Source organism: Saccharopolyspora sp. NPDC000995, from assembly GCF_053599315.1.
In genome coordinates this window covers 1-44,865 of the sequence record NZ_JBSFLZ010000046.1, presented here as the reverse complement: position 1 = coordinate 44,865, position 44,865 = coordinate 1, and the positions used below count along the sequence as shown (strand labels likewise).

The following is a 44,865-nucleotide window of genomic DNA, read 5'->3' as shown; positions in this document are numbered from 1 at the left end:
TCCCCGACCCCCGCCGCACCCGACTCCAACGCATCCGCCACCGCGAACAACACACCCTCATCCGCATCCGTCATATCCTCACCGGTCAACACCTGGAAAAGCCGCCGCACCCCCTCCGGCACCATGATCGAGGTAAACATCACGACCACCCCAGCCCCACGTCGCCGAAACCCAAGACAGCAATGATGTACGCAGGAATCGGCCTTGTAATCCACCGGTGCGGTGACGTGCAAAAACCCGATAGCCGGGCGACCTCAGCCGCCCGGCTATCGAACCACAACGCGCCTCTCACAACGAGAGCACGGCTCCTTCAAGCAGCAAGGTTCACCACGCCACTGAAATCCGTGAAGGGTCACTTTCGACGGATATGCTCGCGAGCGAAAGGTGGAACTGCAGCAGGCATTCGTACTCACCTGACCCGGAACTCGAACGGTGCGGTTTCGATGAGCGTCGGCGCACGCCCATCCATCGGATCAAACAGCCGAACACCATCGGTATCGTTCACAGCCACCAACAAGTGCCCGACACTCTCCCCGCCCCCGATATCCCTCCTGCGCAACCACACAGCACCTGAGTCTGCGCGGGAAAAGAAAAGCGATCTCCGCAAAAGCCCCGAACCAATGCTCATGAACACTAACACCGACCACAGGACCAAGCGGGGCCACCATCGACCAGGCACCACTGTCCTGGAAACTCCGGGTGGTACAAGCGAACAACCAGCCACGCTCAACCGCCGGGCACGGGGTGTCCTGGCACACCGCCAACGACGCCGTCCTGGCGATTGGCAGGTGTCCCAGCGGCCAGTTCGGTGAGGAATGCCTGGTGGACGCGATGAAGCCGCACGGCGTGGCCGTGTGTGAACGACCACAGAAAGGCGCCCACAGTGGACGGTGACTTGATCGCCTCGAACACCACCGGCATCGCCGCATGCCGTAAGCGGTCGACGTCATCAATGCTGTCGGTCCCGGCGACCATCGCCGCCACCCGTGAGCGCTTTCGCCACCGGATTCGCGCCCCCACCGTTACCGGCCCCGGTGATGCGCACCGCGTCAATGACCAACTCGCCAAGCCGGGCCCGTTCCGTCAGCCGCAGCACCGGAACCAGCCCGGCATCCGCGATCAGATTCCGATCAAAAACCGCACCCAGCCGCGCCGGCTATGAGAAGACCGCACTCCAGAGATACCCTCTCACGAAGACCAACGAAACCTTCAGCAAGATCAATCGTCCCAGCTCAAGAGGGCTTCTCGCCTTCCCACGGCCGAACCGTTACCCAAAACCATCGGCGGATCATCGGCCAGATCGAGGCTAAATGATCCTGCCGAGGAATCGAATCTTCGCGGCACGGTCAATACGATGGCTGATCATGGGGAGCACGTCGGGGAGCAGCGCTGTGCGCTGAACGGCTGTGAACCTATCCCAACCGACTTGAACGGTCCCGCACTGACCTGCTGGAGTCCTATTTCGCAGGTCAGCGCGAGATGCCGTCCTTGGTGCGGGTGCTCACCGAGATCAAAAACCGGGGCACCCAGGACGTGCTGATGGTCGTCTGCGACGGCCTGAAAGGCCTGCCTGACGCTGTGACCACGGTGTGGGAGAAAGTGATCGTGCAGACCTGTGTCGTCCATCTGCTGCGCAACAGCTTCCGATATGCCTCCCGCCGGGACTGGTCGACGCTGGCCAAGGACCTCAAACCCGTCTACACCGCACCCAGCGAGCAGGCCGCTCGGGACCGGTTCACCGAATTCTCCGACGAATGGGAGAAGAAGTACCCCGCGATCGTGCGGTTGTGGACCAGCGCGTGGGCCGAGTTCGTGCCGTTTTTGGCCTTCGACGTGGAGATCCGCAAGATCATCTGCGCCACCAACGCCATCGAAAGCATCAACTCCCGGCTACGCCGCGCGATCAACGCCCGAGGGCATTTCCCCACCGAACAAGCCGCCCTCAAATGCCTCTACCTCGCCCTCATGGGCCTGGACCCCACCGGACGAGGCCGCGGACGCTGGACCATGCGCTGGAAAGCCGCCCTCAACGCCTTCGACCTCGCCTTCGACGGACGCCTGTCCGCCGCACGCAACCGACCAACGATCAAACCCAGTTATACCTAAAACTTGACAGACCCCTTTTGCCGACCACCCTTCCTACCTGAGCTGGTCTTGACTCCGCGCTTGTCGCGCGTCGGTTTCTTGACACCCCGCGCTCTTGTGTGCGACTCCTGGACCGCTGGGAGGGGCTCGCGGCTCAGCGTGATCCGGTAGCCAACGGTGCTGGTGCTCGGGCACGAGTTTTTGGCCGCGATGGGAGGATTTTGGGAGGATTCGTTCAGGCTCCTGTGCCAGTGCGGCACAGGGTGTCGCCGCGAGGTCAAGATTCTGTTGTTTGTTAGATCCGAGCGAACCCGTTCTTGTCTGTGTGGGGCATGACCGCTGGTGGCCCGTCGACAACGATGGACTCATCCTCTCCGTCCGATCCCGCCGATAAAGCGCCAGGTGACAAAGTGCCGGACCTGCGCACGCGATGTCTGGTCCCGCGTATGCGGAGATGTGCCTGTCGAGAGCTAGACGGACGACGTCGACGCTCTGGGCGCGGGGATGTTCCCCGGGAAGCCCAGCTCCTCGCCGCCAAGACCTGGACAGCCCTCGCACGCGGGGATACTCGCGCCACCAATGTAGGCATCGCAAGTCCTCTGCGACGGCCAGAAGATCGTCCTGCCCTGGTCGTTCTAGATCGCCGGAACTGGCTCAACTGGATCCGTGGGCGTGGCGACAACCCAGCTTTCGCCCACAAGTTCGACGGCTGGCGCGTCACCGTGGTGCGGGCGGTGACGCGCCAGCCGGACGCTCACAAATTCTCTCCGCCTCGGTTCCGGCAGTTCGAGTGCGGCACACACCGAGGTGGCACAGACCACAATGGACAGAAAGACACGATCAATTAGCGAAACTAAGTATACCCGATGACCTGCGGCTTCGACAGATCATCGGGCGTGTCACAGGAGTGGGCGCAGCTGGGTTCGAACCAGCGACCCCTTGCTTGTAAGGCAAGTGCTCTTCCGCTGAGCTATGCGCCCCGTTGGTGGCCGTCCGCTTCATCCGATCGGATCACCTCGAACACCCTACCGGTGTGTTGCGCCGTTCCCGGCACCCGGTCGGCCACCACGCCGCTTGCAGGCGTTCGTCACGCCACGAGCTCGGCCAGCGCCTTCTTCCAGACGCCCTGGTCGCGGGCCTCGCCCGGCTGGTTCACCTCGGCGAAGCGGACCTTGCCCTCGGTGTCGATCAGGAACGTGCCACGGTTGGCCATCCCGGCTGCCTCGTTGAACACGCCGTAAGCCTTCGCGATCTCGCCGTGCGGCCAGAAGTCCGACAGCAGCGGGAAGGTGTAACCCTCCTTCTCCGCCCAGGCCTTGAGCGCGAACGGGGAGTCGACCGAGACTCCGAGAACCTGAACCTTGTCGTTCTGGAACTCGACGAGGTCGTCCCGGACCTGGCACAGCTCGCCCTGGCAGATGCCGCTGAACGCGAATGGGTAGAAGACCAGCAGCACGTTCTTCTCACCGCGGAAGTCGGCCAGCGAGACCTTCTCCTTGTTGAAGTCCGGCAGCGTGAAGTCCGGCGCCTGCGCACCGACCTCGACCGTCATGAGTGCATCCTCCTGATCGACGTGACCTTGTCATCGCCGAACCTACACCGACCCGACCGCCGTGGGCACCGATGGCGAGCATCGGCGCCCACGGGGTGGAACGCTGCGCGCAGCGACTGGCGGCGGCCGATCAGCGCCGGGCTTTCGCCCTGCGGTAGGCCAACCTGGTGCCCATCCAGCCCTCGCCGAGGCTGACGTTCGCCGTTTGGGCGAGGTTCGCCGTCGATGCCGCCTCTGCGATGTCGGCCGGCTCGACGTAGCCCTCCCGGCCAGTCTTCGGGGTCAGCACCCAGATGACCCCATCGTCGGACAGTGGCGTCATGGCATCGAGAAGCGTGTCGGTCAGGTCGCCGTCATCTTCGCGCCACCAAAGCAGCACGACATCGACCACTTCGTCGGCATCTTCGTCGAGCAGCTCGCTTCCGCAGCGCTCCTCGATCGCGGCACGGACGTCATCATCGACGTCCTCGTCCCAGCCGAGCTCCTGGACAACCATCTCGGGCTCGATGTCGAGCCTCTCGGCGACGTCGGCTTCGCCTTTACCGGCGTCTCCCGCGGCGACCACGGTTTGCTCACTCCTCCAATGCACAGGTGCGGCGACCATCCGACGCCGCACAGCTTTCAGATCTGGCGGATAGCGAACACTGCTGACCGCCACCCGCGCAACTGCTGACGGCACGACACGCCGTAGCAAATGCGTTGAGATTCGACTGTAGACCGACGAGCAACGCGCCAACAGCCTGGTGCGCAACCTTCCGCCGCCGGTGTACGCACCAGTGGCCAAGATGGGGGAACATGAGAGTGTCGGACATCACTGTCAGACCCCTGCCAGATCCACGACGTAGTCGAGGAGTTCCCTTGTCCCCGCTCAACAACGACGACGCCGCCGTCCCCGCCCAACGGGTGCGGGTCATCCGGGACGGTCTCGCCTCCCACTTGCCGGATATCGATCCGCAGGAGACCGAGGAGTGGTTGCAGTCCTTCGACTCGGTGCTGTCGGCCACTGGGCAGCAGCGCGCCCGGTACCTGATGCTGCGACTGCTCCAGCGCGCCCGCGAGAGCGGCGTCGGTGTCCCGTCGCTGACCAGCACGGACTACGTCAACTCCATCCCCACCGAGAAGGAGCCGTGGTTCCCCGGCGACGAGGAGACCGAACGCCGCTACCGCGCCTGGATGCGGTGGAATGCCGCGATGATGGTGCACCGCGCGCAGCGACCGGGCATCGGCGTCGGCGGCCACATCTCGTCCTTCGCGTCCTCCGCCAGCCTTTACGAGGTCGGCTTCAACTGGTTCTTCCGTGGCAAGGACCACCCGGGCGGCGGTGACCACCTCTACATTCAGGGCCACGCCTCCCCCGGCATCTACGCACGCGCGTTCCTGGAGGGCCGGCTGTCCGCCGACCAGCTCGACGGGTTCCGCCAGGAGTACTCGCACGCCGGTCCGGGCGGCGGCCTGCCATCCTACCCGCACCCGCGGCTGATGCCGGGCTTCTGGGAGTTCCCCACGGTCTCCATGGGGCTGGGGCCGATGAACGCGATCTTCCAGGCGCGATTCAACCGCTACCTGCACGATCGCGGCATCAAGGACACCAGCCAGCAGCGCGTGTGGGCGTTCCTCGGCGACGGTGAGATGAATGAACCCGAATCACGCGGGCTGCTGCAGGTCGCGGCCAACGACGGGCTGGACAACCTCACCTTCGTGATCAACTGTAACCTGCAGCAGCTCGACGGACCGGTCCGTGGCAACGGCAAGATCATTCAGGAGCTGGAGTCGTTCTTCCGCGGGGCTGGCTGGAACGTGATCAAGGTGATCTGGGGCCGCGAGTGGGACGCGCTGCTGCACGCCGACCGCGACGGCGCCCTGGTGAACCTGATGAACACCACCCCGGACGGCGACTACCAGACCTACAAGGCCAACGACGGGGCTTTCGTCCGAGAGCACTTCTTCGGCCGCGACCCGCGCACCAAGGAGATGGTCAAGCACCTCACCGACGACCAGATCTGGGGTCTGCGCCGCGGCGGCCACGACTACCGCAAGGTCTACGCGGCCTACAAGGCGGCCACCGAGCACCACGGCCAGCCGACCGTCATCCTCGCCAAGACGATCAAGGGCTACGGCCTCGGGCCGCACTTCGAGGGCCGCAACGCCACCCACCAGATGAAGAAGCTGACCCTGGACGACCTGAAGCTGTTCCGGGACAGCCTGCGGATCCCGATCAGTGACCAGGAGCTCGACCCCTACCTGCCGCCGTACTACCACCCCGGGCAGGATTCGCCGGAGATCCAGTACCTGCACCAACGGCGCCGCCAGTTGGGCGGCTACCTGCCGGAGCGGCGGGCGAAGGCGAAGCCTCTGGTGCTTCCCGGCGACAAGGTCTACGAGGTGATCCGGCGCGGCTCCGGCAAGCAGGAGGTCGCCACCACGATGGCGTTCGTCCGGCTGATCAAGGACCTCGCCAAGGACCGCGAGATCGGGCCGCGGATCGTGCCGATCATCCCGGACGAGGCCCGCACGTTCGGCATGGACTCGATGTTCCCGTCGCAGAAGATTTACAACCCGCTCGGCCAGCTCTACACGCCGGTGGACTACCAGCTGATGCTGGCCTACCGGGAGAGCGAGCAGGGCCAGATCCTGCACGAGGGCATCAACGAAGCCGGGTCGACCTCGTCGTTCACCGCGGCGGGCACCAGCTACGCCACGCATGGCGAGCCGATGATCCCCGTCTACATCTTCTACTCGATGTTCGGCTTCCAGCGCACCGGCGACAGCTTCTGGGCCGCGGCGGACCAGATGGCCCGCGGGTTCGTGCTCGGCGCGACCGCCGGGCGGACCACGCTGACCGGTGAGGGCCTGCAGCACGCCGACGGCCACTCGCAGCTACTCGCCGCGACGAACCCGGCCGTGGTCGCCTACGACCCGGCGTGGGCATTCGAGGTGGCGCACATCGTCAAGGACGGCCTGCGGCGGATGTTCGGCGAGGACGCCGAGAACGTCTTCTACTACCTGACCGTCTATAACGAGCCTTACCAGCAGCCAGCCGAACCGGAGGACCTGGACGTCGAGGGGCTGCTGCGCGGCCTATACCGGTACCAGGCCGCGCCGGGCGATTCCGGACCGCGAGCGCAAATCCTCTCCTCGGGCGTGATCATGCCGCTGGCCTTGAAGGCTCAGCAGATGCTGGCCGAGGAGTGGGGCGTGCGGGCCGACGTGTGGTCAGCGACGTCCTGGTCGCAGCTGCGGCGCGAAGCGGAGACCGCCGATCGGCACAACCTGCTGCACCCGGAGGCCGAGCCGCAGGTGCCGCACGTGACTCGGGTGCTGTCGCAGGCCGACGGCCCGGTGGTCGCGGTCAGCGACTGGATGCGTGCGGTACCGGACCTGATCCGGCCGTGGGTGCCCGGCGACATGATCAGCCTCGGCGCCGACGGGTTCGGGTTCTCCGACACCCGACCGGCCGCGCGGCGGGTGTTCCTGGTCGACGCGGAGTCCACAGTGGTCGCGACGCTGGCCGCGCTGGCCCGCACCGGCCAGGTGGACAAGTCCAAGGTGGTCGAGGCGACCCGCCGCTACCGCCTGGACGACGTCAAGGCCGCCGGCCCGCAGACCTCGGACCCCGGCGTGGCCTGATAAGTCGGGACACGAAGGGCACCTCGGACGACCCAGCCGGTCCGAGGTGCTCTTCACCTCCCCTTGCCGCTGGGGGTCAGCTTCCGGCCGGGACGCTTTCTCGGGTGCGCTGCAAGCGCGCCGTGCGGTTCCAGCTCCACCAGCCATGGATGACCAGTGCCGCGAAGACCACGTAGATCGCCGCGCTGAAGTACAGCCCCGAAGCGATCTGAAGCGGCACGCCGACCGCGTCGACGGCCAGCCAGACCAGCCAGAACTCGACCAGTCCCCGACCCTGCGCCCAGAACGCGACCAGGGTGCCGATGAAGATGTAGGCGTCCGGCCACGGGGCCCACGAGGCGTCCAGCGCGGACAGCAGCAGTGCGAACGCGGCGGTGCCCAACGTCAGCGCGGCGATCAGCACGAGCCGTTCCAGGACCCGGGCCTTGCGCACCACCACGCCGTAAACCGGATCGCTGCGCCGGTTCCAGGCCCACCAGCCGTAGACGGAAATCAGCAGGATCATCACCTGCCGGATGGCCAGCCCGCCCAGGTGAGCGGAGGCGTAGACGGCGAAGAGCAGCACCGTCGCGGTCACCTGCACCGGCCAGGTCGCCAGGGTTCTGCGTTGCGCGAGGAAAACCACGGCGAGCGCGCACAGCTGCCCGACCAGTTCGGCCCAGGAGATTTTCTGGCCCAGCACCGTGAATCCGTTGCCGAGCACCCATTCCGCGATTGTCTGCACACCCGCTCCTCTCACCGGCTGCGAGCGCACCGGGGGTGGGGTATACGCGGGTAACCGACGCCGACGACCGCCGACGACCGACCGCGGCCGCCCGTGCGCTGCCTCTTATCCGGACTTTCACCGTCGGTTCCGGAATTCCACCGGATCGGCCGACACCTCCGCGGGGAGACGCCAGTTCGCGGACTTTCACCGCCGGTTCGGATTTTCACCGAGCCCCGGAGCGCACGACTTCGTTCGATCTGCTCAACATCGTGCGCCCGCGGGTCTGTTCCGGGTCCGGCACGTGGTTTGGATCACAGCATCGATCCGCCCAGGCTCGCGCGGAAATCCGGTTGCGCCCGGGCCCGCGCACCGATGATCGTTGCCCCTGTGGCGGCACCTCTCGACGCTCTGGAAGCTACCCCGCCGGCATGAGTCGGCCGCTCCTGCTGTTGGTGCTGGCCTGCGGAGCGGCCGTGGGGCCCGCAGGCGATCAGCCCGCTGATCGCCTGCGGAAGGCACGTGCCGCCGGAATCGGCCGCGCTGGCGGTGACCGTGGCGCAGTTGGGCTGCGCGGTCGGGATCTTCCTGCTGGTACCGCTCGGCGACCGGCTCCCGTACGCCCGTTGCTCGTCGCCTCCTCGGGCTACCGGGCTGGCCCTGCTCGCCGCCAGCACGGCGGTCACGCTGCCACCTTGCGCGAGGGTCTTCGTGCGGCCCACATGACGTGCGCGTTCCACTGCGGCAGCTCCGGTTCCTGGCTCGGCGTGCGTGCCTAGTCACGATTCAGTGGCTGGCCGTCTCGGTGCTCTTGACGTTGCTGGCGGGGCTTGCGTTGTCCCGCCACCACATCCACCTGCGACGCGCCGTCGCCGCCTGTTCGCCGTGAGTGACAACGGGATTTCGGCGCAACAGACCGGGATGGCCGATCGAACACGCGTGCCCCCATCGGTAGACTCGCTCGGCAGCACTGCCAGAGGGAGGCACGCCGGATGAACGACACCGACCGCGCCATCCTCGTTTTCGAGCTGGAGCACTGGCACTACCAGGGCAACAAGGAACGGGTCATCCAGGAACGCTTCGGCTTCTCCCCGAACCGCTACTACCAGCGGCTGAACCGCCTGCTGGATGAACCCGAAGCGCTGCAGCAGCAACCGGCCCTGGTCAAGCGCCTCCAGAACCGGCGCGACCAACGGGCCCAGCGCCGCACCGCCAGGGATCGCTGACGCGCGGAGCGTCGGCCGAATTGGCGATGCCGACGCTTTGAGCCTCTTGGTACAGCACCGTTTGCTCAACCCAAGACCCGTGAGTGGTTTTGAGCGTTGTAGAGACTGTTTCCAAACTCGTTCTGCGTAGCGGTGCGGGTAGCGGACCCTCCGACGCCGCCTGGACTCCGGGATCCCCGACCTGTGGATGACTAGGTGGGCTAATCGGCTGGCGCTGCTTCAAAGATAAAAGCCCGCCCTACCGCATCCCGGACAACCGCTTCCGAAAAAGCTCTGTAGCACAAATCATCATTGGTCTTTTGAAGCGGCGCTGGCTCCTACGACTGGGGGCGTTGGGCGTACTGCTCGGGGGTGGGCTGGCGGGCTTGTTGTATGCGGACCAGCTCCGCCAGCAACGGCGCCGCCTGATCCGGCGGCAGGGCCTGGAACGCCCCCCTAATCGCGTCCGCGTTGGGGCCCGGCCCCTGCGCGGGAACGGTCGGCTGCTGCTTCGCCACCACCTCGTTGACCAGGTCGACGAGCATCGCGACGATCGTGCGCGGGCCGATCTCGGTCTGCCAGCCCTGGATCTCGCCCTTCGGCCCGCGGGGGCCGAGCAGTTCGTGTTCCAGGCGCCGCAGAATCGCGTCCTGCTCTGGAGTCATCACGTCCTCCTGGTCCTTCTTCCCGAGTTCGGCGCGGAACCGGTCCATGTCCACGTGACCGGGGTCGATCTTGCCGGTGACGCTGGTCTCCTTGTGGCCGCGCGCGGCGTCCATCGGACGCCCGAGGTGGTTGAGCACCGCGGTGGTCGCCTTCAGCGCCGCCCGGTACTGCTCCGGGCTGGGCCCCTGGTCCACGCCCTGGTAGTCCCATTCGAACCCGACGTAGAGGGTGTTTCCGTCGCCCTCCGGGTTCGGCCCGGACGCCTTCGCCTTCCCGGCGTGGTTGGCCCGCCCTGCGGCGATCATGTGCACGACGCCGTCGAAGCCGATCACCGCGTGGCACAGCGGTCCCGCCAGGTCGGGTCGGCCGTCGATGCACAACTGCACGCTCGGCGCGGGGTTCTCGTAGGACGCTGGGGTCGCGGTGTGGTGCTCCAGCACGCCTACCGGTGCGGGCTGCGGTCCCGACGTCGCGGCCCGGTCCCGCCAACCGTCGGTCTCGACCACGGTCAACCCGGCCGCGCGCAACACGTCCGCTAGCCAGACGAGAGGCAAAGCCACTTCTGATCACTCTCCCGGCTTGATCCGTTCACTCATGGTGTCGTGATCGCACGCGCGCGACCACGGCCAAGTGCGTGAAAAAGAGGCGGGACCCGCCCATCGGGTGAGTCCCAACCACCAGTTGGTGCGACACGCGATCACGCGTTACCGCCGGCACCGGCGTCGCCGGTCTCTGGCCTCGCGCCGTTCTCGCTGCCCTTCGAATCGGCGGCGGACAGGGCCTCGGCGTTGTTCAGCCACCGGCTCCAGCGCTGCCGCATCGGCCGGATCAGACCGCCGCCGACCCCGGCGACGAGGAATATGGCCATTTTCGGGACGAACGTCTCGACCGCGGCCCGGGTTCCGGTCAGTCCCCGTTGGAGGGCTCTCACTTTTCCTCCTCGAAAAACAAAAGCGAATTCGCGTCCGCCGGAGATCGTTTCGGGCAAATGGATTAACGGCAACCGCGACAGGCTCCCCGAAAGAGCGATTCTTTCCCCTCGTTTGGGTATCTGAGCGAGGACATGGCCACCGCCACCGCTGTCTTCGCGACGCGTCGCTTCCCGAGGCCGATCAGGTTGAGATCAGCCACGGCGCCGAATGACTGCTGCACTTCGAGACCTGACAGTCGGTTGATCGTCACCGAGGGCACCCAGCCGTCGGGACCTCCAGCGTCCCGGCTGCGGATCAGCCAGGATGAAAAGGCTCAAATCAACCGCGGTGATGATCACGTCTTTGCGATGATCGTCGAACTGCCGATCCGCTGGAGCGCCGGTGCGCTGTGAGCCTGCCCGCACAGGACGGCCGCTGCCCGTCGGGACTGATCGGCGGCGTGCGATTCTTGGGGCATGAGTACCGAACGCGCAGGTGAGCGGGATACCGGTACGCAGCGGCAGGTCTCCGCGGCCACCCTTCGCCGACTGGAACGGGGCACCGGCGGGCTGGCCAGCGCCAGCGTCAGCGAGATGGAACAGCGCCTTCCGTGGTTCCGGCGGCTGCCCGCCGACCAACGGGCGAGCGTGCTGCTGGTCACCCAGACGGGGGCCAACAACTTCGTTGCGTGGCTGCAGGACCCGACCGAGGCGATCCGGCTGACCGCCGAAGCGTTCCGCACCGCGCCCCGGGACCTGTCCAGGTGGGTCAGCCTGCGGCAGACCCTGGAGCTGGTCCGGGTCGCCATCGACGTGTTCGAACGGCAGCTGCCCGAACTGGCCGCCGAGGTACCCGACCGCACCCTCCTGACCGAATCGATCCTGCGCTACACGCGTGAGATCTCGTTCGCGGCAGCCACTTCGTACGCCGCTGCTGCGGAGGCCCGCGGTGCGTGGGACGCGCGGCTGGAAGCACTCGTCGTCGACGGCATCGTTCGCGGCGACGCCGAGGAGTCACTGCTCTCCCGCGCCGCCGCGCTCGGCTGGGAACCGTCGTCGGAGGCAACCGTGCTGGTCGGCAACGCACCTTCGGACGACCCACCGACCATCATCTACCAGGTGCGCAGCCGGGCGGCGCGGCTCGGCTGCCCGGTGCTGCTCGGCGTGCAAGGCACCCGGCTCGTGGTGGTCTTCGGCGGGCCAGGCGACGCTCGCACCAACGATGAGGCGGCCAAGCGGCTGTCCGAAGCTTTCGACGAAGGCCCCGTCGTGGCCGGGCCGACCGTGCCAAGCCTCGCCGAGGCGCACCGGTCAGCCGGCGATGCGATGTCCGCGTTGCGGGCCGTGGTGGCGTGGCCGACCGCGCCGCGCCCGGTGCTCTCCTGCGACCTGCTGCCGGAACGTGCGCTGGCCGGCGACCCGGAAGCCGAACGGCAGCTGGTCGAGCGGATCGTGCTGCCGCTGGTGGACGCTGGCGGCGCGCTGATGGAGACCGTCGACACCTACCTGGAGGTTGGGGGTGTGCTGGAGAACTGCGCGCGGCAGCTCTACGTGCACCCGAACACCGTGCGGTACCGGCTGCGCAGAGTGGCGGAACTCACCGGCCACACACCGTCCAACGCCCGCGACGCCCACGTCCTCCGGATCGGGCTCGCGGTGGGTCGGCTCGCCAAGTCCCGAGGCCTGTGGTGACCACACCGATCACTTGCCGCAGCAGGCATTTACCGATGTTCACGGCTCAGTCACCAACCGGGCACGTCCGACAACGATTCAGGGCCAGCGCCTGGCCAACTGCTCGCTTGTAGACACTCCACAACTTTGCAGGCCGGACTTCGTCAATTCCGTCATCACGTCGATCTGCCCTGGACGTGTTCAGTAGCAAGAGTGATCGCGCTTCTAGCCCCCGGACAGGGGTCGCAGACCCCAGGGATGCTCAACCCGTGGCTCGAACTGGACGGTGCCGCCGAACGCGTCGGCGCCTGGTCCGAGCTGACCGGCCTCGACCTGCACCGCTTCGGCACGACCGCCGACGCGGACGAGATCAAGGACACCGCGGTCACCCAGCCGCTGGTGGTGGCGCTGTCGCTGATCGCGGCAGACGAACTGCGCCGCCGGGTGACGATCCCGGACGGCACCCCGGTCGCCGGGCACTCCGTCGGTGAGCTGACCGCCGCCGCCATCGCGGGCACCCTGACCTTCGACGACGCCGTTTCACTGGCCGCCGTGCGCGGCCGGGAGATGGCCGCCGCCTGCGCGCTGGAGCCGACCGGCATGGCCGCCGTGCTCGGCGGCGAGGCGGACGACGTGGTCACCCACCTCGAACAGCTCGGCCTGGACCCGGCCAACCGCAACGGCGCCGGCCAGATCGTGGCCGCCGGGCGGGTGCCCGCGCTCGAACAGCTCGCCGCCGAACCGCCGGTCGGTGCCCGCGTACTCCCGCTGCCGGTGGCCGGCGCCTTCCACACCCGCTTCATGGCCCCCGCTCGGGAAACCCTGGCCCAGCATGCGGAGAAGGTGACCGCGATCGACGCCGCCCTGCCGCTGCTGTCCAACGCCGACGGCGCGGTCGTCACGGACGCCGCCGAGATCGTGCAGCGGCTCGTCGCCCAGGTCACCAGCCCGGTGCGCTGGGACACATGCATGGCGGCGCTGGCCGAACTCGGTGTCGAGGCGGTCGTGGAGTTCCCGCCCGCCGGCACTCTCAGCGGTTTGGTGCGCCGCGAGCTCAAGGGCGTCAAGACCGTCGCTCTGAAGACCCCTGCCGACCTGGACAAGGTCGCCGACCTGCTCGGGAGCGACGCGTGACGCGACCCCGCATTGCCCAGAACCCCATCCCGGCCGGCACCAAGTTGCTCGGCTTCGGCAGCGCGCAGGGCAACCGGATCGTCACCAACGACGACCTGGCCAAGATCGTCGACACCAACGACGAGTGGATCCGGCAGCGCGTCGGCATCATCCACCGTCGGTTCGGCGACGACGACCAGAGCGTGGTCAACATGGCCGTCGAGGCCGGTGCGAAAGCGGTCGCCGACGCGGGCCTGACACCGTCCGATGTGGATCAGGTAATCGTCGCCACCTGCACCATGCAGGGCGGCATCCCTAACGCAGCGGCCCAGGTCGCCGACCAGATCGGCATCAAAGCCAAGGGCGCCTATGACCTCAACGCCGCTTGCGCCGGGTTCGTTTACGCGCTGTCCACCGCCTCGGACGCGGTGCGCGCCGGTACGGCCCGCAACGTGCTGGTGATCGGCTCCGAGCGGTTCCAGGAATGGCTGGACTGGGAGGACCGCGGGAACTGCATCATCTTCGCCGATGGCGCCGGTGCCACAGTGGTCGGTCCGGCCGAGGAACCGGAGCTCGGGCCGGGCGTGCTAGGCAGCGCGGGCGACCTGGTGGACACCATCTATCTGCGCGACGGCAAGTACATCTACCAGGAAGGCCAGTCGGTCTTCCGGTGGGCGACCACGCAGATCGCCCCGGTGGCAGTTCGCGCGGTCGAGGCCGCCGGCCTCCAGATGTCCGATGTGGACGTGCTGGTGCCGCACCAGGCGAACCTGCGGATCGTCGAGGCCATCGCCAAGAAGCTGCAGTCCCAGGGTGCCCGTGACGACCTCGTGCTCGCGCGTGACATCGTCTACTCCGGCAACACGTCGTCGGCGTCCATCCCGCTGGCCATCGACCACATGCGGGCGGCGGGGGAGATCCCCAGCGGTGCCGTGATGCTGCTCGTAGGCTTCGGCGCCGGGCTGTCCTACTCGGCTCAGGTCGCAATCTGCCCCTGAGACCACTCGGAAACTACCGCGGGTCCACCGAGCCGCGGTGCGAAACGCAAAAACCAGGAAGGAACTACCTGTGTCGAACGAGGAAATCACCACCGGTCTCGCCGCCATCGTCGAGGAGGTCGCCGGTGTCGACGCCGCCGACGTGACCGTCGACAAGTCCTTCGTCGACGACCTGGACATCGACTCGCTGTCCATGGTGGAGATCGCCGTGCAGGCGGAGGACAAGTTCGGGGTCAAGATCCCGGACGACGAGCTGGCCAACCTCAAGACCGTCGGTGATGCGGTTGACTACATCACCAAGAACGCATGACAACGGATGTCGTGATCACCGGGCTGGGCGCGACGACACCGCTGGGCGGTGACGTCGCGTCCACCTGGGACGGATTCGTCAACGGTGCCTCCGGCGTTCGCCGGTTGGAAGCCGAGTGGGTAGACCGGCTCGGACTCCCGACCAAGATCGGCGCCACGCTGGCGGTGGACCCGAGCGAGGTGCTGCCCCGCGTTCAGCTGCGTCGGATGGACCGTTGCGAGGCGATCGCCGTGATCGCCGCCCGCGAGGCCTGGGCCGACGCCGGTTTCGAGCTGCCCACCGACGACAACGAGCCGGTCGACCCGGACAGGCTGGGTGTGTCGCTGGGCACCGGCATCGGCGGACCGGTCACGCTGCTGCAGCAGAACGACCTGCTACAGCAGGGCGGGCTGCGCAAGGTTTCGCCACTGACCGTGCCGATGCTGATGCCCAACGGACCGGCCGCGATGGTCAGCCTGGACGTGCGGGCCCGCGCCGGCGTGCACTCCCCCGCGTCGGCCTGCGCCTCGGGCGCCGAGGGTCTGGCCAAGGGCTTCGACATGATCCAGCAGGGGCATGCGGACGTAGTGGTGGCCGGTGGCGCGGAGGCCTGCATCCACCCGATCACCATCGCCGGTTTCGTCCAGGCCCGGACTCTGAGCACCCGCAACGACGAGCCGGAGCGCGCCTCGCGCCCGTTCGACGTCGACCGCGACGGGTTCGTGATGGGCGAAGGCGCCGGCGTGGTCGTCCTGGAGAGCGCGGAGCACGCCAAGGCGCGCGGCGCTCGGGTCTACGGCCGGCTGGCAGGTGTGGGCATCACCTCCGACGCCTACCACATCACCGGTAGTCCGCCGGACGGCCGGGGCCAGGTCGCCGCGATACGCAAGGCGCTGCAGACCGCGGGCCTGCAGCCTTCGGACATCGGGCACGTCAACGCGCACGCAACGTCCACTGCGGTCGGCGATTTGGGCGAGGCGAACTCGGTGCGCAAAGCGATCGGCGACGGCGCGGTGGTCACCGCGCCGAAGGGATCGCTGGGCCACCTGGTCGGTGGGGCCGGTGCGGTGGAGAGCATCATCACGATCCTCTCGCTGCGGCACGGCATCATCCCGGCCACCCGGAACCTGGAAACGATCGACCCGAAGGTCGAGCTCGACGTGGTGGCCGACAAACCGCGGCACGTCGAGCAGACAGCAGCGATCAACAATGCCTTCGGCTTCGGTGGGCACAACGTCGCGCTCGCCTTCGCCAGGGCATGACCGTTCCCGAAAGGACGGGCTGAGCCGTTGTTCAGCCCGTCCTTTCGCGCTCTGCGGTACGGCGAAACCGCAGGCGGTCGGTCGCCCGTCAGCGATGCCGAACCCCGTCGCCCGGCGGCCGTCTAACACCGACTCCCGGAGAAGCAGCGCTGGCCGCCCGGTCCGGCGTGTCCAGGGCAGGATTGGCCCGGCGGTTCACCGAGCTGGTCGGCAAGCCCCCGATGAAATACCTGAGCGGCTGGCGACTCGCGCTGGCGGCCGACCTGCTGCGGGAGACCGACGCGACGATCGTCTCGCTGCCCCGCAAGATCGGCTACGGCAGCGCTTTCGCTCTCAGCAACGCCTTCAAGCGACACTTCGAGGTCAGCCCGCAGCAGTACCACCTCGCGGCCACGAGTGATCGCTGATCACTGGTTGCAGTAGTCGAGCAGGGCGCTGTTGGGCAGCTTGCTGGTGTCCAGCCGGAAGCTCCTGCCAGCATCGTCCAACACCAGCGGGTACACCACGTTCCATGCCACGCACGTCGCCTTGAGTTGCGGTGGCGCATCTTCCAGGCCCTGCGTGCTCATGAAGGTCAGCATCACCAGCAGCGAGCCATCCGCGCCCTGGTCGATGCGGTGCACCGTCCACCCGAAGTCGTGCGTGGTGTCGTAGCTGTCGAACCACTTGTCCTTGGGCAGCTCCCGCCACTTCTCGGGGACCACTGTGGACTTCCACCGATCGTAGTTCCGCTCGTTGATGGAGCTGAAGTGGAGGTCCAGCAGGGACTGCACGCCCGTCAGATCGGGGCTCGCCGCGGCATCTGGGGTGTAGACGATGCCGATCGGGGACTTGACCGAATCGGCCAACTGCGAGCCCTGGGAGTTCTGCTGGCTGAGCGTGCGCGGGTAGACGTTTTCGGCCAGCAGCACCCCACCGCCCGCCGCACCTAGCAGCACGACGCTCGCCAGCGGAAGACCCCATTTGAACCAGGAACGCACGGCCTCAGCCTTTCACACCGAGATCGCTCGCGAGCGGTGGTTCCGGCAAGAACTGGAATCACCCTCGCGATGCGCGCGTCAGCCCACCCGGTGCAGCCAGGTCACCGGAGCGCCGTCGCCGGCGCGGCGGAACGGTTCGAGGGCGTCGTCCCAGGCGGCACCGAGCAACTGGTCCACGCGGTGGCCGAAGGCCTCGGGGCCCTTGGCGTTGGCCGCGAGCGTCCGCAGCTGGTCCTCGCTGACCATGATGTCGCCGTTGGCGCTGGTGCAGGCCCGCCACAAGCCCAGCCCGGGCGCATGGCAGAACCGCTGCCCGTCGACCCCGGGACTGGGGTCTTCGGTGACTTCGAAGCGCAGCATCGGCCACGCGCGCAGCGCGGTGACCAAGCGCGCTCCGGTACCCGGCTCGCCGGTCCAGTTGCACTCCGCGCGGAGTTGCCCTGGGGCTGCCGGTTGTGCCGTCCAGCGGAGTTCTGTCCGAATGCCGAGTGCGCCAGAGATCGCCCACTCGACGTGCGGGCAGACCGCAGACGGCGACGAATGGACGTAGACCACACCAGATGTGCGGCCACGGTCGCTGCCACGGGTGCTCACTGCTGACCTCCGCTGTTCGACGAGGGACGTCTTCCCCTACGACCTCGCGTACTTGGCGATCAACAGGTGCGGCGCCATTCTGCATTGTGGATGGAGCGGTCCGCCACCAGAACGTCGTCATCCGTCTCGCGCCCGCGAGCGACCTGCACCGCCCGCCCCGGCCCGGCACCGACTGCGCCGAGTAGCGGTAACCGCAGATCCGGGCGTTGCTACGGGCTTTCCGGGTCGCTCGAAAGCACCAGTGCACGACTGGCCGAAGAGTGGTGGACACCACTCGATCGGACGAAAGTCGGAACTCGCGACAATACTTGGTCTCCCCGACTAACGTCCCAGGCCGAACAGCGGGCGATCGTCGGGCGCGCGCGATGTCCGCCGGATCTTGGAGGTCGTCATGCGACTGGTGCGGCTCGGTGCGGAAGCGACACAGGTGGGCGCCGACATCCGGGCGGCCATCTCCGCATGGGGCACCGGTTGCTCGGTGCTCGGCGGGGTCGCTGCCTTCGGCTGCCGCCCGCCCGGCAGCCCGCGCCCGCTGGACGCGGTGATCGTGCTGCCCCGCGGGGTGGTCGTGGTGCTCGGGCTCGATCTCCCCGGGCCCGCGCTGAAGGTCGACGCGCCGCTGCAGACCCCGTGGACGGTCGACGGCTGGCCGCTGGTGCGCGCCGAGGGCGCGGTCAATCCGGGGCTGGAGGGGCTCGAATCGGCGGCCGCGCTGGCGCGCAGCCTGCAGTCGCGCGGGCTGGAACCGTTGCCGGTGGCCGCGATCGTGGTGGTCGGCCCGTACGCCGGTCAGGTAACGCAGCCCACCACCGACCTGCACCGCGGGGTGCGGGTGGTTTCCCCGAGCACGACCAGTATCCTCGCCGCCGCCCGCGAGCTGGCCACCTACCAACGACCGTGCCCCGTTGAAGCCGCCCGGCAGCTGCTGCGGGTGCTCGACGGGAATTGCGACCTCGGCCCCGCCGAACTGGCCGGCGAGGGCTTCCCGGAATCAGGTACCGTGGATCTGGCCACAGCGGACACCATGCTGATCCCGAAGTACACCGACCAGCCTGCGGCAGCGGCGGCGCGGCGATTCGCCCCGCGCGACACTCTGATCGCGGTATCGGCGGCGGCGCTGGTGCTGCTCTGCGGCATTATCGGGATGTGGTTGACGCTCGGCAAACCCGCCGCTAGCCCGCCGCGGACCCCGCCTATCCAGCGAACCGACGGCATCGAGTTCGCACAGATGGTGACCGCTCGCGACACCTCGTGCGCCCAGCACTCGTTCGGCGATGTTCAGCGCTGGTTCGAGCAGCGGCCGTGCCGGAGTCTGACCCGCGCGGTGTTCGACACCCAGGTTTCGGGGCGGCCGGCCGCCGTATCGGTGGTCATCGTCGAACTGCCCGACCAAGGGGCAGCCGGCGAGCTGAGGGAACTCGCCGATACCGCAGGCACCGGTGGCGTGACAGATCTGATCGCCGAGGGCTCCGGCTGGCCGGACGGCCCCGACGGGTTCGACAACGCGGCGCAGGCTGTGCAGCAGAACGGGAACCAGGTGCGGATCGCGCAAACCGCGTGGCGGCACCGATCCTCCAGTCCGGACGACGTGGGACTCCGCGCGCTGGCCGAACGCGGCCTCCGCCTGACGCCCCAGCCCTGACGCACGGTCCGGCTTCGCCTCGATTTCCAATTGAAATGGAAGGTCTGATTTCAATAGAAATTGTGGCGGGTTGCGCGGTCACGACTGATCGGGTTCGCGAACTTCGTTCGGTTTGGTCTTTTCGGGGATCCGGGACGAGCCGTCCCGGGCCGGCGCCTGATCCGCAGAGAGGATCTTCGGGGCCCTGGTCAGGTAGGGATTTCCCAGCCGGGCGAGGAACAACGCCGGTGCGAACAGCGGAACTACGGCAGACAGCGCTGCCGCCGTCACGCCCGCGCGCAACACGTCGCGCGGCAGCAACGTGGCCCGGCGGTCGACGAAGCGGTCGCTGGTCAGCGCCGCCAGCCACAGCACTAGCACGAAGCCGGTCATGGTCGCGACCGCCAGCACGATCGCAGGTTGGTAGCCGAGCCGTTCCGCACCGAGCATGACCGAGATCCAGCCGAGCAGCGCCGGCAGCTGGCCTCGCTCGGTGGTGGCCGCCCAAAGTAGTCCACCTAGCAGCGCGAAACCGCCGCCGCTGCTCTGCCAGGTCTCGGTGAGGCGCTCAGCCCACTCGCCTCCGGTGAGCCCGAAGCGGGCGGCGAGCCGGCCCAGCACGTCCAGCGCGGTCGGTCCGTCCTCCGGCACCAGGAACTGGCCGGCGATCCATGCCAGCGTCCACAGCGAAACCCCGAACGCGAGGACCTGCTGCCACCTCGGCCGCTCCAGCGCGGCCTGGTAGAGCCGCGCCAGTTCCCGCTGTTGTGCCTGCACGTCCACCCCTGTCCTCGCCGACCGGAAAGCCGCTGCCGATCGTCCGGGCTAGGCGGCGATCACGTCCGGCATTGATCAAATCGGGGGCGTGTCCCGCTGCGGAGCATGATCGGCTTCAGAAAACCCCGGGGCCTTCCGCGCAAGCACCGTCGTCGGTGCAGGCCGGTGGGATCGGGCGGATCACCGAGCCGTCCACGAGCCACTGCCCCTTCCCCTTGGTGGACACCAGGAAGCGGCCGAGCGGATCCGTGGACAGCCGTGCCTGGCCCGCGGCCAGCGGCGGGGTCCGGAACGGCACCCCGGCGCCGATCTTGCGCCCGCTGTCCGCCGCGAACGTGGCCACCCGGGCCTGTTCGTTGCCGCAGTCCACCGGTTGCAGCGCCGCGACGTCGCGACCGGACCAGGCGATCGCCACAGGGCCGCAGGTTGCGTCCGGCACCGCATCGACGTGCCCAGCCAGCGAGGTCGCGTCCGGTGCGAGCAGCAGCACCAGTGCCTGGCGGCTGCCATGGTGCCCGGCCAGCACCGCGAGGCGGCCGTCATCGGCCAACGCCAGGTCGTCCACCCGCATTTCCGGCGGGATCGCGATCCGCTGCTGCTGGCCGCTGTGCACGACCACCACGGTGTTCCCGTCGAGGTAGGCGACGCGCCCGCCGCCCGCGGTCAGCAACCGCCCGTCGCCGACATCGCCGGGCAGCACCCGCTGCCCGCCGCGCAGCAGCACCTCGACGATCCGGCGACCGCCCGATGTGGACACCGTGGTGTAGACCCGGTCGTGGTCGGTGGCCAGGACACCTGCGTCGGCCCCGTCGACGCGGGCGACCTCTTGATTCTCCTGGCCGGACCGCACGTCGAAGGAGGCGATCACGCCGGGCGCGGGCGCGGCGAGGTAGCTGTCCGGCTGGACGCTGACCGGCTCGGGCTCCTGATGTCCGGGAATGCCCAGCAAGACCACGACGAACGCGGCCGCCGCAACGGCCACCGCGCCGACCAGGGTGAGCAGCGGGCGGCGCGGCGATCTCCGCCGGCGCGTGGCCGCCAGCAGCCGGGGCAGCGAGTCCGGCTTGGGTTCCACGTCCTCGACCAGCCGGTGCAGCTGCGCCCGCAGCAGGTCCACGTCCCGTGTGCTGTTCCCGTCGTTCAAACCCACTCCCCCAGCAGATCCGACAGTCGCGAAACCCCACGCGAGCAGTACGACTTCACCGCGCCCTGGCTGCAACCCATGATCTCGGCGGTGCGAGCCTCGCTGAGATCTGCGTAGTAGCGCAGCACCACGGCCTCCCGCTGCCGGCGCGGTAGCTTCGCCAGCGCCGCGGCCAGGACCGCGCGGTCCGCCCCGCGTCCCGTGTCGTCCGGCTGGCTGTCCTCGACGGCGAGCTTCGGCTGGTATTTCTTGGCGATCGACCGACGCCGCAGCATGGACCGGGCCCGGTTGAGCACCACCTGGCGCAGGAAGGCGAGCGCCTTGTCCGGATCGCGCAGCCGGGAGCGGGAGTCGAAGACCCGCACGTAGGCGTCCTGCACGATGTCCTCCGCAGAGGCGCGGTCGTCCACCAGCAGGATCGCGATGCGTAGCAGTTGCCGGTAGTGCTCCTGGTACAGGTCGGTCAGCTTGTTAGTCAGTTCATCCATTGCCGCCAGCCCGTCGCCCGGCCAGGCGGTCACGGGCAATGCGATCGACACCGTCACATATCTGCACGACGCCCAAGACCCCCTCCTTGGTTGCGGCCGGGTTTCACTCGTTATCAATTGGCTGCGTCCAACGGCGGCGAAGTTTACCGGCGCACCGGCCGATGATGATCTCCCGGCGGCTTCTGCGCGCCCCGGCACCCAGATGGATCACGCCCGGTCAGCCCCATGCACTACCGCCCCGCGCGACTGGTGTAAGCCGGGCCGCCTCCGGTGGGAAATATTGCCGCTGGCCGTCCGCGGCGGTAGGCCTGTGGTGCTGACGCGACGGGAGGCTGAATTGGAAGTAGCTTCGAACCTCACCTTCGAAGCGCCGAAGGGGCTCGGCCTAACGCATCGGGGCTCTTGGCGAGGCCAGTCCCCAGCGCCGCGCATCGGACACGCGCAACTCGGGGATTTCTGCCTGCCCAGGGTTCCGCCACCCGCACCGCCACCCAAACGAGTTCGGGGACATCCTTCAGGAGGATGCGATGAAGTTCGGGATTTCCACGTTCATCACCGACGAGGGGAACGGCGCGGCGGATCTGGGCCGGGCCGTCGAGGAACGCGGGTTCGACTCCCTGTTCATCGCCGAGCACACGCACATCCCGGCCAGCCGGAAGTCGCTCTACCCGGCCGGCGGCGAGCTGCCCCGGATCTACTACCGCACGCTGGACCCGTTCGTCGCGCTTGCGGCGGTCGCCGCGGTCACGCAGCGGCTGTTGGTGACCACCGGGATCGCGCTGGTCGTCGAGCGCGAGCCGATCACCACCGCCAAGGAGATCGCCAGCCTGGACCTGGTCTCCGGCGGCCGGGTGATCTTCGGCGTCGGGGCGGGCTGGAACCGCGAGGAGATGCGCAACCACGGCACCGACCCGGCGACCCGCGGCGCGCTGATGGACGAGCGGATCCGGGCGATGCGGGAGATCTGGACCAGGGACGCTGCCGAGTTCCACGGCGAGCACGTCGACTTCACCCCGATCTACTCGTGGCCGAAGCCGGTGCAGCGACCTCACCCGCCGATCTATGTCGGCGGGAAGAGCGATCGGTCGCTGGCACGGGTCGCCGAGTACGGTGGCTTCCGCGCGGCGGCACTGCGCAGAGCTGGTGGCGAAGGTGCGCGACCGAGCGGGCTGGCGGGTGCCGGTCGCGGTCTACGCGGCGCCGCGCGATCCGGCGGTCCTGGAGTCCTACGCGGCGGCCGGGGTGGACCGCACGCTGTTCTACTTGCCGACCCGCCCGCGCGATGAATCGTCACGCACGCTAGACGACCTGGCCGAACTCGCCGAAAGCCTCGGCTAAACGGGCGGTCGCGAACCTCGCCGGACGCCGGTGACCGGAATTCCGGTGTGACTTACATCCTGGTTACTTCCGGGCAATGTGCTGGACATTCGGGGACATGCGAGTCGATCCTCGTGTCTGCTGTGCCAGTCGCATCGCAGGGTACAACGGAGAAATGGGGTCCGGGGACGGTGGCTGAGATAACGGCGCCGAGCACTGGGGCGGCTCGGAAGCGCAAGATGAGTCCCAAAGAAATCGCCATCTGGGTACTGGTGGCCGTCGTCGGCGCGGTTTCGTGGGGCGTCATCGCACTGGTCCGCGGTGAGGAGATCTCCGCGGCCTGGCTGGTGTTCGCGGCGCTCGCCTCGTACGCCATCGCCTACCGCTTCTACGCGCGGTTCATCACATACAAGATCCTGAAGGTCGACGATACCCGCGCGACGCCGGCGGAGCGGCTGAACAACGGCACCGACTTCCAGCCGACCGACCGCCGGGTCCTCTTCGGCCACCACTTCGCGGCGATCGCCGGGGCGGGTCCGCTGGTGGGCCCGGTGTTGGCCGCGCAGATGGGTTATTTGCCGGGCACCATCTGGATCATCATCGGCGTCATCTTCGCCGGTGCGGTGCAGGACATGGTGGTGCTGTTCCTCTCGACCCGCCGCAACGGCCGCAGCCTCGGCCAGATGGCCCGCGAGGAGATCGGCCCGGTGGGCGGCATCGCGGCGCTGATCGCGGTGCTGGCGATCATGATCATCCTGCTGGCGGTGCTGGCGCTGGTCGTGGTCGGCGCGCTGAAGGGTTCCCCGTGGGGCACCTTCTCCATCGGCATGACGATCCCGATCGCCCTGTTCATGGGCTTCTACCTGCGCTACCTGCGTCCGGGCAAGATCGTCGAGACCTCGCTGATCGGCGTGGCGCTGCTGCTGCTGAGCATCGTCGCCGGCAGCTGGGTCGCGGACTCTTCGCTGGCCGGGATGTTCACGCTCTCCGGCAACGAGCTGACCTTCGCGCTGGTCGCCTACGGCTTCATCGCCTCGGTGCTGCCGGTGTGGATGCTGCTGGCGCCGCGCGACTACCTGAGCACCTTCATGAAGGTCGGCGTCATCGTGCTGCTGGCGGTGTCGATCCTGATCGCGATGCCGATGATGAAGACCGAAGCGATCACCGACTTCGCGCTAAACGGGCAGGGCCCGGTGTTCTCCGGCTCGCTGTTCCCGTTCGTGTTCATCACGATCGCCTGCGGTGCGCTGTCCGGCTTCCACGCGCTGGTGTCCTCGGGCACCACGCCGAAGATGCTGGAGAAGGAGTCGCAGGTCCGGGTCGTCGGCTACGGCGCGATGCTGACCGAGTCGTTCGTGGCGATCATGGCGCTGGCCGCGGCGTGCATCATCGACCCCGGCCTTTACTTCGCGATGAACATGCCGTCGGCGGCGCTCGGCAACACGCTGCAGTCGGCGTCGCAGGCGGTCGCCGGGATCGGCTTCCAGATCACACCGGACCAGCTGGCGGCGGCCGCGGCGGCTGTGGACGAGCACACGCTGGTCGGCCGCAGCGGCGGCGCACCGACCCTGGCCGTCGGGCTTTCCGAGGTGTTCTCACAGGTCATCGGTGGGGAGGAGATGAAGGCGTTCTGGTACCACTTCGCGGTGATGTTCGAGGCGTTGTTCATCCTGACCACTGTGGACGCCGGTACCCGGGTGGGCCGGTTCATGCTGCAGGACACCGTGGGCAACGTGTGGAATCGCTTCGGCGACGTCAACTGGAAGCAGGGCAACTGGATCGCCAGCGCGGTAATCGTCGGTGCCTGGGGCTACTTCCTGTGGGCCGGGGTCAACGACCCGCTGGGCGGCATCAACCAGCTTTTCCCGCTGTTCGGCATCGCAAACCAGCTGCTGGCGGCGGTGGCTCTGGCGGTGGCCACGACGATCCTGATCAAGTCCGGCCGCGCGAAGTACGCTTGGGTGACACTGGTTCCGCTGGCCTGGGACGCGGCGGTAACGCTGGTTGCGAGCTGGCAGAAGATCTCCTCCGCCGACCCGAAGATCGGCTTCTTCGCGCAGCGCGCGGCCTACCAGGCGGCGCTGGACGCCGGGCAGACCAGCAAGGGCTCGGCGCACACCGTCGAGGAGATGCAGAAGGTCGTGGTCAACTCCACTGTGGACGGTGTGCTCAGCATCCTGTTCGCGCTGCTGATCGTGATCGTGCTCGTGGACGCGGTCCGGATCTGGATCAAGGCTCTGCGCACGAGCGCACCGCTGCCGAGCACCGAGGTGCCGCACGTGGAGTCGAAGATCTGGGCCCCGTCCGGGCTGATTCCGACGGCGGAGGAGAAGCAGACCCAGAAGGAGCTGGCGGCGGCCGGGAAGGCCGAGGCCAGCACATGACCGGCACGCCGATCCTGGCCAGGCTGCGCGGGTTCGCCCACACGGCCTGGCAGATCGTGCGCGGCGTGGTGGGCGAGAACGCCTACGAACGCTACCTCGACCACCACCGCCGAAACCACCCGGACGAAGAACCGATGACGGAACGGGAGTTCTGGCGCGGCCACGTGGACCGTCAGGACGCCACCCCAGGCTCCCGCTGCTGCTGAACCACGGAGGGGGCACCTGTGACCTGGTTACGCGGTCACAGGTGCCCGTCACTCATTTCGCACACACTGATGACCGGGCCCACACCAACCGGCCCGAGATATGACTACCCCAGCTGAAGGCACGCTGGACTTCCTCCGCAGATGTCATGCTCATGCGGAGACCGCCGTCGGTACTGACGACCTCGACCCGCTCCCCAAATGCCATGCCCCAGGCGGCAATACCGCACATCCACGCGTTCGCCGTATTCCTGGAGAACTGCGAACAACCTGGGTGCCGCATCAGCAACCAGATCCTCTACGACCACAGCGAACTGTTCGGCGCTGCACATCGGAGGTTTTCCCGATGGATCAACGACGAACGTGTCGAGTGGATGCCCCGAAGACGCCTGACCGACCCCGACTAGCATCATTGCCTCCTAACAAGGCGTGCTTGACCAAGTACTGAACGTGATGCAGAGGATGCCAATCTGGACGTCCACTTTCAATATGGACGTCCAGACGTTCACTCGAACCAGCGCAAGCGTGCCCGCAACTGTGGAGGTTGACGGTGGTCCAGGAGAACGGCCTCGCTAACGCGACCGTGCGAAGGTGGCAGCTCACAGAAACGCTTCGCCGACTTCGCGAGGAAGCTGGGCTGACACATGATCAAGTCATCGCCGAACTTCGCAAAAGACACGGGAAATGGTCCCGCCCCAAACTTTCGCGCATCGAGAACCGTGAACAAGGCGTCAAGATCGCAGAGGTAGAGCAGTTGCTGGACGTCTACCAAGTAGCTGATCGGGATCTGCGAGCATGGCTCGCCGATCTGGCCAGCACCGCGCACGAGCGAGGCTGGATGGTCGATCTCCGGAAGAACCTGCCCGAGGACTTTCACGCCTTCCTCAACCTGGAAGTCGCCCTTGTCGCATCGCGGAGCTTCGAAACCCTCCTCGTCCCGGGGCTTCTGCAAACTGCCGACTACGCGCACGCCTTGATCCGTGGCATCAACCAGGACATCGCCGAAGACGAAGTCGAACGACGAGTCGCAGCGCGTCTTGCGCGGCAGCAGATCCTTCGCAGGGCCGAACCGCCGAAGCTGCATGTGATTCTCGACGAAGGGCTGCTGCAACGGCCGGTCGGAGCGCCACGGGTGATGCGCAATCAACTTCGTTTCCTCGCCGAGGCGGCAGAAGAACCAAACATCACGGTTCAAGTCTTGCCCCGGATGGTCGGCGCAAGCCCGGCATTGGAAGGACCGTTCTCCATCCTGACGCTGCCTGATCCGATTCCCGACGTGGGGTACTCAGAAGGCCCGGGTCGCGCGGTCTACATCGAGGATCGAGAACTCGTCCGAACCTACACACTCCGTTTCGGTATCCTCACCGAGCAGTCGCTGTCGCAGGTCGACTCAGTGAACAAGCTTGCCGACGCCGCTGAGAGCTACGGGTGACCTGCGGTCGAGGAGGGGGCGAGATGATCGAGCAGAGTGCGTTACGTCCTGAGAGCTGGCGCAAGAGCAGCTACTCCGGTGGTGGCGGCGTCGGCGGCGGCAACTGCGTCGAGGTCGCGTGGACAACGGACGGCCGGCTCGCTATCCGCGACAGCAAGGCCCCCAAAGTCGGTGTTCTGCTCTTCACTCGCACCCAGGCCGACTCCTTAATGCAAGGCCTCAAGAACAACAAGTTCGGTCAGTCCAACTGACTGTGCACTGGAGTGTCGGCGGCCAGTTCTGATGCCCACTCGCAGCCAATAAGCGGGAGCTATCCAGACCGCGAATGTGATGATGAGTGGCCGTGGGGATCATGGCCACCTGCGCTGCCGCTTTCGCGCTCGCATTCGCTGCCGTCCTCCTCCGGGTCGGCCGTGCCCGCGACCAGCACTCCGCGGCATGCAACGTTGCGCTGAGCGTCTCCAAGCTTTGCGCGCGAATCGACTTCAAGCGACAACGCCACCACCACGTCGAAACCTACGGTAGCCACGTACTCCGGACGTGCGCTCCAGCCCACCCCAAGACCGACGCCTCCCCGACCTCCTCCTCGACCGCGGAAGTTCCCAATGTTAGGGAAAATCAAGCATCCAGGTTGAGTTCCGCACGGCGGATCAACGGGCACCTGTCGCTGTACGTCATGGGATCGGTACTATCCGGCGTCGTTCGTCGAAGCGCTTGGGGGCACCACGGCATGACGCTGTTCAAGAACACCACCTACTCGGTCGACGACCTTGTCGGGCGGGTCGGTAAGGGCGAGATCGCGCTGCCAGACCTGCAACGCCCGTTCGTCTGGGATACCAGTAAGGTGCGCGACCTCTTCGACTCGCTGTACCGAGGCTTCCCGGTCGGCAGCCTGCACCTGTGGTAAGCCCGAGCCGAGCAGGAATCCCGTCAGATCGGCACGGATGCGAAGCAGTCCGGACCACGCTTGTTCGTGGTCGACGGCCAACAGCGCATCACATCCCTGTTCGCGGCCCTGACCGGCGTACCCGTGCTGTCCGACGACTTCGAGAATGTGCACATCCGGATCGCCTTTCGGCCCGCCGACGGGGCCTTCAGGGTGCACGACGCGACGGTGGAGAAGAATCCCGAGTTCATCCCCGACATCGCGGCGGGTTGGACTGACGGCACCTATCGGGTCATCGACGACTTCCTCACCCGGCTCCAGGAACACCGCGAACTCGACAACATCGACCGGGACAAGCTGGCCAACGCCATCGGACAGCTGCACGCCATCCGGAACTACACCTTCCACGCTGTCGAACTGTCCAGCTCGGCCGATCCGGAAGAGGTTTCGGACATCTTCGTGCGGATCAACAGCAAGGGCACCCCGCTCAACCAGTCCGACTTCATCCTCACCCTGATGTCGGTGTTCTGGGACGACGGACGGCGCGAACTGGAGAAGTTCTCACAGGAAAGCCGACAGCCCAGCATCAAAGCGAACACCTCGTTCAACTGGCATCTGCAGCCCAAGCCACCGCAGCTGCTGCGCGTGATCATCGCCGTGGCTTTTCGGCGGGCTGTGCTACGTGCGGTGTACTCGCTCCTGCGCGGGCACGACATGCGGGGCGGCAAGCTCGACTCCGCTGATCGGCAAAGCCAGTTCGCCCGCTTGCAGCAGGCGCAAGCGCAGGTCCTCGACCTGTCAAACTGGCACGAGTTCCTGCGCTGCCTGGACCACGCCGGATTCAGCAGCGTCCGGATTATCTCCAGCCAGAACACGGTCATGTACAGCTACGCGCTCTGGCTGATCGGCCGCATCGAGTATGAAGTGCCGGTCCACCAACTGCGGGAAGCGATCGCCCGCTGGTTCTTCATGGCCCAGATCACCAGCAGGTACACGGGTTCCTTCGAAAGCCGCGCGGAATCGGACCTATCCGCGATCGATGCTCTCGCGACCAAGGACGCGCAGTCGTTCCTCGACCGCTTGAACCGGACCATCGACGACACGCTCACCGGCGACTTCTGGACAATCACGCTGCCCAACGAGCTGAACACCTCGGCATCCGGATCGCCGGCACTCTACAGCTACCTCGCCGCGCTGAACGTCCTAGAAGCCGACGTGCTGCTGTCGACGAGCAAGGTGAGCAGCCACCTAAACCCGTCCGTGCTCGCCACCCGGAATGTCGAACGCCACCGGCTGTTCCCCCGCGACTATCTAGAAAACGCGCTGGGCGTAACCAGCTCCAAGCAGTACAACCAGATCGCGAACATGACGATCGTCGACTGGATCGATGACATCCGCATCTCCGACCGGGCTCCGAGCGAATTCTGGCCGGAGCAGCTGGCAGCCAAGAATATCGGCGAGAACCAGCTCCAAATGCAGTTGAGGCACCACGCATTGCCGAACGGTTGGGAACAGATGGACTTCCAGGAGTTCCTTGCCGAACGTCGCAGTCGCATGGCGAAGGTCATCCGCGAGGCGTTCTACAAGATCGGCGAGACTACCTACCAACCCACCTACCAGCCTCCGCCGCGCAGCTACCTGGAAACTCCCGCAGAATCCGCCGACAAGCGCAGCAACGAAGCGACAGACCTGTTCGGCAGCGGTGTGCTCGCGGACGGCGTCCGGTTGTACTCCGCGTCCGGCGACAAGGTGGTTACCGTCCGATCTGATGGCTCATTCGAGTTCGACGGCGAGGTCTACTCCAGCCTGGCCACGCTGACCGTCTTCGCCGGGTCCTCCCTGGACGGGCAGGACTTCTGGCAGCTGGAGACCGACAGCGGGATGGTCACTCTGCGCTGGGCACTCATCGAGCACCGACGGCAGCAGAAGAAGTCAGCGTGAACCACCGTCCAACGCCATGACGACGTACGCGGCGGTCTCTTCCAGGCGGGAGATGACCGCAGCGGCCTCCTCCGCGGATACCGGTTGCCGCCGATTTGGATCTGCCTGGTCCAAATCCGCCTGATGCACGATCTGGTTCCGTCGCTCCATGATCCGCTTGAGCCGAGCCTGCACTTCTTTGGCATCCACCTGATCGCCATGCGCATGAGCCCGCTTCGCTACCTCGGCCCAGAGCTTGACGTCGGAAACGTGCTTAAAGGCCTCCTGGATGTAGCGCGGGTTCTGGTACGACTCGTGCCCGAACTCCCGGTCCAGCATTTCCCCGAAGACCGCTTCGCGCGATTCCCCACCGTAGTGGATCCGGTCGAAGAGGTCGACGGGAATGCTCAGCTTGCGCAGTCCAGAGGGCTTCTGCCCATCCGGCTTCAGCAGCAGCGCCAAAGCCCGGTGGCGGATCTCCTCGAACACCCAGTGGTCGAGGGCAGCAACGGCCATCACCCAGGCCGCGCGATACAGGTCCGTCACGTCGAAGTCCTGGACGTCCTGCGCTTCCAAGCGACGCCCACCGTCCACCAGGCCCCGGGCGTACTTGAGGTTCTCGCACAAGCGCCGAAAGGCGTGCGTCGTCTCGTTCATCGAGCCCCCAATAATCGACTTCCGCGCCAATGATGCCGCACCCGGCATGCGCTGGTGTGTACCGGCCAGAAAGGCGTATGCGTCGTTGATGTGCAGTCTGAGTAATCGGTGGAATGGAATTCAGCTTCCTGTGGGCCGGGGTCAACGACCCGCTGGGCGGCATCAACCAGCTGTTCCCGCTGTTCGGCATCGCCAACCAGCTGCTGGCGGCGGTGGCGCTGGCGGTGGCCACGACGATCCTAATCAAGTCCGGCCGCGCGAAGTACGCGTGGGTGACACTGGTTCCGCTGGCCTGGGACGCGGCGGTGACGCTGGTCGCGAGCTGGCAGAAGATCTTCTCCGCCGACCCGAAGATCGGCTTCTTCGCGCAGCGCGCCGGACAACGAGTCCGACCAGTTCGGCTGATCGCGCGCCGCGAGTCGGTCGGCGATACGGCGTGACGGTCGCGTGACTGGGGCGATCGCGCAGTCGCCACTGCCGTAGGTCCGCCGTTTCACCGGCACACGGAACGAGTTCTCAAACAGCCGCTATCGCGCCCGAAAGCACTCCGGCTGTTACCTGCGGTTCACGACCTCAGGTTTTCGGTGGCCAGGCGGGGGGCCAGGGTTCCGAAGACCAGGGCTGCCGTTCTGTCCAGCCAGCGTTGGATCGCTCGGCGGCGGAGCAGGATGTTCGACAGCCAGCCCGAAGGCAGGCCCACCAAGGCGTCCACACAGATGCCCACCACGACGAGCAGGCCGCCCAGGGCCAGGAATTGCACCGGGATCGGCCACGCCGCCTGCGCGCTGACGAACTGCGGGACGAACGCCAGGTAGAACCTGATCACCTTGGGGTTCGATACGTTCGTCAGCACCGCCAGCGCATAGGTCCGCCGCAGCGATCTGGCCGGCGCTGCCTGCACCTCCGGTACCGCCGACGTCCGCCACGACTGGACCGCCAGATGCAGGAGGAAGACGACACCGGCGATCCGGACGACCTCCAGCGTCACGGGCACCTCCCGGAACATCGCCGTCAGCCTGAGGGCCGCGACGATCGTGTGCACCACGATGCCGCTGGCATGCCCACGGCCGCCACGACCCCGCCGCGCGGGCCCGAGGAAATTCCGTTGGCCATAATGAACATCATGTCCGGGCCGGGCACCAGCGAGATCGACGCCGCCGCGCCAATGAACGCCAACACAATTCCGAGATCCATCTCAGCGCCCGATCCACTCGCTTCGAAGCGACCAGGGCCGCGGAAGTGGAATTCGACTCAGCTCCGAAGTCCTCTCATCCGAGCTCTCGACCGGCCGCGATGCGCGGTGGGTGGGGGGCGAACGGACCGTTCGCTCCGCAGAACGAGGTGGATCTGGATGTTGTCGGCGGCCGCCCGCGCGAATGCGTCCGAGCAGAAGGCCTGGGCCAACCCGGCCAATGCGGCGACCTCCGGACTGCGCTCGGCCAGCGCCCACGCCGCAGCGTCGGCGACGGAGTAGGCCGACTCGACCTCCACGAGCAGGTCCGCGCACATGTGCTTGATGGCCTGGAAGCTGCCGATGGCGCGGCCGAACTGGAACGTCTACGGACGTAGTCCACGGCCATGTCCAGCGCCGACCGCGCCCGCCAGCCTGCTCGGCGGCGAGCATGATCTCCCCCGATTCGCCTGGTCCAGGCCACCGCGGCGGCGGTGTCGTCGGGATTCCCGCGGACTGCTCGACGATCTCGTGCGGCGACAGCAGCGGGCGCCGCCCAAGGCACCCAGGAGCGACACGGCACCCCCGCCATCGCCGCGTGCACCCACTCCGTCGCGTCGGCCCGGCGCTGAACGAGCCGGTGGAAAATCTGTTTCGCGGCGGGAGCGCCGACGGAATAATCGGTGCAATGGAGTTCAGGGGCTTCGACGCGCGGGGTTATCGCACCGTTGACGTGCGCACCGGGTACGGCGAATGGGTCGCCAACTACGAGCAGACCGTCGAGGATGTCATGGACCTCGCGCTGCTGGACCGGCTCCAGGAGCCGTCGTGGGCGGCCGTCACCCGGGCCGCCGACCTCGGCTGCGGGACCGGCCGGACCGGGCAGTGGTTGCGGGGCAAGGGAGTTCCGGCGATCGACGGGGTGGACCTCACCCCGGAGATGCTCGCCGTAGCGCAGCGCCGCGGCGCCCACGACCGGCTGGTGGAGGCAGACGTCGCGGCCACCGGCCTGGCGGACTCGACCTACGACCTGGTGATCTCCTCGCTGATCGACGAGCACCTCGACGACCTGAACCCGCTGTACCGGGAGGCGTGGCGGCTGGCCGCGCCGACGGCCGCGTTCGTCCTGGTGACGTTCCACCCGCACTTCATTATGACCTCGGGCATGCCCACCCACTACACCAACAGCGCCGGCGAATCGGTGGCCATCACCACCAATGTGCACCTAATCAGCGACCACGTCGCGGCGGCGCTGGCGGCAGGCTGGCGACTGGCGGAGCTGCACGAGGGCGTGATCGATGACGCGTGGGTCGCGGTGAAACCGAAGTGGGAGCGCTTCCGCAACCACCCGATCTCCGCCGCGTACGTCTGGCGCAAGGACGGCTGACCCTTCGGTGGCGGGGAGTGCTTTTGGGGCGCTACGACGGCGCTATATCACGCTATATCACCGAAAAGCCTCACCGGCCCTCGGTCCGAACTGAACCCGGACCTTCGCCCATGCCTCTCGGCGCCCGGTCGACGGGTGTTGTGGCCACGAGTCGGGTGTGAACGCCGAACAGCTCGCGAACGTCCTCGGCGCGGTGACCCTGGTGATCGGCGCCGGGCTGACCGCCGCCCCGCGGCTGGTCGCGAAGGCGCTCGGATAAGGCGATCACGCAGGTTTCGTCCGCACCATCGGGATCATCGACCTGGCGATCACCCTAGCGTCCTGCGCGACCGACCGCGCTGGCCGTGGATGGCCGGGCGGGCGGCGCTCAACCTGGTGATCGCCAACCACTTCCGGACCCGCCGCTTCCCGGCGGGCATGACCGGCATGGCCGTGCTCACGGTCGTCGACGGCGGTCTGGCCGCAGTCACCAAAGCCCGCCAGCAGCGACCCGGATCGGGCGACACCGGGAATGCCTGCCCGACCACCTCCGTTGGCCAGTGACATGACCGCAACCCTCGGCAAGCTCGGCATTTGGCGGATTTCCACGGCACTCGACCCCAAACTGGCGATCGAGGTCGAGAAACTTGGATACGGCACGATCTGGATCGGCGGCTCGCCGCCAGCGGACCTGGCGCTGGCGGAACGGCTGCTGGACGCCACTGACTCGATCACGGTCGCCACCGGGATCGTGAACATCTGGAACTCCGCCCCGCAGGCCGTCGCCGCGTCGTATCATCGCATCGCCGCGAAGCACCCGGACCGGTTCGTCCTCGGCATCGGAGCCGGGCACCGCGAGATGACGGACACCTACACCAAGCCGTACCAGGCGCTGGTCGACTACCTCGACCAGCTGGACGCAGCCGGGGTGCCGAAGACCGACCGGGTGCTCGCCGCGCTCGGCCCGAGGGTGCTCAAGCTCGCCGCCGACCGGGCCGCAGGAGCGCACCCGTACCTGACGGTTCCCGCGCACACGAGGCAGGCCAGGGAGATTTTGGGCGACGCACCACTGCTCGCCCCGGAGCAGAAGGTCGTGGTCGAAACCGACCAGAACCGGGCCCGCGCCACCGGTCGCGCCTCGGTGGGAATGTACCTGAACCTGAGCAACTACACCCGCAACCTGCGCCGCTTCGACTTCACCGACGACGACCTCGCGCCACCCGGCAGCGACCGCCTGATCGACGCCGTGGCCCTGCACGGCACCACGGTCGAGATCGCCGAAGGCATCAACGCGCACCTGGATGCGGGCGCGAACCACGTGAGCATCCAAGCCCTCGGCGACGACCCGCTGGCGTCCTACCGCGCACTCGCCGAAGCGCTCCGCTGACACCGGGCCTCAACCCGGGACGCATCGGGTTTCTCCCCGATGCGCGGTTGAAAACACAGCCGGAGGACTCTTCCGCGTCCTGAGTAGACGATCGAGGGAGCCTTGCGTGAAGACGTCCTGGTCGAGCTCGCCGTGGACGTTCTTCGCGCCGGTCTTCGTCCTCGGCGCCCCGTTCACGCTCCTCGGCGAGCTCTCCGACATGCGGCTTCCGGCGAATATGCCGTTGAGCGCCCTGCAGCTCGTCGTCCCACTGGTAGCGGCGGTGCTCCTCGTCCGCCTCCACGACGGCAGCGGCGGGGCGCGCAGGCTGCTCCGAAGCGCTTTCGACGCTTCGAGAATCAAGCTGGCCTGGTACGCGCCGATCCTGCTCCTCATGCCCATGGTCACGTTGGTGTCGTACTGGCTGATGCGCTTCGCCGGGGAGCCGCTCCCCGAACCGCACATCTCGTTTTCGGCGGTGCTGGTCTACTTCGCGCTCTACTTCGTCGCGGGCGTCACCGAAGAAGTGGACTGGACCGGCTACGCCACCGGCCCGATGCAGCAGCGGTGGGGCTCCCTCGGGGCAGCGTGATCACCGCAACCGTGTGGGCGGCGTGGCACTTCCTGCCGTACCTTCAGCTGCACGAACCGAGTTGCACGATCTGGCAATGCGCTTTCACGATCATCCCCAGCGTGATCATCGTTTGGCTCCACAACAACACGGGGAACAGCGCGTTCGCGGCGGTCCTGTTCCACGCCATGATGAATGTGACCTACTCGGTGTCGACCGGCGGCTGGTCCTACGGCCCTGCAGCCACCAGCCTGGTCATGCTGATCGTGGCGACTGCGGCCATTGTCATGTGGCGACCGAAAACCTTTTCCCACTACAGGTTCTCACGGGCGGTCCGGTGACGGAAAGCAACGCAGCCACCCCGTCGAGCACGCGTTACAGGCCGAACTCGCACCACTCATCCAGAGGCGCTGGTGCTGGCCAGGGTCACCAGCGGCAGTCAGCGAGCAGGCGCGGTCGCCACGTTCGGTCTGAACACCGGGACACTGCTGCACGCGGTAGCCGCGGCAGCGGGATTGTCGGGGTGCTGGCGACTTCTGCGGCCGCGTTCACGGCGGTAAAGTTCGCGTGAGCGGTTTACCTGGTGTGGCTGGGAATTGCGGTCGCGGTGTTCTTCCTTGCCTTCCTCCCCCAGTTCGTCCACCCCGAGTACGGTTGGGTATACGGGCAATTCATGATGCTGGGTGCGCTGCTCACGACGCTGTCGGTGCTGTGGGACTACGCCTTGAGCATCACGGCCGCGGCAATGTCGAAGAAGCTCGCGGGCAACGCCCGGTTCGCCCGGTGGCGCCAACGGATCACGGCGACGGTCCTCATCGGCCTCCGAAACCGTCTGGCCGTAACCGAACAACGCTGACCGCGTCACGGGTCGGTCTGCTCGACCTCGTGCAGCCTGCGCTGCAGATGCGCACGTTCGGTTTCGGTACCGGCCAGTTTCAGCGCCTCCCGGTACGCCGCTGCGGCCTCGGCGAACCGGCCGAGCCGTTGCAGCAGGTCGGCCCGTGCCATCGGGTAGGGGTGGTGGGCTCGCAGCCGCGGTTCGTCGGCCAACTCGTCGAGCAGCGCCAAGCCCGCTTCCGGGCCATCGCGCAACGCGACTGCCGCCGCCCGGTTCAACGTGACGATCGGCGAAGGCGTGAGCGCGAGCAGCACGTCGTAGAGCGCCACGATCTGCGGCCAGTCGGTGGTGGCGACGTCCGCTGCCTCGTCGTGCAGGGCGGCGATCGCGGCCTGCACCCCGTACGCGCCGGGTGCGCCGCCAACCAGCGCGACGGGCACTAGGCCACGGCCCTCCTCGATCATCGTGCGATCCCAACGGTCCCGATCCTGCTCGTCAAGCAGGACCAGTTCGCCGTCTGGCCCGGTCCGGGCGTCCCGGCGGGCGTGGATCAGCAGCATCAGCGCGAGCAACCCGGCCACCTCCCGCTCGGCAGGCAGCAGCCGACGCAGAATCCGGGCCAGCCGAATCGCATCCGCGGCCAGATCGAGCCGCTGCAACTGCGGACCCGAGCTGGCCGCATACCCCTCGGTGAAGATCGAGTACAGCACCTGGAGGACGCCCGGCAGCCGCTCCGGCAACTCCTCGGCACCTGGCACCCGGAACGGGATCCTGGCCTCGCGGATCTTCTTCTTCGCCCGCACGATCCGCTTGGCCATCGTCTCCGCTGGAACGAGGAAAGCCCGCGCGACCTCTGCCGTCGTCAACCCCGCGAGGTACCGCAGTGTCAAAGCCCCGCGGTCCTCGGCCGCAAGCGCCGGGTGGGCGCAGGTGAAGAACAGCTGCAACCGCTCATCCGCCAGATCACCGCCCACGTCCGCCGCGGCGACGGGTTCTGCCCGCTCCGCTTCCACCTGCAGGATGGCCAACCGCGCGGCGAACGTCTGGTCGCGCCGCAGCCGATCGACCGCTTTGCGCCGCGCGGTGGTCATCAGCCACGCACCAGGCTTGGGCGGAACGCCGTGCACCGGCCAGTTGGCCAGCGCCGCCTCGATGGCCTCGGACGTGACCTCCTCGGCCAGGTCGAGATCGCCGAAGCGGCGGACCAGGGCCGCCAGCAGCAGACCGCGTTCCTCGCGGAACACCGCCTCCACCACCGGCATTGCGGCCCTGGCGGCCGGTTCGTCCCGCACGTCAGGCCCCGAAGTCGGCGACCGGCCGCACCACGACGGACCCGTCGCCCCGCGCGCCGGGGCAACGCGCGGCCCAGTCCAGCGCCGCGTCGAGGTTGGGCACGTCGATGACGTAGAAACCGCCGAGGATCTCGCGGGTCTCGGCGAACGGTCCGTCCGTCACGGTCGGCCGACCGTCCTCGTCGACCCGCACGGCCGTGGCGGTGACCAGGTCCGCCAGGGACTCGCTGGATACCAGGATCCCCGCTTCCTGCACCTCCTTGTCGAACGCCATCCAGTCCTCGACGTTGCACTCGGCGGCCCCGCCGTTCGCGCCAACCGCACCGGCGTTGATCAGCAGCATGTACTTCATGATCCGACTCCCTCGGCGTCCGTTGTTGAAGTGCGGCAGCGTCGCCGCACGACACAACCACGAATGGGGAACCCCCGCATGGACACCCCGGACAAAAATTCTTCCCCGTCCCTGCACGCGGATGACCCACACGGCCCTGACCAGGAACAATCCGAGTTCTTCAGTGCGGGCGCGCCTCAGTTCGCTCTGCCAAGTGCTCAGTCGGGGTGTCGAGGACGGCTAGGAAGGCCTTCGCCGCGGGTGTCAGGCCGACGTGGTTCCAGACCAGGTGCTCGACGCGGGCCGGCGCGTCGGACACGGGGATGGTGCGCACGCCGGCGAGTTGGGGGACGTAGGTGGACGGGAGCATGGCGATGCCCAGGCCCTCACGGATGAGCTTCGCCATGAGGTCGGGAGCCTGCACTTCGAAGGCGACATCGCGGTCGAGGCCCGCCGCCGCGAACGCCTGGTCGGATTGGGCACGGCCGACCGTTCCGGCCGTGAAATCCACGAACACCTCGGACGAAATCCGGCGAAGGTCGACCTCTGGTTCCTCCGCGAGGGGATGCCCGGGCGCCACCACGGCGACGAGCCTGTCTCGGGCGAGTTCACGGCCGGCGACACCGCGGGGCCGAGCCGTGGTCGGCAACCCGAGGCAGGCGACATCGATGGCTCCTTCCCTGACCTGCTCGACGAGGTTCTCGCTGCCGCCAACGCGCAGGCCGATGCGCACGTGCGGGTACAGGCTGCGGAAGTCGCGCAGTGCGGCCGGGATGTCCACCGCGGCGACCGTGGGGATCACGCCAACGGTGAGCCGCCCGCGCACCTCGCCGAGGGCCGCCGCGGCCTCGGCGGCCGCGCGCTCCGCAGCGTCCAGACATTGGCGGGCGGCGGGGAGAAATGCTGCACCGGCAGCTGTGAGCCGGACCCGGCGACTGTTGCGCTCGAAGAGCTTGCCGCCGAGTTCCCGTTCCAGGCGCGCGATCTGGTGGCTGAGCGCGGACTGGACGACCAGGCACCGCTCGGCGGCGCGGGTAAAGCTGCTCGTCTCCGCGACCGCGACGACGTAGCGCATCTGCTGGAGCTCCATCCATCCATCGTGCATCGAGATGGATCAGTTGACAAACATGTGTTGGACTCATTGATACAGGTCGGATCAGACTTGGATCGTGAGGAACCAGACGATCTCCGGCAACGGGAGCACTGCAGCCCGCACCGCGCTGACGGCGCTCGCGCCCATGGTGTGGGGCACGACCTATGTGGCCACCACCGAACTGCTCCCCCCAGGACATCCCATGTCCGCGGGGCTTCTGCGTGCGTTACCCGCGGGGCTGATCACGTTGGTGATCACGCGGACCTTGCCGAGCGGGACGTGGTGGGCGAAGGCAGCGGTGCTCGGCGGGCTGAACATCGGGATGTTCTTCCCGCTGCTTTTCGTGGCGGCCGAAAGCCTGCCGGGAGGCGTTGCCGCCACGCTGGCTGCCGCCCAGCCACTCATCGTGACAGTCCTGGCAGTGACCGTCCTCGGCGAGCACCCTTCGGCTTGGCGCTTCGCCTGGGGGTTGGTAGGTGTCGTGGGCGTCGGCCTGGTGGTGATCGGGCCGGATGCGGCGTTCGGCGTCCCCGGGATCCTGGCTGGCCTGGCGGGCGCGGCATCGATGGCGCTGGGTGTGACGCTCACCAAACGGTGGGGTCGTCCTGCGGAAGCCAGTCCCACCGCGTTCGCCGGCTGGCAACTCACCGCCGGCGGCCTGTTCCTCTTGCCCGTCACGTTCCTGTTCGAGGGGCCACCGCCCGCGATCGACGGGACGGCCGCACTCGGCTACCTCTGGCTGGGCCTGGTCGGCGGCTTGGCCGCCTACGTCATGTGGTTCCGCGGCATCACCACGTTGCCGGTCACCTCGGTCGCCCTCCTCGGCCTGTTTTCGCCGATGGTCGCGGCGCTCCTCGGAGTCGTCCTGCTCGGCCAGACGCTCGGCCCGATCCAACTGCTCGGCTTCGCGCTCTCACTCGCCGCAATCGCCGCAGGCCAGTTCTCCCCGCGAGCCCGCCCCCCACTTCCGAACCTCACCGCGCAAAGGACTGCTCGATGAAAATCGCGTGATCGGAGCCACCTGCATGGTCGGCTCGCGCGTCACCGGAGAAGCCGCTGCCCGAGGGCATGAAGAGTGGAACACAAAGAGCCGCCCGCCTGTATTTCCGGGACGGCTCTTTTCGTATGCTTAAAGAGCTTGGCCATTGCCCGACACGATGTCGGGATGATTTATATAGCGCTGCACCGAAGCTGCTACGCAAAAACCGAAACTCACTCAGCCACACGATGTTCTTGACGCGTTGCCGTGGCTGCGGCCTCGGCGGCGTCCCACTGCTGCCGGTAGCTACGCAGCTTCGGCAACCGATCTTGCACACCCCACGCAGCCCGCGCAGCAACGGTCTCCACTATGCCCCCATGCTCGATCACAGGTTCATGGAGGTCCTGAACCACGTCGGCGATACTGGCCGCCTGAACCGCTGGAGCCCAACGCGCAAGCAGATCCATCAACCTCGGCAAGCCGATGACCTTCAGGTACTCCGACGCTTGCTCCTGATTGCTGACCTCAATGAGGTACTCGCTGCGGCCGTCCTGGTCTCGTTGCCAGGTGAGCAGATTCAGGCTCGCCCACTCCCCAGCACCGAGCCTGAGAAATGGCTTCCAACCTTGCGACTCCAGATAGTCCCCGGCATCAGTAACGTCGGAGGCACCGCCGAACACGTCGTATGGCTCCCACTTGCCGTCAGCGGAGAGCTGCAAATCCCTAGGTGAGGTCACGGCGGTCACAGTACGACACGAGCACGGCTCGTCACTTCTTAAACCCCATCAGGGTGCCCTTTGGGTCAGGGGTCGAGTGCCCGGACGAGCAGATCTACGGTGCATTCGTCGAGTCGTAGGTTGAACCTGCCGCGCGGCATACCGCTTTCCCCACGCCGGCACATCGATCGCCCCGGACAGCCAGTCCGGTGCCGCGACCGCGAGAGCCTCCAGCAACGCCCGTACCGACTCGCCCGCCAGCTCCAAGCGGTTGAGATTGCGCACCGCCGCCACCACGTGGGTGGAATCGGTGCGCTGCTTCCCGCCAGCGGCCACCAATCCCTTGTCCTGCAACACCTTCAGCGCCAGATCCAGGGCACGTTCCTCCAAACCATGGGCGACCAGCCGGGTGCGGAACTCACTCAAGATCGAAGCGTCAAACCCCGGATCGTCCAGCTCCATGCCCAGCGCGTACTTCCAGTCCATGCCGAACCGGACCCGGTGTGCCGCACCCCGATCGGTCAGGTTCTCCGCCATCTGTAACACCGTGACCAGCCCCAACCGTCCTGGTGACCACCCCGGCTTTCCCCGCGCCCCGAACGCCTCGGTGAACTCCGCATCGCTGAACAGCTCACCCAACTCGTCACGGACCCGCATCGCCAACGGGTACTCGCCCGTGCCCGCCGCCGCCCGAGCTGCCGGTGGCGACGAAATGAGCACGCTGTGCGAGCACTGGGGCAAGGTCGAGCGTGCGGCCGCCCTGCCGCCTTGCTGGTCACTGAGAGCGTGTACCCGGTGACCAGGTCCAGGCCTTGGTCAATTGCCGCAGCTCGATGCCTGGGCGCCTGACTTCGTGATCATTACTACACGTGAGGACCAGCATGAACGTAGATTTCGGTGACGTGCCAACGTGGGTCGCCGCTGCGGTGACCCTCGGAGCCGCCGGCGTCGCCGTCTGGCAGGCCGTATCAGCTCGACGGCAAGCCCAGTCGGCCAGAGAGCAGGTGCTGTCGGCCAGACAACAGGCCGAGGCGGCCAAGGAGCAGGTAAAGATCATGCAGGACGATCGGCATGACCCGCGAACGCCGAAGTTCACACTGGTCGAGGCCGTGGACGCCAATGACGAGCATGGGTTCCGTGCCACCAAGCTCGTCATCCTCATGAACGAGGGACCACCCCTTGGACCGGTCGGCGTCAGCGTCCAGGGCGCCTACATGGATTATGTCTGGGACCCGCACAGCCCTTATGGCCCTACCTCGGGTCACAGCCCCGAGGTAGGGCTCTACATGCGACCGGGCCACACAAACACGATCTACGTGGCCTCCGAGGACGGGCACGTCGGCAGCGCCGGCATAGTCCAGTTGACCTGTGCTGAGCACGGCGGCGACCACGACACGTGGACTGTAGATCTGGGGTTCGAAGTGGCTAGCGCCGCCCGAATCGCGCCGGAGGCGTTGGTAGTCCCTGATAGCACCGTGCAAAGTAGTTTCCAGTAGCGGCACCAACACACCGACCAGGTAAGTGTCGGGCTGGTCGTATCACCACCTGCCGTTGGCGGCTCGGTACGCTGCTCGGCATGGCGTGCTGATCTCGAGGCCCGGGTGGCCGCCCTGGAGGCCCGCATTGGCGAGTTGTCCGCTGAGGCGCAGGCAGCGCGTGAGGACGCGGCCGCAGCGCGGCACCTAGCTGCTGCCAATGATCGTGGCGTGGCCGAAATTCATCGCGAACTGCGCGATTTCCGGCAGACCACGTCTGCCAGTTTCAACGCTCACCGCGAGGATCTGGCCGACTTGCGGTCGAATCTGGTCGGTCTTCGTTCCGAGGTGCGCGGAAGTTCGATCAGCTGGCCGCCGGTCAGGAGCAGATCACGAGCTTGCTTACCCAGCTGATCGACCAGGGAAGCGGCAACGCCGAGTAACCGCCGTGTTGCAGAGGTGGTTGACCGGACCTATCGAACTTCCCCATCAAAACGCACTGACCTCGCTGGTCGAGACGTTCGTTTCGTAGCAACTCGCTTACTCAATGTGATTTTGCGCTGGCATACTCCTTCCCCACGGGGAAGCGTCGAGGGGCAAGTGCCGGCAGCATCCTGCAGCCGACGAACTCGCCGACGAAATCCAGGACGCTGTTCGCCGCTGGTGGCAGATCATCGACCGCGCCCCTGATCGCATGTACGCGGGTCCCTGCTCCGCAGTCATCGAAGGCGTCGAATGCACCGAGCAGCTGTACGCCAACTCGAAGAGGGCGACCGTGTCTTGCCGAACCTGCGGCAGCGTCTGGTGGCTTTGGGACCGCAGGCCCTCAACGGGCGGACTACATGCCCACTGCCCCGCCCTCGCGATGCAGCTACTCGGGATGCCAAGAGCTGACAACGAACGGCAGATGCGATCAGCACACCCGGAAACCGTGGGCAACGAGGAGCCAGCATCAACCACGGGGCAAGCTCGCCCGCAAGGACATCGCCTTCAAGCGAGCCCACCTGCGATTGGAACCTCGATGCAGGGGATGCGGGACGGATGCGGTCGAGGTCGGCCACATCCTGCCGTTGAGCCGAGGCGGCGCGATGTTCGACCACGCCAACGCGCAATCACTGTGCACCGAGCGCCACGCCGTCAAAACGCGGGCTGAGAACGCCACTCGCAACCGATCACGGGTGCGCCGGGATTAGTTCGGCATGTCAACGTGGTTGGGCCCGGAAGAACTCGCGGACCGGAACCAGCAGGCCGACAAGCGAGAGCACGATGAAAACCACCTGATGGACATGGTCCTCCCCTGGCGGCAACTGGCCGACCAGGTGCACTACCCAGAACACCGGGTAGAACCACAGCGACCACCAAGCCCACCGCTGTCGGCGTCGGAAGGGCACCAACGCGAGCGATCCCCCGAACAGGCCTACCCCGATGGAAGCCAGCCCGTCCGCGCGATACAACAGAGCGTCTCCTGCTGGCGGCGCAACCATCACGACCACACCGAAGCCCAAGATCCCCAGGCTGATCGCGGCCAGGCAGATCCACCCGACCCGCACTGCGATGCTCTCGCGCTGCATCCGGTGAACCTATCGCCGAACGCAGAAGCTGAGAAGCTCCGAGAACGCCGAGCGACAGAGGAAACGACGATGAGCACAGAGGAAGCCGAGCACGCCGACATCACCGCCACCGGCGTGCGAATCAACGGCAAGCCGTTCCCCTACTACATCGACCAGCGCGGCCCGAGCGCCGAATCGATCGGCGGTGGGTTCCACATCGTCAACATTCCCGTACTCGTCACCGGCACCATGAACATCAGCCCAGACGCCGCCAAGAAGCGTGCGGAATACCTGCTGAACGGAACCGAGTGGCGACCCGGGACGAGTTCGGCAGCGGGCTTCCACAGGGGTAGGGGGGCCAGATCACGGCAGCCAGCCGCCCGGGAGGGCGCCGCCGGAGGCTTCCTTTTCGCGTCTCAGAAACTTCGATCAGGGGGCTTCTGGCTAGCGTCAGCTGAGTTCACGGACTGCAAGCGCGCAAGGGATGGCTCGGTCAAGGATTTGACAACTCTGCCTTGCCCGAATCAGTAAGATCACCCTCGTGATCATCGACTGGGGAAACGTGCCGTCCTGGATTTCGGCGATAGGTGCACTCGCAGCTTTCGGCACTGCGGCCTAGGCAGGAACATCGGCATGGAAGCAGGTCAAGTATTCGGCTGACCAACAGCGCCACAGGGACGAGCGCGACGAGCAAGGACAGGCATCGAAGGTTGCGACCTGGATTACCGCCGGCAGAGACAAGAAAGGAAGACTGCAAATATACGCCCGATCGTATTGAAGAGGTGATCTTGTTGTTTTCTTTGTCGCTTGCGGAGAGTTCGCCACCCTTGGGTTTCTTGCGTGGAGTGATCAAATGAGTTCCCTGGTACGCGGGGTCCGCAATAGTCGGGGTGTCCGCGAGAAGATCTTCCCAGTCGCACTCGGTGAACGCTTTGCGATCATGCATGGAGCCATGCATGATCGCGGATATTCCCAACAAGCCGGCATTAATATCTGCCGCGACCTGGATGTTGAGCCCTGCACGGCGGCGCTTGCCGGAGTAGTTGTCCTTGTGGCCAGCACGGTTGCCGGTTGGGACTTCAGTGCCGTCGACCAGGACGAGCCGGCTGCGAAGGACTTCCTTGAGGCCTGGAACATGAAGACACAACGCCTCTCCGATCAGCGGTAGTATGCTTCGGTAGACCCTCGATACGGTCGGCTGGCTTACTCCGAACAAATCGCCCACGGCCGCCTGGTTCAAGTTCTGCCGGACATATACCAGGGCGAGAACGACCGCGCAGTAAAGCCCTATAGTCGGAGGCCATACGGTTTCTTTACGACACTGGATGATCTGCCGAATCCGGGCAACAAAAAAATTCTACACGAACACCTTACGGCGAAGGCAGACCGCATCTACCAGGACCGTACCAGGATCGGCTGTCCGGACACTGGGAACCATCAAACAATGACCATGAGACAGCTCATGCGGTTGCTATCGCCAAAACAAGGAGCATTATTCTGGCGGTTTGAATACCGGGCAATAGGGCAACGGCCCCGACCTAGTACGGCAGCAGCCATTTGGTTTTTGACCTGCGGGAACGTGTGGTTGGGGGCTGCATTCGATGTAGGGCAGCCGCCTGTTAATCATGTGTTT

At 66.8% G+C, this 44,865-nt stretch carries 49 protein-coding genes, 1 tRNA gene, 3 pseudogenes and 1 riboswitch; of the genes and pseudogenes, 31 read left to right on the top strand and 22 right to left on the bottom strand.

The annotated features are described in order from the left end of the window. Positions 1-883: 883 nt before the first annotated feature. Positions 884-1,162, top strand: coding sequence for a hypothetical protein (locus ACWDKQ_RS17310; protein WP_450139746.1), 279 nt, complete (start codon positions 884-886; stop codon positions 1,160-1,162). A gap of 284 nt (positions 1,163-1,446) precedes the next feature. Continuing rightward, entirely contained in the window at positions 1,447-2,106 is a 660-nt protein-coding gene (locus ACWDKQ_RS17305) for an IS256 family transposase (protein WP_450139749.1), read from the top strand. Positions 2,107-2,720: 614 nt separating this feature from the next. Here the strand turns inward: ACWDKQ_RS17305 and ACWDKQ_RS17300 are convergent. The 4 genes from ACWDKQ_RS17300 to ACWDKQ_RS17285 all read right to left on the bottom strand — a co-directional run bounded on the left by ACWDKQ_RS17300 (position 2,721) and on the right by ACWDKQ_RS17285 (position 4,202). Next, positions 2,721-2,888 (bottom strand): NaeI family type II restriction endonuclease, encoded by a 168-nt coding sequence (locus ACWDKQ_RS17300; RefSeq protein WP_450139745.1) that lies wholly within the window; start codon positions 2,886-2,888, stop codon positions 2,721-2,723. 105 nt (positions 2,889-2,993) lie between these two features. Continuing rightward, a tRNA-Val gene (locus ACWDKQ_RS17295) sits at positions 2,994-3,065 on the bottom strand. A 107-nt stretch (positions 3,066-3,172) separates the two neighbouring features. Beyond that, positions 3,173-3,637: a peroxiredoxin gene (locus tag ACWDKQ_RS17290; RefSeq protein ID WP_450139744.1), complete on the bottom strand. Its 465-nt coding sequence runs from the start codon at positions 3,635-3,637 to the stop codon at positions 3,173-3,175. Positions 3,638-3,767: 130 nt separating this feature from the next. Next, positions 3,768-4,202 carry a DUF3052 domain-containing protein gene (locus tag ACWDKQ_RS17285; protein WP_450139743.1) on the bottom strand — a complete coding sequence of 145 codons (435 nt, stop codon included), beginning with the start codon at positions 4,200-4,202 and terminating at the stop codon, positions 3,768-3,770. A 293-nt stretch (positions 4,203-4,495) separates the two neighbouring features. Between ACWDKQ_RS17285 and aceE the strand changes: the two genes are divergently transcribed. Next, positions 4,496-7,264, top strand: a complete 2,769-nt coding sequence (gene aceE, locus ACWDKQ_RS17280) for a pyruvate dehydrogenase (acetyl-transferring), homodimeric type (protein ID WP_450139742.1) — start codon at positions 4,496-4,498, stop codon at positions 7,262-7,264. A 76-nt stretch (positions 7,265-7,340) separates the two neighbouring features. On the opposite strand, the gene ACWDKQ_RS17275 is transcribed toward aceE, so the two are convergent. Then, on the bottom strand, positions 7,341-7,988 hold the full coding sequence (locus ACWDKQ_RS17275) for a nicotinamide mononucleotide transporter family protein (RefSeq protein WP_450139741.1): 648 nt from the start codon (positions 7,986-7,988) through the stop codon (positions 7,341-7,343). A gap of 93 nt (positions 7,989-8,081) precedes the next feature. After that, a riboswitch (FMN riboswitch) is annotated at positions 8,082-8,214 on the bottom strand. A gap of 275 nt (positions 8,215-8,489) precedes the next feature. Here ACWDKQ_RS17275 and ACWDKQ_RS17270 point away from each other — a divergent pair. Together ACWDKQ_RS17270 and ACWDKQ_RS17265 are read left to right on the top strand one after the other, a co-directional pair. Next, positions 8,490-8,693 (top strand): hypothetical protein, encoded by a 204-nt coding sequence (locus ACWDKQ_RS17270; protein WP_450139740.1) that lies wholly within the window; start codon positions 8,490-8,492, stop codon positions 8,691-8,693. Positions 8,694-8,959: 266 nt separating this feature from the next. Next, entirely contained in the window at positions 8,960-9,193 is a 234-nt protein-coding gene (locus ACWDKQ_RS17265) for a DUF3263 domain-containing protein (protein ID WP_450139739.1), read from the top strand. A gap of 317 nt (positions 9,194-9,510) precedes the next feature. Here the strand turns inward: ACWDKQ_RS17265 and ACWDKQ_RS17260 are convergent, their stop codons facing one another. Both ACWDKQ_RS17260 and ACWDKQ_RS17255 read right to left on the bottom strand, forming a co-directional pair. Then, the gene (locus ACWDKQ_RS17260; protein WP_450139738.1) at positions 9,511-10,398 is read right to left on the bottom strand and encodes a peptidoglycan recognition protein family protein; all 888 of its coding nucleotides are present in this window, start codon (positions 10,396-10,398) and stop codon (positions 9,511-9,513) included. Between the two features lie 137 nt (positions 10,399-10,535). Next, on the bottom strand, positions 10,536-10,769 hold the full coding sequence (locus ACWDKQ_RS17255; RefSeq protein WP_450139737.1) for a hypothetical protein: 234 nt from the start codon (positions 10,767-10,769) through the stop codon (positions 10,536-10,538). Between the two features lie 240 nt (positions 10,770-11,009). Here ACWDKQ_RS17255 and ACWDKQ_RS17250 point away from each other — a divergent pair, with 240 nt between their 5' ends. The 7 genes and pseudogenes from ACWDKQ_RS17250 to ACWDKQ_RS17220 form a co-directional block, all read left to right on the top strand. Continuing rightward, entirely contained in the window at positions 11,010-11,162 is a 153-nt protein-coding gene (locus tag ACWDKQ_RS17250) for a hypothetical protein (RefSeq protein ID WP_450139736.1), read from the top strand. Positions 11,163-11,225: 63 nt separating this feature from the next. After that, positions 11,226-12,440, top strand: coding sequence for a PucR family transcriptional regulator (locus ACWDKQ_RS17245; RefSeq protein WP_450139735.1), 1,215 nt, complete (start codon positions 11,226-11,228; stop codon positions 12,438-12,440). A gap of 192 nt (positions 12,441-12,632) precedes the next feature. Further along, on the top strand, positions 12,633-13,553 hold the full coding sequence (locus tag ACWDKQ_RS17240; RefSeq protein WP_450139734.1) for an ACP S-malonyltransferase: 921 nt from the start codon (positions 12,633-12,635) through the stop codon (positions 13,551-13,553). Further along, complete coding sequence (locus ACWDKQ_RS17235) at positions 13,550-14,530, top strand: beta-ketoacyl-ACP synthase III (RefSeq protein ID WP_450139733.1); 981 nt, start codon at positions 13,550-13,552, stop codon at positions 14,528-14,530. Before ACWDKQ_RS17240 ends, ACWDKQ_RS17235 begins: the two co-directional genes overlap by 4 nt. A 70-nt stretch (positions 14,531-14,600) precedes the next feature. Further along, a complete protein-coding gene (locus ACWDKQ_RS17230; RefSeq protein ID WP_093273031.1) occupies positions 14,601-14,840 on the top strand; it encodes an acyl carrier protein in 240 nt (79 codons plus the stop codon). Beyond that, a complete protein-coding gene (locus tag ACWDKQ_RS17225; protein ID WP_450139732.1) occupies positions 14,837-16,081 on the top strand; it encodes a beta-ketoacyl-[acyl-carrier-protein] synthase family protein in 1,245 nt (414 codons plus the stop codon). The genes ACWDKQ_RS17230 and ACWDKQ_RS17225 overlap by 4 nt, the downstream gene beginning before the upstream one ends. A gap of 143 nt (positions 16,082-16,224) precedes the next feature. Then, positions 16,225-16,488 (top strand): annotated as a pseudogene (locus tag ACWDKQ_RS17220) (helix-turn-helix transcriptional regulator); the annotation flags it as partial. On the opposite strand, the gene ACWDKQ_RS17215 reads toward ACWDKQ_RS17220, so the two are convergent. Together ACWDKQ_RS17215 and ACWDKQ_RS17210 are read right to left on the bottom strand one after the other, a co-directional pair. After that, the gene (locus tag ACWDKQ_RS17215; RefSeq protein WP_450139731.1) at positions 16,489-17,061 is read right to left on the bottom strand and encodes a hypothetical protein; all 573 of its coding nucleotides are present in this window, start codon (positions 17,059-17,061) and stop codon (positions 16,489-16,491) included. Positions 17,062-17,139: 78 nt separating this feature from the next. Continuing rightward, positions 17,140-17,616, bottom strand: coding sequence for a DUF3145 domain-containing protein (locus ACWDKQ_RS17210; protein ID WP_433883999.1), 477 nt, complete (start codon positions 17,614-17,616; stop codon positions 17,140-17,142). 430 nt (positions 17,617-18,046) lie between these two features. Here ACWDKQ_RS17210 and ACWDKQ_RS17205 point away from each other — a divergent pair, with 430 nt between their 5' ends. Continuing rightward, positions 18,047-19,297, top strand: a complete 1,251-nt coding sequence (locus ACWDKQ_RS17205; protein ID WP_450139730.1) for a hypothetical protein — start codon at positions 18,047-18,049, stop codon at positions 19,295-19,297. Positions 19,298-19,375: 78 nt separating this feature from the next. Here the strand turns inward: ACWDKQ_RS17205 and ACWDKQ_RS17200 are convergent, their stop codons facing one another. From ACWDKQ_RS17200 to ACWDKQ_RS17190, 3 genes are all read right to left on the bottom strand, one after another. Continuing rightward, positions 19,376-20,059: a hypothetical protein gene (locus ACWDKQ_RS17200; protein ID WP_450139729.1), complete on the bottom strand. Its 684-nt coding sequence runs from the start codon at positions 20,057-20,059 to the stop codon at positions 19,376-19,378. Positions 20,060-20,168: 109 nt separating this feature from the next. Continuing rightward, a complete protein-coding gene (locus tag ACWDKQ_RS17195; RefSeq protein WP_450139728.1) occupies positions 20,169-21,197 on the bottom strand; it encodes a hypothetical protein in 1,029 nt (342 codons plus the stop codon). After that, a complete protein-coding gene (locus ACWDKQ_RS17190) occupies positions 21,194-21,742 on the bottom strand; it encodes a SigE family RNA polymerase sigma factor (protein ID WP_450139727.1) in 549 nt (182 codons plus the stop codon). Before ACWDKQ_RS17190 ends, ACWDKQ_RS17195 begins: the two co-directional genes overlap by 4 nt. A 470-nt stretch (positions 21,743-22,212) precedes the next feature. Between ACWDKQ_RS17190 and ACWDKQ_RS17185 the strand changes: the two genes are divergently transcribed. The 7 genes and pseudogenes from ACWDKQ_RS17185 to ACWDKQ_RS17155 all read left to right on the top strand — a co-directional run bounded on the left by ACWDKQ_RS17185 (position 22,213) and on the right by ACWDKQ_RS17155 (position 29,848). After that, the gene (locus ACWDKQ_RS17185) at positions 22,213-22,971 is read left to right on the top strand and encodes a TIGR03619 family F420-dependent LLM class oxidoreductase (protein ID WP_450139726.1); all 759 of its coding nucleotides are present in this window, start codon (positions 22,213-22,215) and stop codon (positions 22,969-22,971) included. Positions 22,972-23,241: 270 nt separating this feature from the next. Then, positions 23,242-25,386: a carbon starvation CstA family protein gene (locus ACWDKQ_RS17180; protein ID WP_450139725.1), complete on the top strand. Its 2,145-nt coding sequence runs from the start codon at positions 23,242-23,244 to the stop codon at positions 25,384-25,386. After that, the gene (locus tag ACWDKQ_RS17175; protein WP_450139724.1) at positions 25,383-25,592 is read left to right on the top strand and encodes a YbdD/YjiX family protein; all 210 of its coding nucleotides are present in this window, start codon (positions 25,383-25,385) and stop codon (positions 25,590-25,592) included. The genes ACWDKQ_RS17180 and ACWDKQ_RS17175 overlap by 4 nt, the downstream gene beginning before the upstream one ends. Before the next feature lie 146 nt (positions 25,593-25,738). Beyond that, positions 25,739-25,996, top strand: a complete 258-nt coding sequence (locus tag ACWDKQ_RS17170) for a hypothetical protein (RefSeq protein WP_450139723.1) — start codon at positions 25,739-25,741, stop codon at positions 25,994-25,996. A 143-nt stretch (positions 25,997-26,139) separates the two neighbouring features. Continuing rightward, on the top strand, positions 26,140-27,021 hold the full coding sequence (locus ACWDKQ_RS17165; RefSeq protein WP_450139722.1) for a helix-turn-helix domain-containing protein: 882 nt from the start codon (positions 26,140-26,142) through the stop codon (positions 27,019-27,021). Between the two features lie 23 nt (positions 27,022-27,044). Further along, positions 27,045-27,272, top strand: coding sequence for a DUF397 domain-containing protein (locus ACWDKQ_RS17160; protein ID WP_450139721.1), 228 nt, complete (start codon positions 27,045-27,047; stop codon positions 27,270-27,272). Between the two features lie 101 nt (positions 27,273-27,373). Further along, positions 27,374-29,848 (top strand): annotated as a pseudogene (locus ACWDKQ_RS17155) (GmrSD restriction endonuclease domain-containing protein). Here the strand turns inward: ACWDKQ_RS17155 and ACWDKQ_RS17150 are convergent. Next, entirely contained in the window at positions 29,840-30,484 is a 645-nt protein-coding gene (locus ACWDKQ_RS17150; protein ID WP_450139720.1) for a hypothetical protein, read from the bottom strand. The pseudogene ACWDKQ_RS17155 and the gene ACWDKQ_RS17150 overlap by 9 nt on opposite strands. 122 nt (positions 30,485-30,606) lie before the next feature. On the opposite strand from ACWDKQ_RS17150, the pseudogene ACWDKQ_RS17145 reads away from it, so the two are divergent. After that, a pseudogene (locus tag ACWDKQ_RS17145) lies at positions 30,607-30,861 on the top strand (carbon starvation CstA family protein); the annotation flags it as partial. Between the two features lie 188 nt (positions 30,862-31,049). Here the strand turns inward: ACWDKQ_RS17145 and ACWDKQ_RS17140 are convergent. Both ACWDKQ_RS17140 and ACWDKQ_RS17135 read right to left on the bottom strand, forming a co-directional pair. Further along, positions 31,050-31,529 carry a LysE family translocator gene (locus ACWDKQ_RS17140; RefSeq protein ID WP_450139719.1) on the bottom strand — a complete coding sequence of 160 codons (480 nt, stop codon included), beginning with the start codon at positions 31,527-31,529 and terminating at the stop codon, positions 31,050-31,052. Between the two features lie 206 nt (positions 31,530-31,735). After that, complete coding sequence (locus ACWDKQ_RS17135; protein ID WP_450139718.1) at positions 31,736-31,993, bottom strand: hypothetical protein; 258 nt, start codon at positions 31,991-31,993, stop codon at positions 31,736-31,738. Positions 31,994-32,343: 350 nt separating this feature from the next. Between ACWDKQ_RS17135 and ACWDKQ_RS17130 the strand changes: the two genes are divergently transcribed. From ACWDKQ_RS17130 to ACWDKQ_RS17105, 6 genes are all read left to right on the top strand, one after another. Further along, the gene (locus ACWDKQ_RS17130; RefSeq protein ID WP_450139717.1) at positions 32,344-33,042 is read left to right on the top strand and encodes a class I SAM-dependent DNA methyltransferase; all 699 of its coding nucleotides are present in this window, start codon (positions 32,344-32,346) and stop codon (positions 33,040-33,042) included. Positions 33,043-33,390: 348 nt separating this feature from the next. Beyond that, positions 33,391-33,585, top strand: a complete 195-nt coding sequence (locus tag ACWDKQ_RS17125; protein ID WP_450139716.1) for a hypothetical protein — start codon at positions 33,391-33,393, stop codon at positions 33,583-33,585. 1 nt (position 33,586) lies between these two features. Further along, positions 33,587-34,408, top strand: coding sequence for an LLM class F420-dependent oxidoreductase (locus ACWDKQ_RS17120; RefSeq protein ID WP_450139715.1), 822 nt, complete (start codon positions 33,587-33,589; stop codon positions 34,406-34,408). 106 nt (positions 34,409-34,514) lie between these two features. Then, positions 34,515-34,979 (top strand): hypothetical protein, encoded by a 465-nt coding sequence (locus ACWDKQ_RS17115; RefSeq protein ID WP_450139714.1) that lies wholly within the window; start codon positions 34,515-34,517, stop codon positions 34,977-34,979. Continuing rightward, on the top strand, positions 34,976-35,299 hold the full coding sequence (locus ACWDKQ_RS17110) for a hypothetical protein (protein ID WP_450139713.1): 324 nt from the start codon (positions 34,976-34,978) through the stop codon (positions 35,297-35,299). Before ACWDKQ_RS17115 ends, ACWDKQ_RS17110 begins: the two co-directional genes overlap by 4 nt. Positions 35,300-35,541: 242 nt before the next feature. Next, on the top strand, positions 35,542-35,814 hold the full coding sequence (locus tag ACWDKQ_RS17105) for a LysE family transporter (protein WP_450139712.1): 273 nt from the start codon (positions 35,542-35,544) through the stop codon (positions 35,812-35,814). Between the two features lie 5 nt (positions 35,815-35,819). Here the strand turns inward: ACWDKQ_RS17105 and ACWDKQ_RS17100 are convergent, their stop codons facing one another. From ACWDKQ_RS17100 to ACWDKQ_RS17090, 3 genes are all read right to left on the bottom strand, one after another. Then, positions 35,820-37,058 carry an RNA polymerase sigma factor gene (locus ACWDKQ_RS17100; protein ID WP_450139748.1) on the bottom strand — a complete coding sequence of 413 codons (1,239 nt, stop codon included), beginning with the start codon at positions 37,056-37,058 and terminating at the stop codon, positions 35,820-35,822. 31 nt (positions 37,059-37,089) lie between these two features. Then, positions 37,090-37,440 (bottom strand): YciI family protein, encoded by a 351-nt coding sequence (locus tag ACWDKQ_RS17095; RefSeq protein ID WP_450139711.1) that lies wholly within the window; start codon positions 37,438-37,440, stop codon positions 37,090-37,092. A gap of 160 nt (positions 37,441-37,600) precedes the next feature. After that, positions 37,601-38,509: a LysR family transcriptional regulator gene (locus ACWDKQ_RS17090; protein ID WP_450139710.1), complete on the bottom strand. Its 909-nt coding sequence runs from the start codon at positions 38,507-38,509 to the stop codon at positions 37,601-37,603. Between the two features lie 148 nt (positions 38,510-38,657). Between ACWDKQ_RS17090 and ACWDKQ_RS17085 the strand changes: the two genes are divergently transcribed. Next, complete coding sequence (locus ACWDKQ_RS17085; protein ID WP_450139747.1) at positions 38,658-39,512, top strand: EamA family transporter; 855 nt, start codon at positions 38,658-38,660, stop codon at positions 39,510-39,512. Positions 39,513-39,724: 212 nt separating this feature from the next. On the opposite strand, the gene ACWDKQ_RS17080 is transcribed toward ACWDKQ_RS17085, so the two are convergent. Next, positions 39,725-40,237, bottom strand: a complete 513-nt coding sequence (locus ACWDKQ_RS17080) for a hypothetical protein (RefSeq protein WP_450139709.1) — start codon at positions 40,235-40,237, stop codon at positions 39,725-39,727. A 39-nt stretch (positions 40,238-40,276) separates the two neighbouring features. Further along, positions 40,277-40,927 carry a transposase gene (locus ACWDKQ_RS17075; protein WP_450139708.1) on the bottom strand — a complete coding sequence of 217 codons (651 nt, stop codon included), beginning with the start codon at positions 40,925-40,927 and terminating at the stop codon, positions 40,277-40,279. Between the two features lie 161 nt (positions 40,928-41,088). On the opposite strand from ACWDKQ_RS17075, the gene ACWDKQ_RS17070 reads away from it, so the two are divergent. Beyond that, a complete protein-coding gene (locus ACWDKQ_RS17070) occupies positions 41,089-41,703 on the top strand; it encodes a hypothetical protein (RefSeq protein WP_450139707.1) in 615 nt (204 codons plus the stop codon). 105 nt (positions 41,704-41,808) lie between these two features. After that, positions 41,809-42,096 (top strand): permease, encoded by a 288-nt coding sequence (locus tag ACWDKQ_RS17065; RefSeq protein ID WP_450139706.1) that lies wholly within the window; start codon positions 41,809-41,811, stop codon positions 42,094-42,096. A 788-nt stretch (positions 42,097-42,884) separates the two neighbouring features. Here the strand turns inward: ACWDKQ_RS17065 and ACWDKQ_RS17060 are convergent. Then, the gene (locus ACWDKQ_RS17060; RefSeq protein WP_450139705.1) at positions 42,885-43,253 is read right to left on the bottom strand and encodes a hypothetical protein; all 369 of its coding nucleotides are present in this window, start codon (positions 43,251-43,253) and stop codon (positions 42,885-42,887) included. 3 nt (positions 43,254-43,256) lie between these two features. Here ACWDKQ_RS17060 and ACWDKQ_RS17055 point away from each other — a divergent pair, with 3 nt between their 5' ends. Continuing rightward, entirely contained in the window at positions 43,257-43,763 is a 507-nt protein-coding gene (locus ACWDKQ_RS17055; RefSeq protein WP_450139704.1) for a hypothetical protein, read from the top strand. Here ACWDKQ_RS17055 and ACWDKQ_RS17050 read toward each other — a convergent pair. Beyond that, entirely contained in the window at positions 43,726-44,457 is a 732-nt protein-coding gene (locus ACWDKQ_RS17050; protein WP_450139703.1) for a transposase family protein, read from the bottom strand. The two genes, ACWDKQ_RS17055 and ACWDKQ_RS17050, sit on opposite strands and share 38 nt — an antisense overlap. Positions 44,458-44,865: the final 408 nt, after the last annotated feature.

Coding starts and splice junctions, on each gene's coding strand:
- ACWDKQ_RS17290 (WP_450139744.1), bottom strand. CDS start 3,637: ATGACGGTCGAGGTCGGTGCGCAGGCGCCGGACTTCACGCTGCCGGAC.
- ACWDKQ_RS17265 (WP_450139739.1), top strand. CDS start 8,960: ATGAACGACACCGACCGCGCCATCCTCGTTTTCGAGCTGGAGCACTGG.
- ACWDKQ_RS17245 (WP_450139735.1), top strand. CDS start 11,226: ATGAGTACCGAACGCGCAGGTGAGCGGGATACCGGTACGCAGCGGCAG.
- ACWDKQ_RS17225 (WP_450139732.1), top strand. CDS start 14,837: ATGACAACGGATGTCGTGATCACCGGGCTGGGCGCGACGACACCGCTG.
- ACWDKQ_RS17205 (WP_450139730.1), top strand. CDS start 18,047: ATGCGACTGGTGCGGCTCGGTGCGGAAGCGACACAGGTGGGCGCCGAC.
- ACWDKQ_RS17185 (WP_450139726.1), top strand. CDS start 22,213: ATGAAGTTCGGGATTTCCACGTTCATCACCGACGAGGGGAACGGCGCG.
- ACWDKQ_RS17180 (WP_450139725.1), top strand. CDS start 23,242: ATGAGTCCCAAAGAAATCGCCATCTGGGTACTGGTGGCCGTCGTCGGC.
- ACWDKQ_RS17175 (WP_450139724.1), top strand. CDS start 25,383: ATGACCGGCACGCCGATCCTGGCCAGGCTGCGCGGGTTCGCCCACACG.
- ACWDKQ_RS17170 (WP_450139723.1), top strand. CDS start 25,739: ATGCTCATGCGGAGACCGCCGTCGGTACTGACGACCTCGACCCGCTCC.
- ACWDKQ_RS17160 (WP_450139721.1), top strand. CDS start 27,045: ATGATCGAGCAGAGTGCGTTACGTCCTGAGAGCTGGCGCAAGAGCAGC.
- ACWDKQ_RS17150 (WP_450139720.1), bottom strand. CDS start 30,484: ATGAACGAGACGACGCACGCCTTTCGGCGCTTGTGCGAGAACCTCAAG.
- ACWDKQ_RS17135 (WP_450139718.1), bottom strand. CDS start 31,993: ATGTGCGCGGACCTGCTCGTGGAGGTCGAGTCGGCCTACTCCGTCGCC.
- ACWDKQ_RS17130 (WP_450139717.1), top strand. CDS start 32,344: ATGGAGTTCAGGGGCTTCGACGCGCGGGGTTATCGCACCGTTGACGTG.
- ACWDKQ_RS17125 (WP_450139716.1), top strand. CDS start 33,391: ATGGCCGGGCGGGCGGCGCTCAACCTGGTGATCGCCAACCACTTCCGG.
- ACWDKQ_RS17120 (WP_450139715.1), top strand. CDS start 33,587: ATGACCGCAACCCTCGGCAAGCTCGGCATTTGGCGGATTTCCACGGCA.
- ACWDKQ_RS17100 (WP_450139748.1), bottom strand. CDS start 37,058: ATGCCGGTGGTGGAGGCGGTGTTCCGCGAGGAACGCGGTCTGCTGCTG.
- ACWDKQ_RS17095 (WP_450139711.1), bottom strand. CDS start 37,440: ATGAAGTACATGCTGCTGATCAACGCCGGTGCGGTTGGCGCGAACGGC.
- ACWDKQ_RS17090 (WP_450139710.1), bottom strand. CDS start 38,509: ATGGAGCTCCAGCAGATGCGCTACGTCGTCGCGGTCGCGGAGACGAGC.
- ACWDKQ_RS17085 (WP_450139747.1), top strand. CDS start 38,658: ATGGTGTGGGGCACGACCTATGTGGCCACCACCGAACTGCTCCCCCCA.
- ACWDKQ_RS17070 (WP_450139707.1), top strand. CDS start 41,089: ATGAACGTAGATTTCGGTGACGTGCCAACGTGGGTCGCCGCTGCGGTG.
- ACWDKQ_RS17060 (WP_450139705.1), bottom strand. CDS start 43,253: ATGCAGCGCGAGAGCATCGCAGTGCGGGTCGGGTGGATCTGCCTGGCC.